Source organism: Bacillus sp. IT-79MI2 (genome assembly GCF_949768135.1).
GTDB lineage: Bacteria > Bacillota > Bacilli > Bacillales > Bacillaceae_G > Bacillus_A > Bacillus_A pseudomycoides.
Window position 1 is genome coordinate 1 of record NZ_CATKPV010000063.1, and the last position, 53,937, is coordinate 53,937.

77 protein-coding genes and 4 pseudogenes (1 of these 81 only partly in view) are annotated in these 53,937 nt (G+C 37.0%); 71 read left to right on the top strand and 10 right to left on the bottom strand.

Going from position 1 to position 53,937, the window contains the following annotated elements; translation table 11 throughout:
• Together ACM6HU_RS16230 and ACM6HU_RS16235 are read right to left on the bottom strand one after the other, a co-directional pair.
• Positions 1-743: ParA family protein (locus ACM6HU_RS16230; protein ID WP_414848258.1), on the bottom strand; the 743-nt coding region annotated here is incomplete at its 3' end.
• A gap of 1,662 nt (positions 744-2,405) precedes the next feature.
• Positions 2,406-2,528 (bottom strand): YjcZ family sporulation protein, encoded by a 123-nt coding sequence (locus ACM6HU_RS16235; RefSeq protein WP_081811100.1) that lies wholly within the window; start codon positions 2,526-2,528, stop codon positions 2,406-2,408.
• Positions 2,529-2,830: 302 nt separating this feature from the next.
• Here ACM6HU_RS16235 and ACM6HU_RS16240 point away from each other — a divergent pair, with 302 nt between their 5' ends.
• The 4 genes from ACM6HU_RS16240 to ACM6HU_RS16255 all read left to right on the top strand — a co-directional run bounded on the left by ACM6HU_RS16240 (position 2,831) and on the right by ACM6HU_RS16255 (position 6,850).
• Positions 2,831-3,949 carry a tyrosine-type recombinase/integrase gene (locus ACM6HU_RS16240; protein ID WP_098116875.1) on the top strand — a complete coding sequence of 373 codons (1,119 nt, stop codon included), beginning with the start codon at positions 2,831-2,833 and terminating at the stop codon, positions 3,947-3,949.
• 83 nt (positions 3,950-4,032) lie between these two features.
• Positions 4,033-5,952, top strand: coding sequence for a tyrosine-type recombinase/integrase (locus ACM6HU_RS16245; RefSeq protein WP_414848259.1), 1,920 nt, complete (start codon positions 4,033-4,035; stop codon positions 5,950-5,952).
• Positions 5,949-6,329, top strand: coding sequence for a DUF6262 family protein (locus tag ACM6HU_RS16250; RefSeq protein WP_098116873.1), 381 nt, complete (start codon positions 5,949-5,951; stop codon positions 6,327-6,329). Before ACM6HU_RS16245 ends, ACM6HU_RS16250 begins: the two co-directional genes overlap by 4 nt.
• A 23-nt stretch (positions 6,330-6,352) precedes the next feature.
• Entirely contained in the window at positions 6,353-6,850 is a 498-nt protein-coding gene (locus ACM6HU_RS16255) for a GrpB family protein (RefSeq protein ID WP_098116872.1), read from the top strand.
• Positions 6,851-7,073: 223 nt separating this feature from the next.
• Here the strand turns inward: ACM6HU_RS16255 and ACM6HU_RS16260 are convergent, their stop codons facing one another.
• The gene (locus ACM6HU_RS16260; protein ID WP_414848260.1) at positions 7,074-7,457 is read right to left on the bottom strand and encodes a RidA family protein; all 384 of its coding nucleotides are present in this window, start codon (positions 7,455-7,457) and stop codon (positions 7,074-7,076) included.
• 105 nt (positions 7,458-7,562) lie between these two features.
• Between ACM6HU_RS16260 and ACM6HU_RS16265 the strand changes: the two genes are divergently transcribed.
• The gene (locus ACM6HU_RS16265; protein ID WP_414848261.1) at positions 7,563-7,901 is read left to right on the top strand and encodes a winged helix-turn-helix transcriptional regulator; all 339 of its coding nucleotides are present in this window, start codon (positions 7,563-7,565) and stop codon (positions 7,899-7,901) included.
• A gap of 435 nt (positions 7,902-8,336) precedes the next feature.
• On the opposite strand, the gene ACM6HU_RS16270 is transcribed toward ACM6HU_RS16265, so the two are convergent.
• From ACM6HU_RS16270 to ACM6HU_RS16280, 3 genes and pseudogenes are all read right to left on the bottom strand, one after another.
• Positions 8,337-8,579, bottom strand: a complete 243-nt coding sequence (locus ACM6HU_RS16270) for a CGEA protein (RefSeq protein WP_414848262.1) — start codon at positions 8,577-8,579, stop codon at positions 8,337-8,339.
• Positions 8,580-8,861: 282 nt separating this feature from the next.
• Entirely contained in the window at positions 8,862-9,566 is a 705-nt protein-coding gene (locus tag ACM6HU_RS16275; RefSeq protein ID WP_414848263.1) for a DUF4352 domain-containing protein, read from the bottom strand.
• Positions 9,567-9,802: 236 nt separating this feature from the next.
• Positions 9,803-9,916, bottom strand: a pseudogene (locus tag ACM6HU_RS16280) (XRE family transcriptional regulator); the annotation flags it as partial.
• A 327-nt stretch (positions 9,917-10,243) separates the two neighbouring features.
• Here ACM6HU_RS16280 and ACM6HU_RS16285 point away from each other — a divergent pair.
• Complete coding sequence (locus tag ACM6HU_RS16285; RefSeq protein WP_257151293.1) at positions 10,244-10,375, top strand: hypothetical protein; 132 nt, start codon at positions 10,244-10,246, stop codon at positions 10,373-10,375.
• A 9-nt stretch (positions 10,376-10,384) separates the two neighbouring features.
• Here ACM6HU_RS16285 and ACM6HU_RS16290 read toward each other — a convergent pair whose 3' ends face one another.
• Positions 10,385-10,741: a helix-turn-helix domain-containing protein gene (locus ACM6HU_RS16290; protein ID WP_414848264.1), complete on the bottom strand. Its 357-nt coding sequence runs from the start codon at positions 10,739-10,741 to the stop codon at positions 10,385-10,387.
• A 193-nt stretch (positions 10,742-10,934) separates the two neighbouring features.
• On the opposite strand from ACM6HU_RS16290, the gene ACM6HU_RS16295 reads away from it, so the two are divergent.
• The 62 genes and pseudogenes from ACM6HU_RS16295 to ACM6HU_RS16600 form a co-directional block, all read left to right on the top strand.
• Complete coding sequence (locus ACM6HU_RS16295) at positions 10,935-11,129, top strand: helix-turn-helix domain-containing protein (RefSeq protein WP_098125396.1); 195 nt, start codon at positions 10,935-10,937, stop codon at positions 11,127-11,129.
• 84 nt (positions 11,130-11,213) lie between these two features.
• The gene (locus tag ACM6HU_RS16300; protein ID WP_414848265.1) at positions 11,214-11,981 is read left to right on the top strand and encodes a phage antirepressor; all 768 of its coding nucleotides are present in this window, start codon (positions 11,214-11,216) and stop codon (positions 11,979-11,981) included.
• 116 nt (positions 11,982-12,097) lie between these two features.
• Positions 12,098-12,232, top strand: coding sequence for a hypothetical protein (locus tag ACM6HU_RS16305; protein ID WP_414848266.1), 135 nt, complete (start codon positions 12,098-12,100; stop codon positions 12,230-12,232).
• A gap of 451 nt (positions 12,233-12,683) precedes the next feature.
• Positions 12,684-12,884, top strand: coding sequence for a hypothetical protein (locus ACM6HU_RS16310; protein ID WP_414848267.1), 201 nt, complete (start codon positions 12,684-12,686; stop codon positions 12,882-12,884).
• Between the two features lies 1 nt (position 12,885).
• Positions 12,886-13,062 (top strand): hypothetical protein, encoded by a 177-nt coding sequence (locus ACM6HU_RS16315; protein ID WP_414848268.1) that lies wholly within the window; start codon positions 12,886-12,888, stop codon positions 13,060-13,062.
• Entirely contained in the window at positions 13,059-13,265 is a 207-nt protein-coding gene (locus tag ACM6HU_RS16320) for a hypothetical protein (protein ID WP_414848269.1), read from the top strand. Before ACM6HU_RS16315 ends, ACM6HU_RS16320 begins: the two co-directional genes overlap by 4 nt.
• Positions 13,258-13,941 (top strand): ERF family protein, encoded by a 684-nt coding sequence (locus ACM6HU_RS16325; RefSeq protein WP_414848270.1) that lies wholly within the window; start codon positions 13,258-13,260, stop codon positions 13,939-13,941. Before ACM6HU_RS16320 ends, ACM6HU_RS16325 begins: the two co-directional genes overlap by 8 nt.
• 12 nt (positions 13,942-13,953) lie before the next feature.
• Positions 13,954-14,133 (top strand): hypothetical protein, encoded by a 180-nt coding sequence (locus ACM6HU_RS16330; protein WP_414848271.1) that lies wholly within the window; start codon positions 13,954-13,956, stop codon positions 14,131-14,133.
• On the top strand, positions 14,133-14,354 hold the full coding sequence (locus ACM6HU_RS16335; RefSeq protein WP_098206419.1) for a hypothetical protein: 222 nt from the start codon (positions 14,133-14,135) through the stop codon (positions 14,352-14,354). Before ACM6HU_RS16330 ends, ACM6HU_RS16335 begins: the two co-directional genes overlap by 1 nt.
• Positions 14,355-15,230: a phage replisome organizer N-terminal domain-containing protein gene (locus ACM6HU_RS16340; protein WP_414848272.1), complete on the top strand. Its 876-nt coding sequence runs from the start codon at positions 14,355-14,357 to the stop codon at positions 15,228-15,230.
• Positions 15,214-15,972 (top strand): ATP-binding protein, encoded by a 759-nt coding sequence (locus ACM6HU_RS16345; protein WP_414848320.1) that lies wholly within the window; start codon positions 15,214-15,216, stop codon positions 15,970-15,972. Before ACM6HU_RS16340 ends, ACM6HU_RS16345 begins: the two co-directional genes overlap by 17 nt.
• 13 nt (positions 15,973-15,985) lie before the next feature.
• Complete coding sequence (locus ACM6HU_RS16350) at positions 15,986-16,177, top strand: hypothetical protein (RefSeq protein WP_414848273.1); 192 nt, start codon at positions 15,986-15,988, stop codon at positions 16,175-16,177.
• Entirely contained in the window at positions 16,174-16,440 is a 267-nt protein-coding gene (locus ACM6HU_RS16355; protein ID WP_414848274.1) for a hypothetical protein, read from the top strand. The genes ACM6HU_RS16350 and ACM6HU_RS16355 overlap by 4 nt, the downstream gene beginning before the upstream one ends.
• Positions 16,441-16,564: 124 nt before the next feature.
• A complete protein-coding gene (locus tag ACM6HU_RS16360; protein ID WP_414848275.1) occupies positions 16,565-17,023 on the top strand; it encodes a hypothetical protein in 459 nt (152 codons plus the stop codon).
• Between the two features lie 5 nt (positions 17,024-17,028).
• On the top strand, positions 17,029-17,439 hold the full coding sequence (locus tag ACM6HU_RS16365) for a hypothetical protein (protein WP_414848276.1): 411 nt from the start codon (positions 17,029-17,031) through the stop codon (positions 17,437-17,439).
• A gap of 13 nt (positions 17,440-17,452) precedes the next feature.
• Positions 17,453-17,752 (top strand): hypothetical protein, encoded by a 300-nt coding sequence (locus ACM6HU_RS16370; protein ID WP_414848277.1) that lies wholly within the window; start codon positions 17,453-17,455, stop codon positions 17,750-17,752.
• Between the two features lie 11 nt (positions 17,753-17,763).
• Positions 17,764-17,961, top strand: a complete 198-nt coding sequence (locus ACM6HU_RS16375) for a hypothetical protein (RefSeq protein ID WP_414848278.1) — start codon at positions 17,764-17,766, stop codon at positions 17,959-17,961.
• A gap of 4 nt (positions 17,962-17,965) precedes the next feature.
• A pseudogene (locus ACM6HU_RS16380) lies at positions 17,966-18,094 on the top strand (Fur-regulated basic protein FbpA); the annotation flags it as partial.
• A gap of 1 nt (position 18,095) precedes the next feature.
• The gene (locus tag ACM6HU_RS16385) at positions 18,096-18,536 is read left to right on the top strand and encodes a YopX family protein (RefSeq protein ID WP_414848279.1); all 441 of its coding nucleotides are present in this window, start codon (positions 18,096-18,098) and stop codon (positions 18,534-18,536) included.
• Positions 18,496-19,053: a hypothetical protein gene (locus ACM6HU_RS16390; RefSeq protein WP_414848280.1), complete on the top strand. Its 558-nt coding sequence runs from the start codon at positions 18,496-18,498 to the stop codon at positions 19,051-19,053. The genes ACM6HU_RS16385 and ACM6HU_RS16390 overlap by 41 nt, the downstream gene beginning before the upstream one ends.
• Complete coding sequence (locus ACM6HU_RS16395) at positions 19,046-19,276, top strand: hypothetical protein (RefSeq protein WP_414848281.1); 231 nt, start codon at positions 19,046-19,048, stop codon at positions 19,274-19,276. The genes ACM6HU_RS16390 and ACM6HU_RS16395 overlap by 8 nt, the downstream gene beginning before the upstream one ends.
• On the top strand, positions 19,266-19,439 hold the full coding sequence (locus tag ACM6HU_RS16400; protein WP_414848282.1) for a hypothetical protein: 174 nt from the start codon (positions 19,266-19,268) through the stop codon (positions 19,437-19,439). Before ACM6HU_RS16395 ends, ACM6HU_RS16400 begins: the two co-directional genes overlap by 11 nt.
• Entirely contained in the window at positions 19,429-19,677 is a 249-nt protein-coding gene (locus tag ACM6HU_RS16405) for a glutaredoxin family protein (RefSeq protein ID WP_414848283.1), read from the top strand. The genes ACM6HU_RS16400 and ACM6HU_RS16405 overlap by 11 nt, the downstream gene beginning before the upstream one ends.
• 230 nt (positions 19,678-19,907) lie before the next feature.
• Positions 19,908-20,267, top strand: a pseudogene (locus ACM6HU_RS16410) (nucleoside triphosphate pyrophosphohydrolase family protein); the annotation flags it as partial.
• A gap of 42 nt (positions 20,268-20,309) precedes the next feature.
• On the top strand, positions 20,310-20,708 hold the full coding sequence (locus ACM6HU_RS16415; protein WP_199668986.1) for a hypothetical protein: 399 nt from the start codon (positions 20,310-20,312) through the stop codon (positions 20,706-20,708).
• A gap of 167 nt (positions 20,709-20,875) precedes the next feature.
• A complete protein-coding gene (locus ACM6HU_RS16420; RefSeq protein WP_414848284.1) occupies positions 20,876-21,070 on the top strand; it encodes a hypothetical protein in 195 nt (64 codons plus the stop codon).
• Positions 21,071-21,380: 310 nt separating this feature from the next.
• The gene (locus ACM6HU_RS16425) at positions 21,381-21,509 is read left to right on the top strand and encodes a hypothetical protein (protein WP_414848285.1); all 129 of its coding nucleotides are present in this window, start codon (positions 21,381-21,383) and stop codon (positions 21,507-21,509) included.
• 147 nt (positions 21,510-21,656) lie between these two features.
• Positions 21,657-22,025 carry a hypothetical protein gene (locus tag ACM6HU_RS16430; RefSeq protein ID WP_414848286.1) on the top strand — a complete coding sequence of 123 codons (369 nt, stop codon included), beginning with the start codon at positions 21,657-21,659 and terminating at the stop codon, positions 22,023-22,025.
• A 357-nt stretch (positions 22,026-22,382) separates the two neighbouring features.
• Positions 22,383-23,015 carry a Holliday junction resolvase RecU gene (gene recU / locus ACM6HU_RS16435; protein WP_414848287.1) on the top strand — a complete coding sequence of 211 codons (633 nt, stop codon included), beginning with the start codon at positions 22,383-22,385 and terminating at the stop codon, positions 23,013-23,015.
• A gap of 14 nt (positions 23,016-23,029) precedes the next feature.
• Positions 23,030-23,263, top strand: a complete 234-nt coding sequence (locus ACM6HU_RS16440; protein ID WP_414848288.1) for a hypothetical protein — start codon at positions 23,030-23,032, stop codon at positions 23,261-23,263.
• Between the two features lie 138 nt (positions 23,264-23,401).
• Complete coding sequence (locus ACM6HU_RS16445; RefSeq protein WP_414848289.1) at positions 23,402-23,773, top strand: ArpU family phage packaging/lysis transcriptional regulator; 372 nt, start codon at positions 23,402-23,404, stop codon at positions 23,771-23,773.
• A gap of 865 nt (positions 23,774-24,638) precedes the next feature.
• A complete protein-coding gene (locus ACM6HU_RS16450) occupies positions 24,639-24,890 on the top strand; it encodes a hypothetical protein (RefSeq protein ID WP_414848290.1) in 252 nt (83 codons plus the stop codon).
• A 576-nt stretch (positions 24,891-25,466) separates the two neighbouring features.
• Positions 25,467-25,679 carry a hypothetical protein gene (locus ACM6HU_RS16455; protein ID WP_414848291.1) on the top strand — a complete coding sequence of 71 codons (213 nt, stop codon included), beginning with the start codon at positions 25,467-25,469 and terminating at the stop codon, positions 25,677-25,679.
• A gap of 74 nt (positions 25,680-25,753) precedes the next feature.
• Positions 25,754-25,927, top strand: a complete 174-nt coding sequence (locus ACM6HU_RS16460) for a hypothetical protein (RefSeq protein ID WP_414848292.1) — start codon at positions 25,754-25,756, stop codon at positions 25,925-25,927.
• 5 nt (positions 25,928-25,932) lie between these two features.
• Positions 25,933-26,076 (top strand): hypothetical protein, encoded by a 144-nt coding sequence (locus tag ACM6HU_RS16465; RefSeq protein WP_414848293.1) that lies wholly within the window; start codon positions 25,933-25,935, stop codon positions 26,074-26,076.
• Between the two features lie 256 nt (positions 26,077-26,332).
• Positions 26,333-26,734 carry a hypothetical protein gene (locus ACM6HU_RS16470; protein WP_414848294.1) on the top strand — a complete coding sequence of 134 codons (402 nt, stop codon included), beginning with the start codon at positions 26,333-26,335 and terminating at the stop codon, positions 26,732-26,734.
• 83 nt (positions 26,735-26,817) lie between these two features.
• Positions 26,818-27,033 carry a hypothetical protein gene (locus ACM6HU_RS16475; protein WP_414848295.1) on the top strand — a complete coding sequence of 72 codons (216 nt, stop codon included), beginning with the start codon at positions 26,818-26,820 and terminating at the stop codon, positions 27,031-27,033.
• Between the two features lie 38 nt (positions 27,034-27,071).
• Complete coding sequence (locus ACM6HU_RS16480; RefSeq protein ID WP_414848296.1) at positions 27,072-27,974, top strand: terminase small subunit; 903 nt, start codon at positions 27,072-27,074, stop codon at positions 27,972-27,974.
• Entirely contained in the window at positions 27,955-29,232 is a 1,278-nt protein-coding gene (locus tag ACM6HU_RS16485; protein ID WP_414848297.1) for a PBSX family phage terminase large subunit, read from the top strand. Before ACM6HU_RS16480 ends, ACM6HU_RS16485 begins: the two co-directional genes overlap by 20 nt.
• Before the next feature lie 106 nt (positions 29,233-29,338).
• A complete protein-coding gene (locus ACM6HU_RS16490) occupies positions 29,339-29,992 on the top strand; it encodes an HNH endonuclease (protein ID WP_414848298.1) in 654 nt (217 codons plus the stop codon).
• A gap of 37 nt (positions 29,993-30,029) precedes the next feature.
• Positions 30,030-31,544, top strand: coding sequence for a phage portal protein (locus ACM6HU_RS16495; RefSeq protein ID WP_414848299.1), 1,515 nt, complete (start codon positions 30,030-30,032; stop codon positions 31,542-31,544).
• Positions 31,545-31,546: 2 nt separating this feature from the next.
• Positions 31,547-32,668, top strand: coding sequence for a phage minor capsid protein (locus ACM6HU_RS16500; RefSeq protein WP_414848300.1), 1,122 nt, complete (start codon positions 31,547-31,549; stop codon positions 32,666-32,668).
• A gap of 12 nt (positions 32,669-32,680) precedes the next feature.
• Positions 32,681-32,941 (top strand): DUF2829 domain-containing protein, encoded by a 261-nt coding sequence (locus ACM6HU_RS16505; protein WP_414848301.1) that lies wholly within the window; start codon positions 32,681-32,683, stop codon positions 32,939-32,941.
• Positions 32,941-33,207: a Gp49 family protein gene (locus ACM6HU_RS16510; protein WP_414848302.1), complete on the top strand. Its 267-nt coding sequence runs from the start codon at positions 32,941-32,943 to the stop codon at positions 33,205-33,207. The genes ACM6HU_RS16505 and ACM6HU_RS16510 overlap by 1 nt, the downstream gene beginning before the upstream one ends.
• Position 33,208: 1 nt before the next feature.
• Positions 33,209-33,835, top strand: a complete 627-nt coding sequence (locus tag ACM6HU_RS16515) for a hypothetical protein (protein ID WP_414848303.1) — start codon at positions 33,209-33,211, stop codon at positions 33,833-33,835.
• A gap of 34 nt (positions 33,836-33,869) precedes the next feature.
• A complete protein-coding gene (locus ACM6HU_RS16520; protein WP_414848304.1) occupies positions 33,870-34,763 on the top strand; it encodes a capsid protein in 894 nt (297 codons plus the stop codon).
• Positions 34,764-34,814: 51 nt separating this feature from the next.
• Positions 34,815-35,054 carry a hypothetical protein gene (locus ACM6HU_RS16525; RefSeq protein WP_414848305.1) on the top strand — a complete coding sequence of 80 codons (240 nt, stop codon included), beginning with the start codon at positions 34,815-34,817 and terminating at the stop codon, positions 35,052-35,054.
• An 8-nt stretch (positions 35,055-35,062) separates the two neighbouring features.
• Entirely contained in the window at positions 35,063-35,464 is a 402-nt protein-coding gene (locus tag ACM6HU_RS16530; protein ID WP_414848306.1) for a hypothetical protein, read from the top strand.
• Positions 35,457-35,792 (top strand): putative minor capsid protein, encoded by a 336-nt coding sequence (locus ACM6HU_RS16535; protein ID WP_414848307.1) that lies wholly within the window; start codon positions 35,457-35,459, stop codon positions 35,790-35,792. Before ACM6HU_RS16530 ends, ACM6HU_RS16535 begins: the two co-directional genes overlap by 8 nt.
• Positions 35,789-36,139 carry a minor capsid protein gene (locus ACM6HU_RS16540; protein ID WP_414848308.1) on the top strand — a complete coding sequence of 117 codons (351 nt, stop codon included), beginning with the start codon at positions 35,789-35,791 and terminating at the stop codon, positions 36,137-36,139. The genes ACM6HU_RS16535 and ACM6HU_RS16540 overlap by 4 nt, the downstream gene beginning before the upstream one ends.
• 60 nt (positions 36,140-36,199) lie before the next feature.
• Positions 36,200-37,462 carry a hypothetical protein gene (locus tag ACM6HU_RS16545; protein ID WP_414848309.1) on the top strand — a complete coding sequence of 421 codons (1,263 nt, stop codon included), beginning with the start codon at positions 36,200-36,202 and terminating at the stop codon, positions 37,460-37,462.
• A 39-nt stretch (positions 37,463-37,501) separates the two neighbouring features.
• The gene (locus ACM6HU_RS16550) at positions 37,502-37,921 is read left to right on the top strand and encodes a minor capsid protein (protein WP_414848321.1); all 420 of its coding nucleotides are present in this window, start codon (positions 37,502-37,504) and stop codon (positions 37,919-37,921) included.
• Positions 37,922-37,940: 19 nt separating this feature from the next.
• The gene (locus ACM6HU_RS16555; RefSeq protein WP_098784896.1) at positions 37,941-38,378 is read left to right on the top strand and encodes a phage tail tube protein; all 438 of its coding nucleotides are present in this window, start codon (positions 37,941-37,943) and stop codon (positions 38,376-38,378) included.
• 185 nt (positions 38,379-38,563) lie between these two features.
• Positions 38,564-38,965 carry a hypothetical protein gene (locus tag ACM6HU_RS16560; protein ID WP_414848310.1) on the top strand — a complete coding sequence of 134 codons (402 nt, stop codon included), beginning with the start codon at positions 38,564-38,566 and terminating at the stop codon, positions 38,963-38,965.
• An 11-nt stretch (positions 38,966-38,976) separates the two neighbouring features.
• Positions 38,977-39,696 carry a Gp15 family bacteriophage protein gene (locus tag ACM6HU_RS16565; protein ID WP_414848311.1) on the top strand — a complete coding sequence of 240 codons (720 nt, stop codon included), beginning with the start codon at positions 38,977-38,979 and terminating at the stop codon, positions 39,694-39,696.
• A 61-nt stretch (positions 39,697-39,757) separates the two neighbouring features.
• Positions 39,758-43,354, top strand: coding sequence for a phage tail protein (locus ACM6HU_RS16570; protein WP_414848312.1), 3,597 nt, complete (start codon positions 39,758-39,760; stop codon positions 43,352-43,354).
• A 63-nt stretch (positions 43,355-43,417) separates the two neighbouring features.
• Positions 43,418-44,890, top strand: coding sequence for a distal tail protein Dit (locus ACM6HU_RS16575; protein ID WP_414848313.1), 1,473 nt, complete (start codon positions 43,418-43,420; stop codon positions 44,888-44,890).
• Positions 44,890-48,438: a phage tail spike protein gene (locus ACM6HU_RS16580; protein WP_414848314.1), complete on the top strand. Its 3,549-nt coding sequence runs from the start codon at positions 44,890-44,892 to the stop codon at positions 48,436-48,438. Before ACM6HU_RS16575 ends, ACM6HU_RS16580 begins: the two co-directional genes overlap by 1 nt.
• A gap of 52 nt (positions 48,439-48,490) precedes the next feature.
• On the top strand, positions 48,491-48,724 hold the full coding sequence (locus tag ACM6HU_RS16585) for a hemolysin XhlA family protein (RefSeq protein ID WP_098814077.1): 234 nt from the start codon (positions 48,491-48,493) through the stop codon (positions 48,722-48,724).
• A gap of 3 nt (positions 48,725-48,727) precedes the next feature.
• On the top strand, positions 48,728-48,934 hold the full coding sequence (locus ACM6HU_RS16590; RefSeq protein WP_003205225.1) for a hypothetical protein: 207 nt from the start codon (positions 48,728-48,730) through the stop codon (positions 48,932-48,934).
• Complete coding sequence (locus ACM6HU_RS16595) at positions 48,934-49,995, top strand: N-acetylmuramoyl-L-alanine amidase (protein WP_414848315.1); 1,062 nt, start codon at positions 48,934-48,936, stop codon at positions 49,993-49,995. Before ACM6HU_RS16590 ends, ACM6HU_RS16595 begins: the two co-directional genes overlap by 1 nt.
• Positions 49,996-50,357: 362 nt before the next feature.
• A pseudogene (locus tag ACM6HU_RS16600) lies at positions 50,358-50,444 on the top strand (N-acetylmuramoyl-L-alanine amidase); the annotation flags it as partial.
• 37 nt (positions 50,445-50,481) lie between these two features.
• Here the strand turns inward: ACM6HU_RS16600 and ACM6HU_RS16605 are convergent.
• Together ACM6HU_RS16605 and ACM6HU_RS16610 are read right to left on the bottom strand one after the other, a co-directional pair.
• Entirely contained in the window at positions 50,482-50,661 is a 180-nt protein-coding gene (locus ACM6HU_RS16605; RefSeq protein ID WP_242227160.1) for a hypothetical protein, read from the bottom strand.
• A 184-nt stretch (positions 50,662-50,845) separates the two neighbouring features.
• A complete protein-coding gene (locus ACM6HU_RS16610; protein ID WP_242227159.1) occupies positions 50,846-51,076 on the bottom strand; it encodes a helix-turn-helix domain-containing protein in 231 nt (76 codons plus the stop codon).
• Positions 51,077-51,389: 313 nt separating this feature from the next.
• Between ACM6HU_RS16610 and ACM6HU_RS16615 the strand changes: the two genes are divergently transcribed.
• From ACM6HU_RS16615 to ACM6HU_RS16625, 3 genes are read left to right on the top strand one after another with little or no spacing between them, the layout of a single operon-like run.
• Positions 51,390-52,688, top strand: a complete 1,299-nt coding sequence (locus ACM6HU_RS16615; protein ID WP_414848316.1) for an FtsK/SpoIIIE domain-containing protein — start codon at positions 51,390-51,392, stop codon at positions 52,686-52,688.
• Positions 52,627-53,202 (top strand): replication-relaxation family protein, encoded by a 576-nt coding sequence (locus ACM6HU_RS16620; RefSeq protein ID WP_414848322.1) that lies wholly within the window; start codon positions 52,627-52,629, stop codon positions 53,200-53,202. Before ACM6HU_RS16615 ends, ACM6HU_RS16620 begins: the two co-directional genes overlap by 62 nt.
• A gap of 19 nt (positions 53,203-53,221) precedes the next feature.
• Entirely contained in the window at positions 53,222-53,710 is a 489-nt protein-coding gene (locus tag ACM6HU_RS16625; protein ID WP_414848317.1) for a hypothetical protein, read from the top strand.
• Positions 53,711-53,811: 101 nt separating this feature from the next.
• Here ACM6HU_RS16625 and ACM6HU_RS16630 read toward each other — a convergent pair whose 3' ends face one another.
• Positions 53,812-53,937 carry the final stretch of a DUF3967 domain-containing protein gene (locus ACM6HU_RS16630; RefSeq protein WP_414848318.1) on the bottom strand. It continues 495 nt past the right edge of the window, so only the last 126 of its 621 coding nucleotides appear in the window; its start codon lies beyond the right edge, outside the window; it ends in the stop codon at positions 53,812-53,814.

Here is a 53,937-nt window from a genome sequence, read left to right on the forward strand (position 1 = left end):
TTTTTATCATGCACATCTTTCAAATTATAAGTGATTCCCGTTCTGTCAAATCTCTTTAAACGAGCCATCTGTTTAATGATATTGCTGAACACATTAGCTTTACCAAAAATCTCTTCGGCTTCTTGAAGGATATCCTTGTCAATTTCATTACCGTTTTGCATCAGTACAGGTAATGCTCCAATAATTTCTAATGGCAAATTGTAGTCATCCGCTAACGAAAATACATGTTCAATGTATTTTTGAGCACCTTTTAGTGATCTTTCTTGTGTTTGTAAAATGACCATAACATAGTCACTAGCGACTAATGCGCTGTCTGCAAATTTATTTAATTGTGGTGGTACATCAATAAAAATGTAATCATAATTTTCTTTGATTGTACTTAACTGTTTTGCGAAATAAGTATCTTGTGAGAAGTCATCCTCAAAATTTCTGAATAGGAACTTCTCATATGTTTGTAAATCCTCGTAAGATGGAAGCAAGTCTAAGTTAGGCAGTACATTAATCAACGCACTTTGTAAGTTCGCATCTATAAGAGCCATAGCTAATGTTCTTTTGAATTCCGGTTCGATTGAATGGACTTTTTTCATTGTATTGAATAGTAAATCAGTCGCATTTGCTTGTGGATCTAAATCTACTAATAAAGTTTTCTTTCCTTGTTTCGCGAATGTATAAGCTAACATTACAGCATTGGTAGTCTTGCCGACCCCACCTTTGAAGTTCCCAGTTGTGATAACCTTGCACATTTTCCGTCACCTCGTAAAAAAAAGTTTTTTTATACTTTTATAAATTTATAATTTGATTTTATACCACAACAAACCGACGGTAAAGTATAATTTTATACTTTTATACTTTTATAAAAAGTTTACTATTAATCTATAAATAGATGATGTTTTTAAAAACCGATTTTGAAAAGGTTATATTATCAGGCTTTATTAGCGTGTTTTTTATAAAAATATAAATTTATACTTTTATAAAAGTATAAATTTATAAAAAATATATCATTCTGTTTTTGAAAAACTAGATTTTTATAAAAGTATAAAATTATAAAAGTATAAAAATGAAATTTCATTTTTAAGTAGAGGGAAATATTACGGGTTATAGAGGCATTTACAAAGAAAAAAACTTGTTGTAACGTAATAACCAACAAGCATCATTCTACAAAACAAAACATAATTTGATAATTCAAATGAACATAAATAGATAGAACAATTGAATATGAATGGAAAACAAAAAAGCCACTCCCATTCGCTATCGGCTACCAACCTTTAGCGGGAATGACTGATTCTAGCTAGTGTACCACCACTTGGCTAGATATAACCTGTTTAACCAGACGGGATTTCCGTTTAAGTAGTGTACCATCACTATCCTTAAACAATTATGCCTTTTCACGAGGCTTCTTTGATATACCCATTTTATCTATGATTTGACTAAAATTCAACTAGTAAATGTTTTTTATAGTCAAAAAGATATATAGGGCATCTCTAAACCTAGAAGTCTTGTGAATGTACAGGTCATTTAGGAGTGGAGATGCCTTTTTTGTTTTCTATTCGCGTGGAATTGCCTGAAACCACGTTAATAAAAACTGATAAGCCGTAATTCCGTGCTGCCATACATTTAGCGGGAACGTGTTACGGCGTGGCTTGCTGTTGGTCGTGCAGGGGGTACAGAGTATACGCCTACAAAAACAGCACCCCTCATTGGATTCCTATTCATTCGGTGGGGGTAGGTGAGAACTTACCTAGGCGTTTAGTCTAAAAGGTTCGGACGGTTATCGTTAGCGTTACGGCGCTAGGGAGTGTATTCAGCTTGTCACATAGGGACGATATTGTGAGGACAAGCCTACGAAAAAGGGTGCATATGGCGAAAGTCATTAAGTGAATAGGGTCTATACATACGGAACACTGACAAAGCAAGGCATGGTATTAACCGAAGACGCTTATCCTTTCTATTCTGATTGATTACTTTTTGTATTCTTTCAGCATAGGGGATAAATCTGCCAACCAGCCGTTTTCCTAACTTCGCTGCGGCATGATAAAAACCCTCAAGATCTTCAGTCAAGACTAATTACGAATAAAAGATGAAAAATATAAGGTATTGTACTACTTTAAAACACACTGTCTTAGATAGAGGAATAAATAAGAGAATTAACATTGATTTAGCTAGAGGATAAGGGACGGTTGGTTGGAATCTTCCTTATTGTGGAATTTGGTTTTATCAATCAGATATAGTACGTGAAATTATATAATAAAACTGTATTTTATCAGGGCGGAAATAAGATTTTACTGTTTTGTTAGTGGAGGAGTGTTGCTGTAATATATGAGTACATTCGCTCTTGATCCCTGCACATCGTGTGGGGATTTTTTCATAAAGAAAAGACACTCATTGAGTGCCTTTTCTAATTGTTTTTAGCAAGCTCCGCCGAATCCGCCACCCCAACAGCTGCAACCAATGATAATTAGCAGGATGAACAGCACAATTAGTAAAGCAAATCCACCACCAAAGCCGCCACAACTACCTCCAAAACCCATAATAATTCCTCCTTAAGTAAGAGGGTATTAACTGGGATGCCAATGTGTTTTAACGGTTTACATTACCTTATGCTTTTTAATGATGAATGAGCAGGTCCCTTAAGAAATAAAAGAAAAGACACCATAAGGTGTTCCACTTTATTGGGTAATTTTAAAACAAGACTATAATTAGAGATATTCCTCAACGTATTTTAAGAAGGAGAATATCTCTTTTTTATTTCTTCATTGATTAGATATCCATATTGAAGAAACATAATAAACAAAGTATTGTAAGAATATATGTTTTGGGAGGGGGATAGTTTGTGAGAGTTGAGCAAGTGATTACATCTGATAATAAAATACGATACATGTTGGTAGATCAGTATGGAGAAATTGTTATGCCCGTGATGAAGTTCCTGAAGTACAAAGACAATACAGGCACAGCCCGTAATACGCTTCGCTCTTACTGTTATGCACTGAAACTATATTTTGAGTTCCTGGAACAAAAGGAAATGTCGTATACAGATGTGGGGATTGATGAGCTAGCAGAGTTTGTTCGATGGCTTCAGAACCCATTCCAGCATGTGAAAGTAACAGGTATTCATAACGCTTCGCAGAAGCGCAAGGCTAGATCAATCAACATTTACTTAGACAAAGTATATGCTTTTTATGACTACATCATGAGGCATGAAGATTATTCCATGAACTTGTCAGAACGCCTCAAAAGGCAAGTATCAGCTTCGAGGAGCAGTTTTAAGGGTTTCCTTCATCATACACTCAAGAATAAAACAAAAGACATAAAGATACTCAAACTTAAGGTTCCCAAAGAGAGATTAAAGGTACTTTCATTCGATCAAGTGCAAACTCTAATTGATGCTTGCAGTAACATCAGAGACAAATTCCTATTAGTTCTCTTGTATGAAACAGGAATGAGGATTGGAGAAGCCCTATCCCTTCATTTGTCTGATGTTGTCCCTGCGACTAAGAAAGTACATATACGAGATCGTGGAGAATTAGTCAATGGAGCAGAGATTAAGACCGTCTGCAGTCCCCGTACTCTTGATATTTCAAGGGAATTGGCTGATTTGTACCGTAGGTACATTTTGGAAATTCATACAGACGAAGTATATACAGACTTCATTTTTATCAAGTTAACAGGCGATCAAAAAGGACAACCCCTTGATTACCAGAGTGTACAGGCACTCTTCAAACGTCTAGAAGCCAAAACTGAAATCAAGGTGACTCCTCATATGCTCCGACATACTAACATAACGGAGTTATGGAAGACAGGAGAAATGAGACCTGAAACGCTTCAAAAGCGTGCTGGACACACTCACGTACAAACCACGATGCAAATGTATGTGCATCCTACTGAAGAAGATATACGAGAAGATTGGGAGAAAGCGATGAAGCTCAAGAAAGAACAGCAAGGGGAATCATAGATATGACAAGTAGTGTTGCCTATCAACCGAAAATTGCATCAGAAAAAAAAGCAGAGATGCTGAAGCGATTACAGGGATAGTGGATGAATGATATGTGGAACGTAAAGGATAGTTTCTTCGAAACATATGGGGGTGGAGATTCTTGGTCTGGGGAGAAAAAAAGAATAGATTTTACACCGTTTTCTCTTTCCATTCGGCAAGAGCTTAAATATTTTTGTGTTATCCAACTTATAAATGGTGTTTTAACCCTTAAAACCTTAGTATTTTATTCATCCACGTTCACCTATTTGAGTGCATTGTTAAACAAGTATTACCCTGAAATTTGTAGTTTTATAGAAATACCATATGAAAAAGGTTTAATGAAATACAAGATCTTTTTAACTAATGTTGGTGTGAAAATCAAAACTTCTGAAGGTTATAACTCTCTTTATATCAGAGCTTTTACTCGGGTTTATAAGTTCTTTTTTGATTTGTACGATACAAGAATAGAATTTGAGAAAGATGTCTGGGATGTAAGGAAAATTCCGAATGCTCGTTATTCCAAACACCATTCCGCATATCTTCTGCGATTTGATAGAGTTCATACTGTTTACAGAGAGACGGTGAAAAAATATTTTAGATATGCAATAACTTATTTGAGTCAATCAGAGCTAAACACTAAATTAACGGGAATAAGATACTTCACAGAATTCTTACAGAGGAATCATCCCGATTGGAACGACTTAACTACTTTACAGAGATCACATATTGAAGCGTATTTGATTTATTTCAATCAGAGTTTTGGACATTTTTCAGTTGGCAGAAAAGGTAAATACCTGTACTCAGTAAAAGCTTTCATAGAGTATCTTCAACGTTCGGAACACCATGAATCTCCTACTACACCTATTTCTGCTTTGTTTTTTAAAGAAGATTTCCCTAAACAACGAAGACAAAATGAAAATGGAATCAAATATATTCCCGACACTGTTATGAGTCAGTTAGAAATGATATTAAGTCAGAATTCTGATAGACTTAACCCTCCCATGAAGGAGAATGATAAGGAATATATCCCTATCGTAATTTTGCTCATGGCTACTGGTTGGCGGATAAGCGATATACTGAACCTTCGCTACCACAACTGCTTAATTACTAATAGCAATGGAGAATATTATCTGCAAGGAGACATTCCAAAAACCAATGTTAAGAACCATCGTATTCCCATTGATCAAGATGTAGCAACCATTATGCAAACGATGATTAAGCAAACGAAAGACAAGTCAACTGTAGAAAATAATCCAGAGAAATACTTGTTTGTTCGAACAAAAGGACAAAGAAATGGAAAACCGTTCATAGCAAAAGCTGTTCAAAATGCTCTAAATCGTTGGGCTAAACGATATCACATTGTAGATCAATACGGAAATATTTATCACTTTGAAAACCATGCTTTCCGCCACACCAAAGGTGTGGAGTTGATTAACCTAGGTATGAATTTGACTCATATCATGAAATGGTTTGCTCATTCTTCACCTGAAATGACACTCACTTATGCTAAAATAGCCGACGATACGTTAAGAAAAGAATGGGAGAAAGCACAAGAGAAAAAAGGTCCCCTTCTTCGTGTCAATTTGGATAACAGCCAAGTCAATGAAATGGATATGGACGAAGACTTAATCCATTGGGAGTTCATACGTAGTAATGTTGAAGCTGTACGAGTACCTCTTGGATTTTGTCTGGCTTCAAAAAAAGAAGGTTGTCCTTATGTGGTAACTCCCTGCTTGACTTGCCCAAATTTCTGTACCACTTCTGACAATCTGCCTGACTTCGAGAAAGAAATTCAACGTGTTGAAGAGCATATACAGATGACACAAAACTACCCAATCTACAATGAGAAAACCAAGGAACAGTTAGATAATCTCATCAAGATTCGAGATCAACTTGCCAAAGGCAAGTCTCATCGGGGAGACAGTGCAAAGAAAGTTCTCTTCGATGCCCAACTTACTAAAGAAAAAGGTGCTTCACAATGAACCATAAACGATCTACAGAAGCCATCGTAGCTATGGCAAAGAAAAAGAGTGAAGAAACAGTTCAAAAGGTTGAACAAGCCATCAAGCAATTAATTAAGAAGAATGAGCGTATTAACTTCAACACAGTATCCATTGAATCAGGAGTATCCAAATCTTATTTGTACAACCACCCTGAGTTTCGAGAACGAATTGATATGCTTCGTAAGAAACAGCAACATGTCGAATCTCCAAAAGCCGTAAAACGCCAAATGAGCGATGAGAGTAAGGATGTTAAGATTCAAATATTAAGGGATCGAATCAAAGAATTGGAACGCGAAAATAAGAGATTGAAAGATGAAAATAGGCGGCTGCAAGGAAAGCTGTATGATCAAATCTAATGGTGATAAGGAGGAAAATATCAATGCGTCAAGTTGTAGTTGTAGAATATGACCCTAGTTGGGTTTGGGTGTTTGAAAAGTTACGAGACTTTGTACTTCCGGTACTAACAGACTTTGTAATCACGATAGAACACGTTGGGAGTACATCAGTTCCAGGATTAGCTGCTAAGCCGATTGTGGATATGGATGTAATCGTGTCTACACAGGATGATGTTCAATTAGCCATTCAAAGGCTAGCGACACTTGGCTACGTTCATGAAGGCGATTTAGGAGCCACTGGGCGGGAAGCTTTTATTCCCCCTAATAACGTACCCTGGCATCACCTGTATGTGTGCATGGTAGAAAGCGCCGAATATAAACATCATATCTTGTTTCGAGATTATTTGAGAAGTCATCCAGAGGCGGTCAAAATGTACGGTGATTTGAAGTTAGAGCTTGCAAAACGATTTCATAACGACCGTACGGCATATACCAATGCTAAAAGCGACTTCGTGAATGAGATATTAAAACGTGCTAGATGAAGAAGCGCCGAAGGCGCTTCTTCAAAAAAGTTCTTGTTTTTCTTTCTTTATATATACACAAAGTAAGAGCCTTATTTTTTCTATTCTTTTTTCATTTTAGTCTTGATTTAAAAACGCCCATCCCCCGAAAGGGGAAATAAGGGCAAAAACACCCAGCTTACTTCAATAATCACCTAAAGAATTGAGCTTGACATGATTACTTTGATTTTAAAATGTAGTTTACTTAGTCGGTGTGTGCGACGGCGCTGATTTCGATCAGTTGCTCTGGGGATGCCAAGTAAGTCACGCCGATGAGGCTGCCGGCCGGCCGATGTTGTCCCACGTATTCCTTGAACAGCCGGAGGACTGGTTCGAAATGCTCTTGCGCATTTGTTAAATAGATCTCCATATAAGCGAGGTTGGACTTCGTGACACCAAATCCCTCCAGTACGCGATCGAGATTTTCAAGCGTTTGTCGGGTCTGTGCTTCGATATCGCCCTCGCCAATGAACGCACCCTCCATATCGTGGGAAAATTGCCCCGAAATGTAGATAGTGTCGTTGACGCTGTAACCTTGGGTAATACCGTGATCCCAAAGACCGTGATCGTAGGTTTTAACATTAGTCATTTTTTTCTCTCCTTTACTTCAAAGTAATGTCAGTATAAAATGAACGCAAACAAAAAAATAGTACGCACTTTTTTGATAGGTACTACCAGAAAGGATAGTGTAAATATGAGTATGGCTGACTATAAAGAAAAAGGTAATATTCAAGAGACACCTTTTGGTTATACAATATCAGTGATTGGTGGTAAATGGAAAATGCTTATTATTTACCTTCTGGCAGAAAACCAACCAGTTCGATTTAATGATTTGAAAAGAAAAATAGGAGCTATTACTTTTAAAACATTGAGTTCACAACTTAAAGAATTGGAAGAAGATGGGATTGTCAGACGCAAAGAGTATCCTCAAATTCCCCCTAAAGTTGAGTACAGTCTTACACATAAAGCAGAAACTCTATTACCTGTTTTGGAACAGTTATGTGAGTGGGGAGTAAAAAACAGCAATAATTAAGCTCCTTCTGTATAGTTGATGAAATTAATAGCATCATCCGTTCCAAAAACGTGGAAGTTTTTTTACGAGAGCAATTAGGGGTCACTATATCATTTCGAGAAAATTGTACGCTAGGGAATTTATAAGGGTTATGGATATTTAATAAACGCTTATAAATGTTTTGTAACATATTTATAAACGCAATAAACCTTTATTTTATAAAGATACAAGTCATGTCCTTAAAGGTATACCTTTACAAACTACATTCGCTTATCCTATTAGTTGATGTAATATTCTATTTGACATTATAGAAAACATCGACTTTCCAATGCCAAATAGTCCATATTTAGCCGAAAAATAGTCTTAGCGTGCACCAAACATCTTAATTTGTGTCAAAATTGTGTCTAAACGTACATTTTCTTTTTTTGATATGGTGACCACTTTTTGCGTAGTTTATCAATTTAGAGTGGTACTAACACTTTCTATGTCTTCGCAACTTATATAGATAAAGTCAGAAGATGGTGGTGTTATTGGATTCTCTTCTTTTAATATAACCAGGCAATTAGTAGAAGAGGATGGATAGTACGCAACTAGAGAAGCCGGACCGATAATCTGCCCAGATCTGGTTGTAATTGTAACTATAGTTCCCGGTGGCCAAATACCAAATAAGAAACAAGCAATGCCATTACAAGCTGCCATTTTCAGTTCACCTAGCCTTCATTTTAATATCATTGTTGATGTTATTAATATATGAATTAACGTTATAAGTGTTTAGGCGAGTCAAAATCAGATTGTGTGTTTTAAGTAAGGTCAAAAAAATAAATAAAAAAAGAGAAAAGACACCCTAAGGTGTCTTCCTCCGACTTGAACCACTCTACTTTTAATAATATAAATTGAATTCCCATCCAATTACCATTTTACCATATTTATCTATATTGGTTATTGAGAAAATAAAAAAAGCACCCTTTTGAGTGCCTTTTTTTATTCTACTTTTAACTTAATCTCTTTACCCATCATACCTCCACGAGCTTTCAGAACTAATCCTTGAGCGTCTTTTGGTACATCATAGATAACTTTTCCTGTTTGCGTTAAACCAGGGTTAAGTTGTTTTAAGAAAAAGTCTAATTTTCCACCATTAGCTATATCATAAGTTGTTTGTGCTTGAGTAGAGTATTTAAATTCACGATCTTGGTTGTCTACTAATTTAAAGCTGTTAGCGTCAACAGTAATCGCATCCTTTTGATTATTCGTAATAGAAATTTCAACTACTTTGAAAACACCTTGTGCTTTTTCGTTTGTAATTTCATTTCCAACTGATTCTAAAGTTTCGACAGCTCCCACAGCAATTTTAACTTTAGAAGATTCACCTTCTTTAGAAAGTTCTTTTTTAGGCTCCTCTTTCTTAGGTTCTTCTTTCTTTTTAGGTTGTTCTTTTTTTGTTTCCTCTTTTTTCATTTCTTCTTTCTTAGGTTCTTCCTTCACTTCTGTGGAAGCTTGTTGAGTTGTCTCTTTAGCTTTAGGTTTCTCTTCTTTATCTTTTGTTGGCATTAAGATCATCGCTAAAACAAGGCATACAATAGAACTAATAATTAGCTTAGCCTTTGGTTTTCTTTTGAAAATAGCAATGATAAACAGTACAAACAGAACAATTGAAGCTAGAAAAATCAATCCTGCTAGTGTTTCCATATTCAATCCGCCTTTTCTGATAATTTTTGAACAAAATGTAAGATTTCCGAAATCATCATAACAGATTTAGTTACACCTTTTTGTCGCATTTCGTCGAACAAAAATAAAAAAAGAGAGCCTAAGCCCTCAATGACAAAAATGGTATATTCGGTAATATTGTGTAAAATTTTACCACTGGATATTGGAAATGTTTTCTTTTATGATGAAACCAACAGAAATACAACAGCGCGTTTTCATCATAGAATATTCTTGTTGGTCTGTAGCATTTTCACGTACAAGGAAACTTGCTTAGAAAAACGACCTTGTTGACGTCCATCGATCTCCTTATAAGTTCTTTGGCTGTCAGTAAACTTATTATTAATCATTAATAATGAAAAGAAGAGAGCGAAAGCTCTCTTTTTATTTTATCTATAAATTCCAAATCCAAATATCATCATTGGCTTGAGTTTTAGCGCTATCAATTTAAAAGGATATATTAATGGAAAAATATTTAAATAATACAGCGCGAACAATAGGAACTTATGTTCGCCTTTCGTGGTATAATATGGACATAAAAAAGAATTCGCGTTCGTTTTCGTGCTTTCTGGGGAAAGTTCTGTATTTTTCAAAATAAGATTTTATAGAATTATTGTGATTTAATTCGCAAACTACCATGAGAATACTGGAGGATATTGGGGATGACAAGAGAAGAAATTTTAAAGGGATTTTTACTACAGGCTGCTGAGGTATCTAATAATGATGAACAGACAATTGATTCTTATATTGAGCTATTGTTTAATATAGAACAAAAAAATAGCCACGCCTCGTAATGGGTTTGGCTATTTTATCGATTGATTATTTAGTTTTTCGAACTCTGCCATTAAGTTCTCTGCTTGTTTCATAATCATTTCACGTTGAGATTCAGGAAGATTAGCTAAGCGTTCTTTCATTTCTTTGAATTTCACATCTAATATTTCATTCAGATCCTCTTCGTTGCTTCTACCTAACAGAAAATCCGTCGTTACATTTAATACCTCTGCGATTTTAGTAGTAACTTCCCTTGAAGGCTGCTTCTTTCCAGATTCGACTTTCGAAATGAAGGATTCACTAACATCTACTTTCTCTCCTAATTCTTTCTGAGACCATTTTTTTTCTTTCCTTAATTCTTTTATCCTAATGGATAGTATAGGTAACATGATTTTATTCTCCTTTAATAACTGTTTTATATGAAATTTCAATGATTTTGTTTTACATTGACTATAGTATATATTCTACATAAAACTTGACCGCTAGTCCATTTCTTGTTTTTGAAAAATAAATTTCAAAACAAATACTTGACCTCAGGTCATGTCAGGTGTACAATGAAAATGTGATCGAGAGGTGAAGCCGATGAAAATAAAAGGGAGTTACATAAAAGAACTTCGCATGAATAAAAAACTTACACAAAAACAACTCGCTGAACTCTCAGAAATCAGTGAGAGTATGGTTTCAAAGATAGAATTAGGTGTTAAATCAACTAAGATTGAAACATTAAAAAAAATAGCTAATGCTTTATCAACAACAATGGATGACTTAGTGGGATGAGGTCATTTTTTAAAGGGCATTAACTTGACCTCAGGTCACATAAATGAACGTTGACTTGACCTAGGAATAAAAGGAGGAAAGAAAATGAATCAATTACAAATTTTCAACAATGAAGAGTTCGGACAAGTTCGAACGGTGGTACAAGGCGAAGATGTTTGGTTTTTAGCGAAAGATGTGGCAGAGGTGCTGGAATACAGAGACACCCACAACATGGTTAGGTTTTTAGATGAAGATGAAAAGGACACTCACCAAGTGAGTACCCTTGGTGGAAGTCAGACAATGAAGGTTATTAATGAATCAGGATTGTACTCAGCGATTTTAAAAAGTAAAAAACCACAAGCGAAAGCATTCAAAAAGTGGGTAACAAGTGAAGTACTTCCTTCTATTAGAAAACACGGAGCATACATGACAGATCAAGCACTCGAAAAAGCGGTAACTGATCCAGACTTCATGATTGGCCTTCTTACTAACTTAAAAGAAGAAAAACAAAAACGAGTTGAAGCTGAACGAAAAGTATTGCAGCAACAACCACTTGTAACATTCGCTCAAGCAGTTGAAGTATCTACAAACACAATCTTAGTGAAAGACCTAGCGACAATATTGAAACAAAAAGGTATTAATATCGGTCAGAATCGTTTATTCGATTGGTTACGAAAGAACGGTTACCTTTGTAGCAAAACTGGAATGGTGAACAAGCCAACACAAAAATCGATGGATATGAAACTGTTCGAAGTTAAAACACACGTACATACATCAGGAGATGGTGAGTTTGTCACAAAATACACACCAAAGATCACGGGGAAAGGTCAGCTTTACTTCATTAATAAGTTTCTTGGAAAGGAAGCGGTGTAAATGATGGAAGAAAGCACGTTCTCATTATGCATGGTGCTGGTGGCAGTCATAGCATTCAAAGGATTCATTTATCTGATGGAACGCATAGACAAAAGGTTAATGAAGGATGAACAGTGATGGATAAACAACAGCGAGATGAATACGAACGAGAGAAAATCTTGTGGATCATAAAGGATTTGAGAGCTAGAGGAGTACATAACAGCGCAGATAAGGTTGAGGAAACATACAAGTATATAACTCTAGCTAAATAGGGACGAGCCTTGAGTGTGAAGGCTCAAGGCTCATAAGGGTAAAGTCGAATTATCAACCTTACAAATCAACAATACCACAATTTTACAAAAATGGGCAAGCTTTGCTTGTCGAAATGTCCAGAAACTACATAAAAACCTAAAGTGATTGGTGCCCCCCACCTAAACAACGGTTTCTGGATGTTTCGATGCTCAAAGCATCAGAAAGGAGTGAGGACAATGTATCCGCTAGTTAAAAACTAGCATCAAAAAAGCCCGTACAGAAGCACAGGCCAGTTGTAACACATATCGGTAACTAAATTTTAACAGATTTAGAGAATGGTTACTATCTTAAAACAAAATAAAAAACCGCCTTACCCCTAAGACGGTTTGGAGAAACAAATGGTTAAAAACTTGTACCCATATTATAACACATTTGTTTCTTCCAAGTAAATGAAATGAGGAGGAATGGAAAATGATTGAAAACCCAATGGTTATTGGTAATCATCACGATTCATCAACAAGAAACTTCATGGATTATTGTGCCGGATGCTCTGGAGAAATCTACTACGGTGAAGGATACCTTGATTTTGATGGTGATCCAATCCATACAGAGTCTGAGTGCATTAAACAGTTTGTTGAAGAAAATTCCATGAAGAAAGTTGCAGGTGAGTGAGATGGGCCTACAAAACAAAATTGAAATGGAAATTCAAATTCTCATGAGTTTAATAGAACGCTACAAGCAAAGCGATGGGCCTGGAGCTTCATCTATGGTTGTAGCTTACGAATACGGTTTGCAAGCTCTTATGGGAGTATATGAAGCAAGTCAGCAAGAAGAGGTGGTTTCGTTTTGAAACGAGCGATAAAGGAATTACAAAAGTCACTTGGAGTCGAAAAACGTAAATTAAGTGATTACGAGTTTAAGTTGAAAAATCTAAAAGAACATGAGATTTCACTTCGTGAAGGTATAGCAGATGTGAAATTAACAATTGTTGATATAGAAGAAACACTTTCAACATTAGAAATCATGACAGAAGGGGCGGACATAAATGAATAGAAGTGAAACAATCGCTGAACTAGCAAAGTCACTAGTGAAGTTCAATTTAGAAGTTAACAAAATAGAAAAGGACGCAGACAATCCTTTCTTTAAAAACAATTACGCAACATTAGACACGATTATAGATGAAATTAGACCAATCCTTTCTAAGCACGGATTAAGCATCATGCAAATACCAAGTGGTGACGGTCAGAACGTAACATTAAAAACGCTTCTTCTACACGAGAGTGGAGAGTGGTTAGAAAGCGATGAACTGACAATGAAGCCAGTGAAAAACGATCCACAAGCAGTAGGAAGTTGCATCACATATGCTCGTCGTTACTCATTAGCTGCATTCCTTAGCCTTAACACTGGTGAAGATGATGATGGTAACGGTGCTACTTATGGAAAAGGTAACAAACCTAATCAGAAAAACAACAGTGGACAAGCTCCAAACAAACAGCATAACACCGGGAGCGGTGGCAGTAATGGCAAAGCGTCAGAGAAACAAATGAAGATGATACACGCAAAAATAGCGCATGTAGCGGTTATTTCTAAAGCAGAGAAATTAACAATTGAGGATACATTAAAAAGCAAAATTGGAGCAGATAGTTTAACGGATATTAGCCCACAGATTGCTTCTAAAGCAATAGAAACATTAATCGGTTGGGAAGATCAGTACAAAAAAGCAAACTAAGGAGATGAAACCATGTTAGAACAACAAAAAATATCAAAAATCGTCCTTCCTTCATGGTGTTGGAAGGGCGTACAAAACAAAAGTGAAGTAATACGGAATGCGGAAAAGTACATTACCCCGAAACGCTATCCGGGTTACACGATATTGGATATTAAAGAAGACTTTGCGATATGCGAACGGGAGGAAATGTGATGTTCCAGGTAACAGTAAAACGCGGATCAATGAAAGCTATTTTGCAAGCAGTACGTGACTTAGAAGCAAGAGGTTATGACTATGTTACTCCAATCAGACCAGTTTATAAAACACGAAAAGACTTTTTATATAACGAAAACAAGAATATTAAAGGTGGATATAAGTTCGGTGGAATGGAAGAATACGTATCCTATGAATGTCGCATGGAGAAGGTGAACTAAATGGCAGATGTTAAATGGATAAAACTCTCTACAAGCATGTTTGAAGATGAAAAGATTCGATTGATTGAAAGCTTACCAGATGCAGACACACTACTAATCATTTGGATTAAATTGTTGTCTCAAGCGGGCAGAACAAATGCCAATGGTTACATCTTTTTAAGCGAAAACATTCCTTTCACAGAAGAAATGCTTTCAACACTTTTTAATAGACCGATAGCAACTGTAAGACTTGCACTACAGACATTCAAACAGTTTGGAATGATTGATGTCACCGATGATCAGTACATATGCATCTCGAATTGGGAAAAACATCAGAACATCGATGGGTTAGAACGTGTAAAACAATTGAATGCAGAACGAAACAAAAAGTACCGTGAACGCAAGAAACAACAGCAATTAGCACTAGAAAACAAGGGTGAAGAAAGTGACGCTTGCGTGACGTCACGTGATGATACAGATATAGAAGAAGATAAAGAATTAGATATAGATAAAGATAAAGATAAAAAGAAGAAAGAAAAACCTTCCCGTCACAAGTTTGAAACTTGCGACACCAACGGGGCTAAGTATTTGTTTGAAAAAATTAAAGGTAACAATCCTAAACAAAAAGAGCCTAATTTCGATACTTGGGCTAATGACTTTAGATTAATGCGTGAAAAGGATAACCGTGAACCACAAGAGATTAAAGATGTTATTGATTGGTGCCAAGCAGATCCATTTTGGCAAGGAAACATTTTATCTCCTAAAAAGCTACGTGAAAAGTTTGATCAGTTAACAATTCAAATGAAATCTAAAAAAGGAGCGAAGAACAATGCAGAGAGCGATAGCAGCAGTACCAGACGCTATAGCCAAAAGGGTCAATATGACTATGGCTTCTAATACTTGTGAAACTCACAGAATGACAATGATGAACTTTAAGGGACAAGTTGTATGTCCTAGATGCGTTCTTGAAGGTGAAAGTAAGAAGATCCAGGAACATGAACAAGCAAAATGGGAAGCGGATCAAGCGAACGAGCAGAAATTCTTATTCCATCAACAAAGCATGATCGCAGATACCAACATTAAAAAGGCTAACTTTGAAAACTATCAACCTACTAGCGAGGAAGGAGCGAAGAACCTTGAAATCGCAAAGGTTATCGCAACAGATTATCTCAATGAGAAGGTGTTCAATACGATTATGGCCGGAAATTGCGGAGCAGGGAAAACACACCTCGCTTATGCAATCGCAGATCAACTTGCAGGTGCAGGGATATCAGTTGTCTTCGTTACAGTCGGTGAATTGCTACGGAAGATTAAAAGTACGTTCAATAAAGATTCCTCCTTAACCGAGGATTCAATCATACGAACATTAGTAAGATCGGATGTATTGATAGTCGATGATTTAGGTGCGGAGTTAGGAGCATTGGATGCAAACACAAAAGCGACAAACTTCATTAATAGGGTGTTATTCGATGTTTTCGATGGCCGCCAAGGTAAATCTACTATCTTTACTACAAACCTTACAGGAGAGCGTTTAGAGGGCGCATACGACGAGCGGATTGTATCACGTATCTTCAATAATTTCAGAGCGATCGTTTTCAAAGATACAAAGGATTACAGAAGAAAAGCATTACCATTCTAAAGGGGGAATTAAGATGTGTGCATGTGAAGGAACGGGAGTAATCAGAAACGATATGGGGAACGGCTGTTATCAATTTGCGCCATGCATTTGCGCGGCAGGGAATTGTAGTCCTGAGGAAGTGGATAGAAGACGCCAAGAAGTAATGGTAAGGCTGGAAATGGCTTATCAAATGCAGATGGCAGCGAAAGTCGGAATAGGGGCATGAAACAGCTAACACTTGAGGATGTAGTGGGAAGTTTCGATTATTCAGCGAAGAGCACGTCAGAGCAATTCTTGAAGCGTGACATAAGCGTCATGACGTATTCAGTAGAATTTTATGACAAGGACGAAAAATGGAAGCTCCGTTGGTTTGAAGCGAAGTCAGAGAGCGAAGCAATAGTAATGGCTAAGGCGAAGTACGGACGGATTCAGATTATAGATACTTATATTTCAGATAGATCGTTAGCTGAAATAGAAGCTCTAGATTAATAGGAAGAGGCGGAAATGGAAGTATAAGTGCATGTTGCAATGGGAAGTTAAAGACTGCTTATGGTTATGTGTGGAAGAAAGTTGATTGATAATCATGGCATTGGATTAAGAAAGGGGAATGGATATGGAATATTATCCTCCAGTACCAACGTGGGATGATTATGAAATTGCTAAAAAGAACGGGATTCCTAGAAGGAATGTAAATCAGAGAGTTCAATTCTTGGGTTGGACAATAGAAAGAGCTATTACGGAACCAATATTCAAAAGCGCAAGAACGAAATATAAGGGATATGTAGAACGTGCAGAGAAAAACGGGATCCCTTATAAAACGTTTATCGCAAGAGTAAATCAATTGAAGTGGTCTTTAGAAGAAGCTGCAGAAACTCACGTATTAAGTATAGAAGAAATAAACAACCGAAGACTGAAGAAAAAACAAAAAATCACAAATGAACAATTCGCGATTGCACAATCGAATGGCATTCTAAAATCAACACTAAGAACAAGGGTGTTTACTTATAAATGGGATATAAAACGCGCCATAACAACACCTCCTAACATCAAACATCGAGCGAAGGAATGGTAATTACTATGAAATACAAAGAAGTTCCAACTAATGATGATTACGATTTAGCGCTGAAAAACGGCATTAGTAAAAAGAATGTTAATCAAAGAATTGAGCATGGCTGGAGTATAGAAAAGGCAATCACTAAACCGATAGGCGGAAGAGGGCCAGGAAGACATAGAGGGATGGCTCAAGTAGCGGTTCAAAATGGGATTAGTCAACCACTATTTTCTTATAGAAGATCTAAAGGGTATTCATTATACGAAGCGGCTACAATACCAGTTAAAGAGCATAGAAATCATGGATATTATGCAAATCTTGCTGAAGAAAACGGAGTGCCTTACAACACATATATTAAGAGGTTATCACTTGGGTGGGATGAGGAAAAAGCAGCAACAAAACCACTAAGAAAATATAGGAAGAAACAAATCAGTTAAGGAGGGATCGTGATTGGAATACTTAACAGATGAAGATTTCGAGATTGCTAGAAGTAATGGAATATCTAGAAAAAGAGCATCTCAGCGGTTTTATCAGTCGTTTTGGGATAGAGAACGTGCCATAACGGAAAAAGTTGGGGAAAACCATCGTAAAAAAGGTAGAGGAAGGAAATATGGGAAGTGGACAAGCATTGCTGAGAGCAACGGCATTGTAAAAGAAACATTTTATTACAGATTAAAAAGAGGATGGTCTTATCAAATGGCGGCAACAAAGCCACCAGGTAAGCAAGGGAACAGGAAACAAATCAGCTAGGAGGACAAGCCATGACAGCAAAAGAACGGGCCAGATTTCGTGGTTTCTGGACACATAAACAGACAGGTGAACATATCGCTATAACGCGTGTGACGATATCTGGTGAGGTGTATGGAAATAGGGTTAATTCGTTAGGGCATGAAGTGGGGCCACGGGAAATTATGTTGATTAGAGATCTGAAGAAAGAATATGTGAAGGGCATGATTTAGGTAAATGGACAGGAAACAAATCTACATCGACGTCTTATTACATAAAGGGATTTACAAAGAAGAAAAAACAGGACGTCAGCTTTATGAAATGAGTGAGCAGGAGTTATTCGCATTGATAAAAGGAGATGGAGAGAATGAGAGCACAAAAATACCAAGCGTATATAACGGATTGGGAAGGAGTTACTAAATCATTCGAGTTAAACGGATTGTTTTTCGAATCGCTCATTAAGGATAAGAGCAAGGTTGTTTTTAAGAATAGTGTCGGCGATATAGAAACGTTGCTTGTAGAACATAAAAACATACGCCAATACACTGGTTTAAATGATCAAAACGGAACTGGAATTTTCGAAAAAGACATAGTTCATACAGTCGGCGTTATTCCAGGAGTGGAAATTGATGATATAGGAATAGTGAAATTCATCAATGGATCTTATGTGGTGGAAAGCCTGGATGGTACTGATGGTTGGGAGTTGTTCGAAGAAGGTGCAGAGGTTGAGGTGCTTGGGAACGTATTTGAGGATGGTGAGTTATTGAATGGTTGTCAAGAAACAAAATCCAATCAAATTTATAAATAAGTGTAGATGCATTGTAGATTACAGAGAATTAGAAAAAGCGATACTGTGGCATTCGCAAAAATGTGTAACTAGTCTAAAAACAATCTCTTTACACGGAAGATATCCGGCTGTATCAATTCATGGAGAAAAAATTCATGTTCACAGATTACTAATGATGTATTGGGAAGGGAGAACTTTAGTCCGTAAAGAGCAAGTTCATCATAAAGACGAGAATAAGCTCAACTCATCAAAAGATAATTTAGAAATAATGTTAGCTGGTGAACATCAACGTATTCATAGTAAGGGTAAAAAAATATCTGAAGCGCATAAACGGAAAATAGTAGAAGCAAATAAAAAGAGAAAAGGAACAAAAATCAAGAAAAGTGTTGAAATACCAATAACAGAATTAAAGAAGTACTTAGATAAAAGGTACAGCATTAATGCCATTGCAAAATTATTTGATTGTGATTGGTCGACTGTTAGAAATCGGATTCGAGATAATCCAGAGCTATTAAAAGGAGATGGGGAGAATGAATAAAACATTTGAGTACGAACTTGGAAAAGTAGCGGTAACGATGTCTAAAAATATCAAAGTCAATCACGATGATATGAAAACAATGTGTTTAGTAGATATTACAGAGTGTAGAAATGTTCATGATATTTCTGTAATGGATCAGAAAGAACTAGGGGAATACATTAAGTTCTTGCAAGAAGTGCGAACTGAAATGATTGAGATTGATAAGAAAGAGGGTGCAAAGTGATGAAACCAATCGAAAATGGAACTTACGAAGTAACTCAATTATTAGCAGAATCAAAAGGAGAGAAGAAGTAATGATGAGCTGTAACTACACGTATTGGGAAGAAGCGATTAAAGAGTTTTACAGAAAACAAGAAGCGGAAAGAGGTAATAAGAATGGCAACTAAGATCATTATGTACACGGGTTTAAATTGCGGTAAATGTAAGCGAGCAAAGGAGATGTTAAAGAGTTGTCCAGTTGAGGTTGATATCGAAGAATTAAATGTTGATGAGATTCCGATGCATAGAAAAGTATTGACTAAAGTTTATGAATCTAATACTTTACCAACTTTCATTATAGGTGGAAATGTATATAGAGGTTTTGATGAGAACATTGGCAAGATCATGGAAGAATTAGGATTGTAGGAGGGATTGCATGAAGAAAGAAACCGAAATACAGGTGAAAGGTGAGCTCCATACAGTACAAAGTGAGATTTATAAGTTGTAGTACCATCTGACCGGATTGAATAGCGAGAAGCGGAAGACGAAACAGCAGTTACAAGAATTGCAGGATAGAAAGAAGAAATTGATCAGTTACTTATAAAAAAAGGAGATGTTAAGAAATGGAAAACAACATTACATTGCCAACTAATAAATTAAATGAATATCAAGAAGCAACATTACGCACTTGGAATAGAAAGAATGATTTTGATCGTCGTGTTTCTAATGCAGCATTAGGGATTACAGGTGAAGCCGGCGAGGTTGCTGATATTGTAAATAAAGCTATTTATCACGGTCACGGATTCAATCCATCTCATTGCCCTGGAGAAGAAGATGGGAATACTCACAAACTTGCTTTAGAGTTGGGAGATATTATGTACTATGTAGCTGTTATGGCTAGTGAAATAGGATATACCTTGCAAGATATTGCTGAGATGAACATTGCAAAATTAGCTAAGAGGTATCCAAATGGATTTAGCGCGGAAGACAGTAAAAAACGTGTTGATGTGAAGTAAGGTCAAAAATAAATTCATTACGATATAAAGGGGAAATGAGAGATGAAGAAAGATAGATATCAACGCATAGAAATTGTGAATTCACTTCTTAGTTACTTAGCAGATCACGAAAAGGATTTCTTCCGTTATGAAGATGAAAATAGAACAGCTCAATTTAAACATGATGGTAGAAACCTTTGGTTTGTAGATCACTATTCAAATGTTCCTATGCGTATGACGAGAAGCTCATATAAGAACAAGAAGCAAGAAAGGCACTTCTCAAGCGGTGGAACGATGTGGGCACTAATTAGAGATTTTACTGACTTCATCTATGGAAATGACAATCCGAACGGTAGAAATGGATATGGTGGCTTGTACTGTCCTCATTGGGGATGGACAGAGGAAGAAATGAAAAAGATGCGTGATTATGCAAGGGAAATCGGATACTTAAAAGCTTTATAAAATAGTTATTTAAATGCAAAAACCCTAACGTGGGAGTTAGGGTTTTGGATAAATATTATACATCATGACTAATTAATCAGATGAATCGACATTAGAAATAATACCATATATTTTCTAATAGATTAATATACAAATGTTAAGAAAATGTGAAAAAGGGGAGTTGAAAAGTGAATCGAAAGGAATATGCTGTTTACAAAGGTGAATCGCTTGTATGTCTCGGGACCATACAGGAATGCGCTCAACATATGGGCGTACTTCCTAAAACAGTTCACTTTTACTTGACACCAGCGTATCAAAGGAGATTGGCAAAGAGGAAGAAGGCAAGAAATTACTTAACTGTTACGGAACTTGAGGAGGATTAGCATAAAAATTTCATTTTATACAAAACAAAACCCTAGTTCCCTAGGGTAATGGGTATAACAGCTCAATATATTTTACTCTTTTATATTGTAACGTAATATTACGTTAAAAACATCAGGTAAATGTAACCAATTGCACAACGAAGCAGCTAGCTCAATTAGCTAACTACTTGTTGTACAAAAGAACTAGCGCTTACAAGCGATTCTTTGTAACTTTCAGTTACAGCTATAGTATTAAACGGAATTTGAAATATTATGCAGGAGTGAAAGGGAACTTAATAAAAACTTCATTTTGTAGAAAAGGGTAATGGATATGTGCAAATGTTTTTATTGTGATGAAGAAATTGAAGAAGATGAAACAATGTGTTTCTCTTGTAGCTATGAACATATGGATGATATCGAAAGAGAAGCATGTAATCCAGATTATGATACTCAAGAATAAATAAAAGCAGCTAGCAAAAGCTAACTGCTCAGCCCTCGGGGAAAGGGGAAAAGAGATTAGGGAACTACAGATTTGGATTATAGCTGTTTATCAGCCTACTTACAGTATGGACGAGATTTTGAAATTTATTCAGGGAGGTAGAGGGAAATGATTAAATATGAACTTAAAATTATTGATAATAAATTGGTTATTGATTTAAACAAAATGACAGATGATTACATGGAATCCTTAGCCTATGATGGTATGCCAAGTAAATATGATACTGGCGAACTAGCTTGTACAGAATCAATTGGAAGTGTAGAGCTTTCAGAACATCAAGTGAATAAAATCATGGCAGAGTACGAAAACGGTGGAGAGTGTGACTGGTGTGGTGAAATCAGTAAGGAATTAAGGGGACCACACTTGTTAGATTTCGTTCCTGGGAAAAAGATGTGCCGTAATTGTTGGGAAATGGATCGTAAGAATTATTTAGGTGCTATTGGTGAGGATATAGGGCCATTCGATAAACAAGAATAAGAGCAGCTAGCAAAAGCTAACTGCTCACTATAAGAAATGGAGATAAGATATCCATTATGTAAATTAAATTAAACTATTTTTTATTAACAATATCATTCCTACAAGAAACAAGAATTCAAGCGAAATCAAGAATCCATTTTTCCGTGGCCTTGTAAACTCTTTTATTAAAGTGAAAATGGAACAAATTGCTAAAAAGATAAAAACAATGAGATATATTATATCTGGCATTTTAACCACTCCTAATTAATGTTTGATGAATATATTATATAACGATATTTAGATGTTGTAATAGATATTAATGTAAATTAAGGGGAAATTAAACAAAATAATCCTTTTAGTAGAAAGTGAGGAATAACAATGGCATTAGGAAACCGAGGAATGGCATTTGAGAAGCTTATAAATCTATCTAATGAAATGTACCAAAGGGAGGGAGTGGCGCTTATAAACAAGCGTCCGACTCCTGTGAAGGTGTTAAAAAGTAAGAATGGAAAAGTAGTAAATGGATTCTATGAATCTAAAAGTACAGTGGATTATGACGGTGTATATAAGGGACGAGCTATCGCATTTGAGGTGAAATCTACAGAGAGCCTTACACGATTTGATTTAAAGAACATTGCACAGCACCAGTTAGATTACCTAGAGAAAGCGGAGAAGATGGGAGCTGTGTGTTTCTTCCTTATAGAGTTTAGTAAGGATAAGACAGTGTTTCTTGTACCAGCAACAGTGATTCAATCTTATGTAAGGATGTCTCATCAACCGAATGGGAAGAAGTCTATACCAAGAGCAGACTTTGATATTTACGGATACTTAGTAGAACAAACAGAACGGGCACCAGTTGATTACTTACAATACATCGATGAGACAGGATTAATTACAGGAATGTTAGATGGGATGATTCAGATGGATCAGGACCATAAAATGGTAACGAATAACATCGAAGCAGTGAAAGAGAAGATGGGCAATAGGAAGAGAAAAATATTAAAGGCCTAATGGAGGGATAAGAGATGGGAAAGGGATTTAATTTTGTAAATGAAGTAGTACAAGAAATGTATTTAGGTAAGAAAATTTCATTTGAATTGGATGGAGAAATCTTCTATGGAAAGGTGAATTTATTCACTAAAGATGGAGTAGAGATTAAATGGGAAGGCCCTTGTCCAAGTGATGGGAAATTGGGTGGAATAGCAGTTTATGTAAATGTAGGAGTTACATTATCACTTTTAACGATATTAGAAGCTTAATGGATAGCGGAACAATGACTAACAGTGTGGTGGGGGCTGTATTGTAGTCATCGTTCCCTTATTCAATAGATGGATATTAAAATTTCACATACCTGATGTGATGTTAAAAATACAAAATTGAAATAGGGGGATTCCTTCATGGAGAGACAATTAACATTATTACCAGCTATCGACGATAAGAAAGTACAAAAGGAAGTAGTAAGTATTTTAAAAGAATACAGAGCACTTAAAATGCGGTTCAGTAATGAAGTGGAGCAAGAAGGAATCAGTTTGTTTCCTGAATTACGTGATTCAAGAGTAACAAGCAGAATGAAAGTGAAACAAATTGAAAAGGCATTACATAACATCTTAGATGAAGATGAAAGAAACATCATTACTATGAAGTTCCTAGATAATAAACCAGTTAAAGATTCATTCGTACAAAACGAATTAATGATGAAGAACTCATACTTTTATGAGAAGAAGAAGAGCGCAATTAAACTGATTGCTACTACATTAGGAATTATTTAAAAATGGCAGAGAAAAGGCAGAGAAATAGCATATTTTTTGGGGAGTTTTTGCAAATGAAAATAACGGTAAATTATAGATACAACCTCATTATGAGAGGGTTAGCACTCCTTAACGTGTACCGGCGAGAGGGCGGGCAGGGGCGGTAGGAATCCGTGGTAAGACGAAAAGACCAATTAAATGATCAAAACATATCCCAGTGTGGCGGGTGTGGGATAACTCGCATTCGTCATACTGTTTCTATTGTATTTATCATTCAGCTCAAGAGTCGTCGCTTGGGTTGATAATAAATATAATACTAGATGCCGTGTCTATGATTTCTCCACATTTGAAAATGGAAATGGGTGATGGTTCATATGATTGAATGAATCGCACATTTCAAAACCAGTAATAAGTAATAAGAACAAGAATGCATCGTTATTTTGAGCGTATTACACTTTCTAGTGATTACTGCGAATTTTCACTAGGCAGAGAGCTTCCGCTCTTTGTTTGAGCAAACATGAGACAGTCACCCCCTCTGTCCCCTCCACATGTTTGTTCACGCAAGGCACGGATAATGTCTTGATACAAATCATTCTCATGGGTTGAAAATGATGTCTACGGACGTAAAACGAGGAGAGCTTTCGCTCTTTTCTCGGTCACTGACACAAAGCGTGTAGCTTAGATGATGATTGCGGTGATCGAGAAAAGAATGAGAGCATTCTTAGCCTTACTGCGTTTATGTTAAGTTATCTTTAGTTATATGTTATATATTGTTTTTCTCTCCCATCTCCTTATATAGCTGTCACTTCGGTGGCAGTTTTTTATTTTAATAAAAGGATATTTATGGTTTTTATAGAATAAATAAGTCGGGAGAGGTGGAGAGATTATGCTATATGTAGAAACGTTGGAAGAATTGGCGGTAGGAGGAATATATACCGAGAGACAAATTGCCAGTTTGTTGCACACTGATAGAACAAAATTAATGATTTTATGCGATGATGCATCAAAATTTGGTGAATCTGAGACTGAGAGGTTTCAAGTAATAGGTAAATACGAAACATACAGTCATAAAAACGAAGATTATTCTTATCATATACCATTAAGAAAGACGATGGTTTACGTTATAGAAAGGATTTAATAGCATCATAACGGGTGCTTTTTTCTTTGTTATATAGAAATTACATAATGAACGTAATTGAAGAATGATTTAGGTATAACGCTAATTGATAAATCATACAATGATACAGAACGGACCTCAACATGTTACCCCATGTATTTCACGAGAGAGCACTTAACGTGGGGGAGTGCTCTCTTTCGTTTGCACATAAGGAAGTTCTCGACATACAATATCAGGTCAACATAAATACACCATTACTCGCATAAAGAGCTCTATCCCTATTTATAGAGCTCTTTTATTTGCACCTTTTGAGATGGACAAGCATATATTATAGTGTAGGACAACCTCTCTCAGGTCCTATTCAATACTCATTGAAAACTCCTACACGTTTGGGCATCTACTGATGTGGATGCTCTCTTTTTATGCACGATTTGAATAGGACAAGCATATACTACTTGTACCTTATTAACCTTATTAACTTTAGTAACCTTAACTTTCGTTAATGGGGATTCTCATAATCCTTTAAAGGGCGCTCGCGGAAACGGGTGCTCTTTTTAGTAGATAAAACGGATATTGAAATAGGAAGGACGATGAATGATGGACGAAATACAACGGTTTATTGCTAAAAATACACATCAGCTTGGATATATTATGGATGAAGCTAGCAGGAAGTGGATAGAGCAAGACCCTAAAGGTGCTTTGACAGTAGGGCCATGTAAAGGGGCTATAGATACTTATGGTAGTTATTATGAATTGTTGGAAATGTTAGTATGCCTTGAAGAAGGGAAGAATATTAAGCATAATGATTAAAACAATAGAAATTATTCCAGGCGCTGTCGTGATCGGTACAGCGTCTTATTTTATTTTGCGAAGGAAGTGATGGGATGTTTTGGTTAGGAGGACTTACAGGATATCTTGTAGGTACGCTTTTTACTTTATTGGTGATTTACTTCGGATATCGGATTGGTGAGATGAATAAGGTGGAAGAAGGATGGCTTGAGGAGTCTGCTGAGAAGGAAATAGAGCAGTTGAGAGCGATAAGTGATGATAAGTGGTGAAGGGAATGAGTAGAGAAGAAAAGATCCGATTCATTATTGAAGGCGGAAAAGAGTTTCGTGAAGATTACACTCTTAAAGAATTAGATAAGATGTCCGATGAAGAACTGAAGAAAGAAGTTGCATGGGTGGAGTATCTGTTAGATAAGTAATCCTAACAAAACAAACAAACTCAACGAACAAAAATAGAGATAGTTAACAAAATACAATGTAGTTTTATAACACCATTAAAATCAATGTTTTGAATGTATACTTTTATTAGCGTTTTTTCTTAAAATGCTCAAAGTGCTATAAAGTCAGTAAAATAAACGTTTTGAATGTAAACTAATGGGTAAAAGTTTACATTCGTGAGTGATGTGAAAAAAAGATTCTTTTTGTGGTATTCTGGAAGAAAAAGGGGATGAGAGTGTGATTACTAAAGATATAACTAAAAATCTAAAAGAGTTGAAAATTAATGGTGAGGAAATTGATTTTTTCGAAGCTGAAGTAAGGTTAATAGAGAATACAAGAAAAGAACGAATAAATGCTACAGAATCTATAGATATCACAGAATGGACATGGAAAGTGTTAGTGACTTCGTATGAGGAAAACGGATTCGAAATGGGAACTCCAGTTGATGTAGTTGCGGTAACAGAAGAAGATAAGTCAATTGAAGGCACAATCATTCTCGAGAATATGGAAACTGAATCGAGTAGCGATTTGTATAAAGAGGAATTGAATTTTATAGGTGTAAGTAAATTAGAAGGTTATGATAGTGAAGTGAAACCATCTGATGAAAATGTAATGCCATCATGGCAATCGTGGTTTTAACAAATTAAAGAATATCATTAAAGTAGCGAATCCGCTGCTTTTTTTATTTTATAAAGCAATTAGCATGAGGAGGAGTTAGATAAATGAAACTAACTAAGCAAGAACAAACCGTTATTATCGGTCAGTTAATAAATAACGTTATCGGTATGGATTTAGTAAAACAATGTATTGATCCGCAGAAACTAGAAAAGGCTGTAGCTATGCATAATGAAATAAGTGATGATATGACGCCAAAGCAAACGAGAGAATCGTTTATTAGTGTGTTAGATAAAACAATTGATGAATTCCTAAAAGCTTAACCAAAAAAATGTTAAGGGATTACCGCGAGGTGGTGAATATGGCTAGGCAACGTAGCCCAGATCGTGACAAAGCATTTGAAATATATAAAGTAAGTAAAGGTGAGAAACCATTAATTGATATTGCAGCTGAGTTAAATCTCAAGCCTTCGCAAATCAGAAAGTGGAAATCACAAGATAAATGGGATGAGCAAATGAATGGTAACGTTACTATTGCGAAAAGGAGCGTTACCAATGTGAAAAATCCCAAAACAAAAGAAAAACTAAAAGAGATTTTAGAAGACGAAGAGCTTACCGAAAAGGAACGGCTCTTTTGTTTGTATTACGTGAAATACTTCAATGGTACACAAGCTGCAATCAAGGCTGGATATACCAAAGAGAGCGCTCATGTTCAGAGTAGTCGATTATTACGACGTGAACGAGTTTCTTCTTATATTAAGGAGCTTAAAGGTGAGTTAGTTGAAAATGTATTTGTAGAAGCGATGGATGTATTGAAAGAGTACATTAAGATTGCTTTTGCTGATATTACTAATTACCTTAATTTCGGTCAAAGAGAAGTGGTAGTTGAAGATGAAGATGGTAACGAAGTAACAAGGATAGTGAACTTTGTTGATTTGCAGGAAGCTGATATGGTCGATGGTTCGATTATTACAGAAGTAAAACAAGGAAGAGATGGCGTTTCCATCAAACTTGCCGACAAGATGAAAGCATTGGATAAATTGGCCCAGTACTTCGATTTAGTTCCAGATACATTTAAACATCAAATTGAAGAAGAAAGACATCGAATGCAGCAAGAAATGTACAAGGTACAAATCGAGAAACTTAAAGCTGATACTGACTTTGCTAAAGAACGCGCTGCTAAACTCAAAGGTCAAAAGAAAGATACTTCATTACTTGATGCATTAATAGAAGGGCGTAAACAATATGAGCAAAACAGCGATTAAGTTTTCCCCTAAACAATTGGAAGTTATCTATCGGCCATACAATTACACCTTCGATGTACTCGAAGGGACACCCAGATCGGGTAAGACAACAGCAGGGCATTTCCGCTATGCTGACTATTTGACGTGGACAAGAGATACGAATCATTTAATTACTGCATACAACCAGGAACAGGCATATCGCTTATTTATCGATGGTGATGGCACTGGATTACAGCATATATTTGGTGATTTAGCTGAGATTAAGCATGATGAACATGGCTCGCATCTTGCGATACACACTCCAAAGGATATTAAGAAGGTGTATTACAAGGGAGCAGGAAATAGTAACAGCGTTGGTGCCGTAACAGGTATGTCGCTTGGTAGTGTTGTATTTTGTGAGATTAACTTACTCAACATGGGCATGATTCAAGAGTGCTTTAGACGTACTTTCGCTGCTCAAGACCGTTACCATTTAGCAGACTTAAACCCACCTGCTCCGCATCATCCAGTTATTTCAGAAGTATTCGATGTACAGAATACTCGTTGGACTCACTGGACAATACAGGATAATCCAATTATCACTGAAGAACGCAAGCGAGAGATACACGATATTCTTTCAAAGAATCCTTATTTACTGGAGCGAGATTGGTTTGGCAAAAGGGTAATGCCACAGGGTGTTATTTATTCAATGTTTGATATGAAGAAGAACGTTGAACATGCAGTACTTGGAGAACGTTTTGAAATGTTCTTTACGGCAGATGGTGGCCAAAGCGACAGTACTACATGCAGCTGTAATATCATAACTCGTTTTAAAGATAAGTTTAGATTAATGCGAGTTGCTAACTACCATCATAGTGGTAAAGAAACCGGACAAGTTAAAGCGATGTCTGTTTACGCCAAAGAAATTAAGGTGTTTATTGAATGGTGCGTTAAACGATTCGAGATGCGCTATACAGAAGTATTTGTCGATCCTGCATGCAAATCATTAAGGGAAGAACTTCACCTATTAGGAATCAATACAACAGGGGCAGATAATAACGCTCATGATGTGAAAGGTTCAAGCAAAGGTATTGAAGTTGGTATCGAAAGGTTTCAAAACTCTATCGCTAACGAACAATTCTTTCTTGTTGAATGTGATGAATATGATCATTACCACTTTTTAAAAGAGATTGGTATGTACGTTCGTCTTGATAATGGTAGTCCAATCGATGATTTCAACCATTGTTTAGATGAAGCGCGTTATGCAAACAATTACTTCTATAAAAATTACGTGATATAATGTAGAAACAGGATAGGTATTGGAGTAGCTACCATACCGAAAAGGGATTATCCGAAATTCCTTCCTGTATATTCATATTCGGAAATCAATGTCGGAGTTGATTAAATTGGATAAAAAGGTATGTTCAAAATGCGGTATTGAGAAGCCTAATACTCTAGAATTCTTCAGGAAAGCTAGAAAAAGTTTACGTGCTGATTGTCGTGAATGTGGAAGGCTTAGCCATAGAGAATGGCTAGATAACAACAAAGAGCAACAAAAGGAATACGGTAAAAAGTACAACGAAGAAAACAAAGAAAAAAGAAAAGACTGGTTTGATAATTGGAATGCTAACAACAAAGAATACCGTAGAGAATACAAAAAAGAATATCGCATAAAAAACAAAGAATCTATTCAACAATATAGAAAAGATAATAAAGAACGGATAAGAGTAGAAACGCAGAGCAGGAGAGCTAAGAAGAGGCTTTTGCCCGCTGGATTCACTCGTAAAGATTGGGAAGACTGTAAAGAGTATTTCAGCAATAGATGTTGTTATTGCGGCGAACAATCAACTGATTTAACTCAAGAACATTTCATCCCAATGAATAAAAGTGGAGGGTATACCAAAGAGAATATGATCCCTAGTTGTGGAAGTTGTAACAGTAGTAAAAAGGATGAGAATTTCTTTGAATGGTACCCCAAAATGCCTTTCTACTCAAAAGAAAGAGAAAATAAAATACTGACGTATTTAAATACACGCAAAGAAAGAGAAGTTATCATTTAACTTCTCTTTTTCTTATGCCTGAAAAGGTGGTGACAGCATGTTTAAAGCGATCATCCGAAAAGCTAAGGAGGTGCTAACTAAATTGGGCCTTATCAAAGGAATTAAAAAAGTTACTGATAGTAGAAAGATAGCAATCGACGAAGAATCGTACAAACAAATAGATATGTGGAAAGCTCTATACAGTGGACATTTTGCTGAATGGCACGATCTTAAATATCAAACGATTGAAGGGCAGAAACAACGTCGTATGGCTTCGTTAAACATGGGGAAAGTAGTAACTCAAGAAATGGCTTCTCTTATTTTTAACGAAAAATGCTCTATTAATATATCGGACGAAAAACTATTCGATGATATTAAGAATGTTTTAGATGAAAACAACTTTATAAGGGAGTTTCAAAGATACCTTGAGTACATGCTTGCATTGGGCGGTATGGTTATCAAAGTGTACTGGGATAATGGAATTAAACTTTCGTACGTCACAGCAGACTGTTTCGTCCCTGTATCGTGGGACAACAACAAAGTTACTGAAGGTGTATTTATTAATGAATCCACTAAAGGTGGCAAGTATTATACGCTGCTCGAATGGCATTTAATCGAAGATACACAAGAAGGTAAGAAGCATGTTATTAAAAATGAACTGTATGAAAGCAAAAATAAAGGCGAACTAGGAAGAAAAGTTTCTTTAGATACTCTATATGAGAACTTAGAAGCTGCAGTATATATCAAAAACTTATCAAGACCGATATTCGTATACTTTAAACCGAATACAGCGAATAACTTTGATTTGTATTCACCTTTGGGGATCTCAATATATGCGAACTCATTAGATGTATTAAAATCTCTTGATATCGCATTCGATAGCTTCCAAAGGGAATTCGTTTTAGGTAAGAAACGCATTATTGTACCTGCTTCTGCTATCAAATATGTAACGGATCCGATTTCTGGACAACAACAACGCTACTTTGATGCATCAGACGAAGTATATGAAGCTATGAAGTTTGAAGAAAATCAGGATATAAAAGACATTTCCGTTGAATTACGCGTTGAAGAACATAAAGCGGCAATAAATGCGCTGTTAAATTACTATTCAATGCAGACGGGCTTCTCTACTGGTGCATTTAGCTTTGATGAACAAGGCGTGAAAACAGCTACAGAAGTAGTTAGTGAGAATTCCAAAACATTCAAAACTAAGCAGTCTCACGAAACAATTATTGAAGATGGTATCCGTGATTTAGTCGATATCATTATCGAAATCGCTTCTTTGTACGATGAGTTTGAGAGTACAGATGACTATGAAGTTACTGTTACCTTTGACGATTCTATTGCAGAGGATCAGACTGCTGAAATCAATAAGCAGATCTTACTTGTTACGAACAATCTAACGAGTAAGAAAAAAGCGATCATGAAAATTCATGGTGTTTCTGAAGAAGAAGCAATTCAAATGTTAGAAGAAATAACGGAAGAAAATAGAATGGCCCTTCCTGAAAACGTTGATTTCTTCGGATTGGAAGGGAATCAGCAGAAACAAAATAATGATCCAGGAGCTGAGTAATCATGGCATTACCTCCTGAGAAATTACAGCAACTCTCTATATTCGTAGTTGATATTTACAACGCGATTGAAGAAGAGTTGCTTTTAAACATGGCCAGAATCCTTAAAAACGATATGGAATTGCTACTAACTGCTGAGAATGCAGAACAATATCAACATTGGCGCAGGGTTCAATTAAATAAATTAGGAGTTCTAAACAAACAGCAATTAAATACTATTGCAAAGCATAGTGGTAAAACTGCTGAAGAAGTAAAAACAATGCTACAAAATGCAGGTTCAGCCGCGATAAATCAGCATGAAAGTATTTATACAAAGGCTGTTAAATTAGGATTATTGAAAGTTGCGCCTCCAATAAATACAAGCGCTGCTTTAATTAGCATTTTAAATGCATATGAAAGACAAGCTTTAGACGTCTTTAATTTAGTGAATACAACGATGTTAAACCAGGCGAAACAAGTATATCTTGATGTGTTAAATCAAACGGTCGGTAAGTTGCTAGGCGGTGTCATAACGCAGCAGCAAGCGCTTAGACAGGTTGTATCGAAGTGGGCGCAAAAAGGAATCCCTGCTTTTATTGATAAAGCAGGTAAACGTTGGTCTACAGATGCTTACGTGAATCTTGTTTGTAGATCAACAAGCAATAATGTAGCGAATGAGATGCAAGATGAACGCATGAAAGAATACAATGTTGACTTAGTTGAAACAAGCAGTCACTTAGGGAGCAGACCTAAATGCGCTCCATATCAAGCTAAGATCTATTCAATGAGTGGAAAAAGTAAAAAATACCCTGCATGGTCTACTACATCGTACGGAGATCCTGCAGGGCTTTTGGGTTGCAATTGTAGGCACTTGAAATATCCTTACATCGAAGGTATGTCTAAACGGACATATGAACCGTACGACTACACAGAAAATGACAGGGCATATCAAGAAAGTCAACAACAACGCGCACTTGAAAGACAGATCAAAAAAGCGAAAAGAGAAGTGAAGATGTTAGAAGCGTTAGGTGATGCAGAAGGCGTGAAGGAAGCAAAGAACAAGGTTTCACAACGTCAAGCTGCTATGAGGGAATTCATCAATCAGACGAAGCGTAAGCGTCAATATAACCGAGAAAAAATTGTATAGGAGGAATGAATTATGAATTTCGGTCAAGCGATTGAAGCCGTGAAAACAGGAGAGAAGATTTCTCGTAAAGGTTGGAATGGTAAAGGTATGTTCGTTTATTATGTACCTGCTGCATCATATCCACCAGCTACAGATATTATGAAAGAAGCATTTGGCGGAGGGAATGTCCCATACCGTGCGTACCTTGCATTGAAAACCGCACAAAACGATGTTGCCACATGGTCACCTAGTACTTCAGATGCATTAGCAGAAGATTGGGAGGTTGTTGAATAATGAAAAACACGGTGACACAAGAAGATATTAATAGCATTTTAGGAAAAACTCATTGGACAGTAGAAGAGTTTCACGGCAAATGTACTGTAGTAGTTGCTAAATTACCAAACGGATTTATCCTAACTGAATCGAGTGCATGTGTAGATCCTGCTAATTATGATGTGAAAATCGGTATTGAATGCTGTAAAGAGCGCATTGTAAATAAAGTTTGGGAATTGGAAGGATATCGTTTGCAATGTGAACTTACAAAGAAAGGAGCGCTTTAATATGTTAAAACCGTTTAGATTACGAGTAAAAGGAATGCAGTTCTTTTCAGAAGGAGGGGACAACCCACCAGCTGCACCGGAAGGAGGTGATCCAAGTGTAACACCACCAGAAACTACACCGCCAACGAATCAAGAACCACCTGCGCAACAGCCTACTACTTTTACACAAGAGCAGCTGGACGAAGCTAAACAACAGCAAGAAGCAGCATTCTTGAAAAAGTTAGGTGTAGAGAACTTAGATCAGCTGAAACAAACCGTAAAAGGTTGGAATGAGTACCAAGAGTCACAGAAAACAGAGCAAGAAAAGACAAACGAAAAGCTAACAACCTTTGAGACTCAATTGAAAGAAAAAGATGAGTCTCTTTTTAATGCTCAGGCACAAATAGCTGCGCTTAAATTAGATATCAAAGAAGAAAAGAACTTAAGTGCAGTTATTACTCTAGCAAAAACAAAGGTTAGTGATGATATAGACATTACAAAAGCTATCGGAATGGTAGTTGAAGAGTTTCCTCACTTTAAAGGTGTAGTGGAAGAACCACAAGGAACTCCAAAGCCTACATTTACAACTGGTCTACATCAGAAGAAAACATTAACTGAAGCAGAACAATGGGCTGCAGCATTTAAATAGATTCAATTAAAACAAAATTAGGAGTGATTTATTAATGGCTACATTAAATTATGCTTCACAATATCAACAAGCACTTATTCAAAAGTTTTCAAAGGGTTTATCATTCGGTGCATTATACTCTACACCAAACAACGAAATCGTAAAATGGACAGGCGCGAAAACAATCATGATTCCACGTATTAAAGTAGGTGGATATACAGACGTTAACCGCGATGTTGTCGGAGGTTACACGCGCCGTGTTGATAACTCATTCGAACCAAAAACTCTAGGTCATGACCGTGAATTCAGTACACTGGTTGATCCGGTAGACGTTGATGAAACAAACATGGCTTTAACAATTGCGAATATCACTCGAGTATTCAATGAAGAAGAAGCGATTCCAGAACACGACAAATACATGGCTTCAAAATTATATGCTGAATACACTGGAGTAGGTAAAACTGCAGATGTTACAGTATTAACTGCAGCAAACATCTTAGGTGTATTTGATCAAATGATGTTAGAACAGGATGAAGCAGAAGTACCACAAGATGGCCGTTTACTTTACGTAACTCCTGCTGTTAAAAAGTTATTAAAAGAAGCAGAAGGAATCCAACGTACATTAGAAGTTGCAGGTGGCGGAAAAGACATCAATCGTAACGTGTACTCACTAGATGACGTAACAATCGTAAATGTTCCTTCTTCTCGAATGAAAACAGCATACAACTTTACAAATGGAGCTGTACCAGATGCAGCTGCAAAACAAATCAACATGATCTTAATTCATCCACTTTCAGTAGTAGCGCCACAACAATATGAATTTGTCGATTTAGAATCGCCGAGCGCATCAACTAGAGGTAAATATTTTTACTACGAGCGCAAGTACTGGGATGTATTTATCTTAGGTGCTAAAGTGGATGGTGTTAAATTCAATATCACTTCTGCATAAGAGAGGCTTTTATAGCTTCTCTTTTTTTATTATGAAAGGAATGGTGGTTACATGAGTAACACAGTAAAAGTAAAGCGATTGAATAAAGTATTGAACATCGAACGTGACTTCTTAGCAAGTTATCTGAATGATGGCTTCGACCAGATTAACGAAGATGGCAAGATAATCAAGCGTGCTACTGGAGGACGTAACATCTCTGTAGCAGAGCACAATAAAGCACTCGACAAAATCGACGAGCTAGAGGCAGAACTTTCTGATTTAAAAGCGCCGAAAAAATCTGCTGCTAAGTAGGTGATCACATGTCGTATATAGATGCTGATTACTATAACAACGAATACAAAGGTACCCCGGTATCTGATGCAGCGTTATTAGAGAGACTTATCGGTCGTGCTAGTGACCAAATTGATCACATTATAAATTATAAGTTGGAAGGCGTTGACTTCGACAAGTTGGCGCCTTTTATTAAAAAGCAGGTAAAGAAAGCAACTGCTGCACAAGTCGAATTATTAGCAATCAATGGAGAGACTTCCGCAACTGTAAGTGAAGGTGGCGGAGGATTCTCTGTAGGTTCTTATTCTGAGGATGGTGTGAGCGCAGGAGATAATAATACATCTAATTTCTATACTCAGTATGCAATTTCAGTTACGAAGTTTCTTAGACCAACTGGGTTGTTATATGCAGGTGTGTGTGTACATGGCTAAACCTATGAGACGTTCATTATTAATCCATACAGTTGAGTATTTGAAGTATAAGGGTGAGGATGATACTTGGGGTGGTAGTGATAACTACGAACCTGCTGTAACGATTGAAAGGGTTCGAATTGAACCTAAAAAGACATTTGTATCTAATGGTAATGGTGATAGCACTGTAATGCAAACACTCTTATTTCATGATGCGGTACATTCAACGCCTGTCACTTTCAAAGAGAAATCCAAAGTTATATTTAACGGAAAAGAAATGACCGTTAGCAAAGTTAGTGACTTTTATGATAGAAGCACTCTTCATCATGTGGAGGTGGTGCTTGTATGATCCTATTAAACATTAGAATCGATACACCTGCAATTGAGGGTAAAGTCATTGAAGCTACTGAAAAAGCACAATTCGCATTAGATCAGCAGGTGTTGAAAGATAGTAACTTTTATATACCGAAAGATACTGGCGAGTTAGAACGTTCGTCTATTCGTTTTAGTAGGCCTGGGGAAGGTCATATAGAATGGAACACTCCCTATGCACGGAGGAATTTTTACGGGGTGAATTTCAATTTCTCTCATGACAATAATCCTAACGCGACATCGCTTTGGTTTGAGCACGCAAAGGCTAGGAACGTAGCTGATTGGGCTAGATTGGTTGAAGAAACTATAAAAAATCATTTATAAAAGTTTAAATCCATAGTAAAATATAATTGAGGGTTATAATATATTTTAGGAGGTTTTACTATGGGGAGACCTTTCGTAGACATAAGCGGGCAAACATTCGGGAGATTAAAAGTTTTAAAGTATACAAGAAGAAAGAATAGTTACACTATGTTCATGTGTGAGTGCGAGTGTGGTAATACAAAAGAAGTTTCTTCTCATCATCTAAAGAGAGGGAACACAATTAGTTGTGGATGCTATCAAAAAGAAAAGAATCACGAGAAGAAACACGGTGAAACTGGAATGAAATCGTATAAATTATGGTCTCAAATTAAACAATGGTGCTATAATTCCAAAAATCAGTCGTTTAACAAATACGGTGGAAAAGGGATTAAAATATGTGACGATTGGCATGATTATACTGTATTTAAAGAATGGTTATTCAAATCAGGATATGAAGATAGTATGACTGTAGAAAGGATCGATACTAATCGTGATTATAGTCCTGAAAATTGTAAATTAGTTCCTCTGCACAACCACTTAAAAAACAGAAAAAGTAATATTTTTTTGGAATACAAGGGAAAGAAAAAGAATTTGTCAGAATGGGCAGATGAGGTAGGGGTTAATTACAGAACAATTCTCGGTAGATACAGGCGTGGAATTCGACCTCCAGAACTTTTTATTCCTTCAAGACCAAAAAATAATAGTAATTTAATAGGTGAAAAGTTTGGAAGATTAACTGTAGTTGAACGAGTCGAAAGTGACAAACATAATAATGTCAGATTAAAGTGTGTTTGTGAATGCGGTAATTCTAAAATTATTAATCGAAATGCTTTAGCTACAGGAAGAACTACATCATGTGGTTGTTATAACAAAGAAGCTTCTTCTAATAGGTCGAAAACACACGGTGCGTCTAAAACGCCTGAATACGTAGCAATTATTAATATTATAGGTCGTTGTGAAAACCCTGATCATCCTGAGTATAAAAATTATGGTGGCAGAGGTATTACTGTTTGTGAAAGATGGAGATTATCACCAGGATTATTTGTTGAAGATATGGGTGAAAGACCTTCACCAAATCATTCAATCGACCGAATAGATGTAAACGGTAATTATGAGCCATCGAATTGCAGATGGGCTACATTATCAGAGCAGGGTCATAATAAACGCGTTAGTGAAAGAAGTTCTACTGGTATTACAGGTGTAAGTTATGATAAAAAGCTAAAGAAATATAGAGCGTGTATAAGAGTTAACGGTAAGGACTACCGTTCGAAGCGCTTTGATAATATAGAAGACGCGATTCAAGCGAGAAAAGAATTAGAAGAAGAACATTTAAAGTCATCTTAACGGATGGCTTTTTTAATGGCCTTTAAAGGAGGTGAACTGGTGAAATGGCTCATTGATTCAGTTATCAAACACCTAAATACTAATTTTCCATCATCTATCATGTTTGCTCCTGTAAAAGTAGATTTGCTCGATATCGGGACAAACAATACACCAAAAAAGAGCATTGCTATAAGGATGACACCTTCGGCATTAGGTGATCAATATTTTGATGGTGAACTACTAAACAAGCAATTTCAGATTCTTGTTAAAAGTGATAACCAATTAGAGGTTAATAACACAGCAGAAGCAATTGCAAGAGAACTAAATAACGTTCACAGGCGTGTTTTCAACGCTATTGATGGCTCCTATACACTAAGGCGATTAAATGTGTATGTGGAGCCTAATTTCGTTGAGAAGACAGCAGTAAACGAGTTTATATATACCGCGCTTTTTAGCGCTGAACTATACGAAGGCGAATAAACGATAAGGAGAATGCATAATGGCATATCTATTGAATCATCTTTATAAATTTGAGATCAATACAGGAACGAAGGCTACTCCTAAGTGGTCTGTTATCGCTAAAGGGATTACTTCCGTAGATCCAGACAATAACGAGGAAGTAGAAGAAGATTACTATTACGACGGAGGCGGAGCTTCTGAGCGTTCCGTAGTAGGTTTTATGATGAGCTATGGCTTTGAAGGTCATCGATCTTATGGTGATGAAGCACAAGATTTCATATTCAAGAAGATTAATCAAATTGGTGACGCTCGTAAGACTGAATTCCGTGTGACTGAGCCTGGTGGAGATAAGTGGGAAGGTCCTGCAACTATCTCAGAGATTAAAGCTCCTGGCGGCGACGCGAATAGCAAGGGTGAGGTTGAGTTCAACATTGCATTTGACGGAGCTCCAGAGTTAACAGAGAAAGCTTCCGCTTAATCCTCTGCGTTCCCCTTCCATTCATGCTATCAATTACATTGAGAGGGAGCTTTTATAGGTTCCCTCCTCAACGATAGCTTTTTTAGAGTGATAAAAATAGTACAAAATATGTTTTTAACTTATTCGAATAAATTAAAAACTGTCTCGACGGAGGCAAATACAAAAAAACCAAGGAGATAACTATAATGACAACTTTACAATTTACTTTCGAGAAAACTTACAAAGAGATTGACGTAGCAGGAAAGCTTTACAAGGTGAAATTCGATGATGACTCAATGCTTACTTATCAAGAAGGGTTCGTATCTTATGAGAAGAAAGCAAAAGAGCTTCAAGATGCTGCATTAGATATCCGAGAAGCTACTGTTGAAGAGTTACGTGCTATGAATCTTAAACAGCGTGAACTTATGAAAGAAGCTATTGAGTTATTCTTAGGAGAAGATACATTTGATGAGCTATATGAGAAAGCAGGACGATATCTAATGAATCTTGTTAGCTTAATCGACTACTTAACTAAGATTGTAGAAGAAGAACTACAAAGCAAAGCTGGAAGCTCATTAGACGAATACTTAATCAACTCTAAGAAGTAAGGTGAGCTAATATGAAACCTAGATTTACTCTTACAGAGAGAAACGTAGATAGATTCCATTGGCATGGGGTTGACATTGAGCTCAATCTCTCCTATGACAACATACTAGTTATGTTTCAGTTGTTTGATGATAAGAAGGTTTCTGACAATGTTAAGCTTCCAGTAGCACTCAATATGCTTGTAGTAGAACGCAGCTTACTAGCTCAGCTTAACGGAGATCAGCAGAACAAACTGCTCATTGATATCTTCAAAGTTAAGCTTAATATTGACTTAGAGAATACAGAGAGAGTCAATGAGATGACCAATAAAGATAACTCCACAGATGTAGCTGAAGAGGACGAGACATTCCAAGAGGTTCCTATAGTTGATTTTACTATAGACGCTGAACGGATTTTCTCGTCCTTTTTGTTTGACTACAAAATTAATCTAATCGAGCAGCAAGGAAAGCTACTCTGGAACGAGTTTCTAGCTCTATTTAACAACTTATCAGAAGAGACACCTATGAAGACTGCTATTAAGTACCGCACTTGTGAAGTCCCTAAGAAGACTAAAGACAATGCGGATCAGGTGAAGGATATTAAGAAGAAAAAAGCCTTTTATGAGCTTCCTCAAGCGAAGGCTATGAGGGAGGCTAGAGAGTTGAAAGCTTACGAGGACCGCATGAGACGTTACAAGGAAGCACGCAAGCAACTAGCTCAAGAGAACAAGGTTATTAAACCTACAGAGGATTAAGACCTCGTAGCAGTGCTCCTGGAGACTCTTTAAATTAGACAACTAAGGAGCGTGAATATACATGGCTGACGGAAGTGTAAAGATAGATGCCCGAATAGACAATTCTAATATACGTAGCGATGTTGAGAGAATCAATAGAGAGCTAGGTAGAATGGGTTCGAATATGAGCTCTGTAGGTCGAACTATTCGACAAGCTTTTAATTCTGAGATTAATAATCTAGGGAGTAATGTAGGTTCGAATGTAAACAATGTAAACGAATTGCTCAGCTCTATAGGAATCAATATGGTATCTATAGGGCAGCAGGCACGTTCAAACTTTGATAGTGGCTTTAACCCTCTTGACGGAGATGTAAGAGGAGAAGTTTCAGAGGTTAACGGGGAGCTTATACGAATTGGAGCCAATATACAACAAATAGCCGCTCAGATCAGAAATGAATATCAATCCGAGATAGATAGGCTTAGCAATATTACCTCAAATGAAGTCACTCAAATAAATAACGAAATTAGCCGTATAGGAAACGGAATGAACAGTACTACTAGTGAAATGACACGTACCTTCGGATCTGAGTTTACTCGTATGAATAGTGACATAACAAGAGGATACACTCAAGTTTCTGCTGCTCACCAGGGAATGATGAACGAAATGAAAGCTTATCAGACTCAAATGAAAGCAGGTATGTCTGGAGCTAGGGAGGCTCAAATAGAGGCTCAATACGGATATTTTGAATTAATGCAGTCTGCAGGCTCTTATACAGGTTCTGTAGATGACATGATAGCTAGAATCAATGAGTTAGGAGCAGCTCAGAAGGCGGCAAACGATCAAGCTATTAACTCTAATAGAATGGCTCTAGTGAGTATCTACCAAACTATAGGGACTCTTAATAACGCAAGCTCCACAGCTTCCCGTTTCCAGAATAACCTTACTACAATGAATAACCCTTTGTATAACACTAGTAGGCTTGCGTTGACTGCAGTAGATTCATTGGACAGACTAGCACGTTCTGGAAGCCCTCAGCAACTCGCTCTGGAGTTCTTAGGAGCGAACGCTTCTGTTAAGCAATACAATGACTTTATTCGAGACCTGGGAACTCAGATGATGGCTCTACCTGTAATCTTTGGAGTCGCTGCTGCTGCTGCAACTAAATTCTACGGAGCTCTTCACGGGAGAGCTATGGAAGAAAATACAAAGTACGCTGAAGCCTTCAATAACATGTTAGAAAAGTTAGCTAAAGCATTTGAGCCAATGGTCCAAGCGTTCGCTTCTGTTATGACTCCTATGTATAACTTTATTGCTAAACTGGCTGAGATGGTGATCCAATTCAATGAAGCTTATCCTGTATTAGCTAAGTTTATACAAGGAATGATGATGCTTGTTCCTGCCTTGATGGTAATTCTAACACCTTTAGCCCTAGGGATTGGATACTTTAAAGGGTTAAGAGCTATCTTGTTTGCTATTAAACCTGTCATTATGCCAATCATTACAGGGTTCTCTATGATGTCTGCTCCTGCATGGATATTAGCCGCAGCAATAGCCGGACTAGTAGTAGGGTTTACTCACTTGTGGAAAACTAGTGAAACATTTAGAAATGGAGTTTTAGGAGTAATTGCAGTCATTAAGCAATGGACCGCCTCTTTGATGGACCTTGGAGGAAAAGCCTTAGTAGCTACACTTGCAGGCTTGAAACAGTTTGGAGCATTAGCTATGGAGCTAGGGAAATATCTTGGCTATGTACTTCTTACAGGTGACAGCTTCAAAGATGTAATATCCAATTTGCCTGCTCCTATACAAGGAATAGCAACTGCTCTAGCTCCTGCTATGGTGGCTCTTAATAGCTTTGGACAAACTATAGCAAACTTAGGGAAGTATATATGGAGTGTCATTGCAGTAGGAGACGTTATGAATGACTGGATAACTCACTTGCCTGTAGGCTTCCAGAATGCGGCTCTACTTATGGGGAATGCAGTAATGGCTATCCGTACTACTGTTACCTCTATGGTAGAAGCAATAAGGCTCGCTCTAGGTGGAGATACTTCACAACTAGGACAAATCTTTATGAATATTATCCCATCTCTAATAGCTATGCTTGTGGGAGGTCTCCCAGGACTTCTAATTACTGCAGCTCGTTTCCTACCTACGATAGTACAAGGGATAAACTCAATGTTTCCTATGTTGCTAACTACAATTACTACAGTAATAGATGCTATGGTTAATTCGATAGTATTATATCTCCCTAAGTTCATTGAACAAGGTGTAGCAATCCTTACAAAGGTTATTGAAGGACTTCTACAAGTTCTCCCTATTGTAGTAACTACTTTAATTAATGTAGCCGTTACGATGATTAATACTCTTGTGAATACTATAGGTACATTACTTCCTATTATCTTGAATGCAGGGATTAAAATCTTAATGGCAATACTTGACGGAATCGTGAATAACCTTCCTAAACTTATAGATGCTGCATTAAAGATAATGGATACTTTATTAAATGCTCTTATTACATTACTTCCTAAAATCTTAGATGCAGGTATTAAAATCTTAATGGCTCTTATTAATGGGATTGTAAAGATTCTGCCTAATCTAGTAGACACGGCTATCATGCTTGTAAATAAAATTATTGAGATGATTATTACTAACCTTCCTAAAATTATAGATGCAGGTATTAAAATCTTAATGGCTATCGTTGACGGAATCATAAAAATGCTTCCTAAGATTGTAGATGCTGCCGTTAAGATAATTACTCAACTTGTAAATATAATCATGCAGAATCTCCCTAAGATAATTGAGTCAGGTATTAAAATCTTAATGGCAATTATCAAAGGTATTATTCAAATTATGCCTCAGTTAGCTGTAGCAGCTCTAAAGATTATCTATGAAATAGCAAAGGCTATTATTACTAACCTTCCTCAGATCCTTGCTGCAGGTGTGCAGATACTTTGGTCTCTTATTAAAGGTATCTATTCCGTGTTAAGTAGCTTGTGGAGCGCTATTACAGACAATGTTATCGGAGGAATTAAGAAATGTTTCTCTAATGCAGGCTCTATGCTACTAAGCGCAGGTAAAGACATAGTACGAGGATTAGCAGACGGAATTAGTGGAATGGCTTCCGATGCGATAAATGCAGCTAAAAAGATGGCTGGTAAGGTAAAAGATGCAGTCACAGGTTTCTTTGATATACATTCTCCTTCCCGTGTAATGAAGAAAGTCGGTGGATTCGTTACTGAAGGTTTAGCCGTGGGAATTACAGATATGACAAGCGATGCAGTAAAAGCTGCTGAGATGATGAGCTCTGCAGTACTGGACGGTTTTGAAGCTTTATCTAATGATATCGAACTAGGAAACATTGTAGGGAATGATAACTTCCAAGGAATGGACTTAGGAGTAACTCCAGACTTCAAGCTTCCTAAGATGGATGATGTTATTAAAGGTTCTGTATCAATGGCTCCTACTGCATATGAGCGTATGAGTGGCTCTGTTAAGGCAGAGAAGGAAACTCGTAAGGCAGAAGCTCAAAATGGCTCTGACGAGAAGCAACCTACTTACATCATTATGGATAAAAAGGTTGTCGGTGAAGTTATCTCTGAGGACGTTGACAGTGCTAATAAGCGTAGAAGTAGCAGACTTGCACAGTTTAACCCTCAAGTTATGCCAGCTTTCTAGTATAAACTTACGAGCCTTCCCTCTGGGAGGGCTCAAATAAAAATAACTAAGGAGGATACTCACGTGACTAGCTTTAAATTCAACGGAATCAAAAAAGATTACCTGTTCATTTTGATGGGGTTTAACCGCTCTGCGTGGGCTCCTATTGAACGAGACATATTGACAGTGCCCGGACATCCTGGAGGGTATCACCTGCAGACTAACACAAAAGTACGAACTATCGAGGTCCCTGTCATCGTTAAAGCAAGAGACCAGGCGGATCTACAGAAGAAGAAGGAAGACTTAGCATGCTGGCTTATTCAAGATGAGCCAAAGGAGCTTATCTTTGACGATGAGGCAGACAGAACATATATGGCTATGCTAGACGGGGAGACAGACTTAGATGAACTTATCTTCAGAGGAAAAGGAACTATCCGCTTTGTATGTCCTATGCCTTATAAGCTAGGTGAAACTAAGACAGAAGACTTTGCTATTAAAGGTACAGATTTGAAAGTAAATATAGCCAATAAAGGGACTGTAGAGTCTAGCCCTATAGTAGAGGTGAATGTTCTAAATAAGAGCCCCTTTATAGATGTCTGGAATGGCAATGAATACTTTAGACTTGGATATCCCACAGGACCCATGACAAAGCTAGTAGCTCAAGAGGATAGAGTCATTTGGGACAAGATGGACAATTTAAGTAAATGGAATCCTCACAATGGGCCGCTTGGCTCACTCTTTGAAGGAGCTGGAGCTATGGAGATAGCAGGGAGTGGACACGGTTTCCGTCCTAGCACTTATGGACCTGTTAAAGAAAATACATGGTATGGTCCAATTCTTAAACAGTCTCTTCCTCCTGGAGGAGCTACAGACTTTAAAGTTGATATGAGACTTTCTTTTGACTCTCTTAGCTATGACAGAATGGGAACTATTATGCTCTTCTTATTAGATGCTAATGACAATATCGTTGCTCAATTAGGAATGAAGGACGAATACGACACTTCTTCAATCACAAAAGCTTATACAGTCATAAATGATGGACCTGAAGAGAAAACGCTTATAGATGATACTGGAAGGACACCTGGCTCATTCACAGACTTTAGAGGACATGTGATGTTAACGCGAGAGGGAAATACTTGGACAGCTTATTCTGCTTTATATAAGAAAGGAACTTATCAAGATTATGAAACTATCATTGAAACCTGGAATGATGTCAACAAGTCCAATCCCGCCACTACTTCTATAGTCACTAAAGTAGCAATAGGAATCTTCAAATATGGGGATTACAGTCCATTAGATGCTATTTTTATAGAAGACTTAAAAGTGTATAAGAAGTTTAGTGTACCAGTAGATGCAACTCCCTATATTGTGGACCAGGGAGACACTGTAGTTGTAGATACTGAGAGAGCTCTTGTGACAGTTAACGGGAAAGATGCTATCAATATTAAAGAGTTATTTAGTGAATTTCCAGTTGTCAATAGAGGAGAAAATGAAATAATCGTACGCCCTAAGAATATAGGGACTGCCAAAGTAACATACAGGGAGAGATACAGATAATGGGAAAACGAAAAGGAGATCTTCACATAGTTGATTACATTACAAGACAAGTGATAGCTACTATACGTCCTCATGGTTATATTGAGGACAAGCGTCACTGGGAAATAAAGAACTCCATTGATATATTAGATGTTAAATTACTTGAGAGCTCAAAATATATCCCTTATCTTCAGCAGCAAAATATCATCTTGAAAGAAACGCGTCCAGGTATAATGACACCTTATGTGATTACCTCTGTAGAGAAGGATTCTGCTGCTAAGACAGTTACAATCCTTGCTAGTGGTGAATGGACCTTACTAGATGCTGACGGTTATATTGAACCTAAAAAGTTCGACTCTCTCAAAGCAGAAGAGTATATGAGAATAGCCCTTAAAGGGACTGACTGGGAAGTCGGTAAAGTAGAAGCAACAGGGACACGTACGCAATACATTAAAGAGTTTGTATCCCCTTTGAGACTTCTTAATTTAACTGCTACAGAGTTTAATCATTATGAGCTTCAATATAGGGTTACTATCCAGGGAGCTAGTATCAATAAAAGATACGTAGACTTAGTAGAAAAGCGTGGTAGATACACTGGGAAGGAAATCAATATAGGTAAGGACTTGCAAGGGATTACTCGTACAGAAAACTCTGACGGTGTAATTACTGCTCTAGTGGGTTACGTTACTGTCCAGGGAGCAAACGGTCAAGATGAGGTAATTACTGTAGCAGATATTAATAATGGTATTCCCTACGTGGTTGACGATGAAGCATTTCAACGTTGGAACATTAATGGTAAGCATCGCTTTGGGTTTTATACTCCAGAGACTGATAATCAAAATATGACTCCAGAGCGTTTAATGACTCTAACAAAGGCAGCTCTGAAGAAGCGAGTAGATACTAACTTAGTTTATGGAGTTGACGCTGTTTCGTTGGCTAGAGTAGCAGGGATGTCACATGAGGCAATAAATGAAGGTGATACTGTATACATTAAAGACAAGACGCTTAACCCTCCTTTATATTTAGAAGCTCGTGCGATTGCTGCAGACGAGTCTTTCAAGGATCCCCGTCAAGATAAAATCTATTTCGGTAACTATAGAGAGATAGAAGATGTAAATGATTCTCTCATGAAGGCTTATCAACGTATTTTATCTTCTCTGCAAGACAAAGTACCTGCAGAAGTATTTAAGCAGCTAGACGAAAAAGTAAATGGTCAGACTGATGCAATTGCAGAGGCAGGAGCTAAAGCGGACCAGGCTCATGAAGATGCTAAAACTGCAAAGGATTTAGCTACAGAGATAGAAAGTAACATGAATCAGATGCAAACGGCTATTATTGAGAGTCCTACTGCTCCTACAGATAAACTAGAAGCGGGGAAAACTCTATGGCTTGACTCCAGTGATTCTTCTGCTAAGATATTGAAACTCTGGAATGGTACTGACTGGGAGCCACTTGTTCCCGACACTGTAGGAATTACTACAGAGATTACGAATATTAAAGGTGAACTAAGTACAAAAGTTACCGAAACTCAAATGCAGGAGTACATTGGTGAACTAGGAGCGGATAACCTCTTATTGAATACTCAGTTTGTTAAAAAGAAAGTAAATGACTTCGGAGACGTTACCGAAGAGACTCCTTCACTTGAAAGATGGAACCCTGACGCTGATGCTGTTGACAGAAAGATTACCGTAGATGAATCTAAGAGATACAAACAAAGTAGGTCAGTTAAGATTGAATCTACACATACAACAACTAATGTCTGGCATGGTATCTATCAAGATGTACCTGCTTATCAGAAACAAGGAAAGTTCCAATTCTCTGCTATGTTATACACTGAGGATAAATATGCTATCTCACTAGGTGCTGCATTTAAGGTAGAGTTCTTCAATGGGACGACTTCAGTAGGGGGATACAAGCAAGTTGAGTTCCAAGATAAGCTAGTAGATGGACAATGGACTAGATTCACTATAGATCATGACGCTCCAGATGCTCCAATCACTCATGCACGTATAGAAGTGTGGATTAGGAGAGCTGGTACTGTATGGGTAGCTGAGCCACAGTGTAACGCAGGTGAGAAACTTCCTGTCTATATGGAAAACCCAAAAGACATTGTAAACTATGACGCTATGGTTAAAGAGGTTGCTGACCGTGTGACTAAGTCAGAATTCAATACAGTTAACTCTAGTTATGATACAAAATTCACTCAGACTAATCAGGAAATAAACTTACGAGCTAAATCTACTGATGTTTACACTAAAGATGAAGGTGATGGACGATATGGTAGTAAAGCTGTAGTGGATAGACATGATTCTGAGTTGAAAGTAAATGCTCAGGAGATTTCTCTCCGTGTTAAAGACAATGAAATTTCTGCAAAGTTGAACCTCACAGCTCAGACTGCTTTGATTCAAGCTCAGAAGATAAATCTTGACGGCTACGTTGAAGCTAAGCATATCAAGACAGGTAGCTTAAAAGGCGTAGTAATCATGACAGAGGACCCGTCTAGCTCTAATAACCATATGAGACTAGAGAAGCAGAACCTTACTCTATATGGGACTGGAAGGTCACGTGGGTACCTAGGATTCGTACCTACCACAGATGGCTCCTTTACAGAGGCTCTTGTACTCGGTAATGATTACTCTGGAGCAGGTGGAGACGTCAATGATGCTTTAGTGTTTGACCATACTACTCCAAGTTTGACAAACTATACTTCTTCAGTAGCAAGCATAGGAGTAGCTTCTGGGAGAGACTCAACCGGTAAAATAACAAAGCACTCATATTTATCTTTTGAAAGATATTATCACAAAACAACTCTCCAATCAAAAGGTGGAATAGACTTAAACGCTAGTGCGGATATCTATATCAATGCTAGTCATTTAGGAAGTGTACGCGCGAGAGCTAAAGGATATAACTTCTTAAATGTTGCGTCAGACACTTTCATATTTAGTAAAGAACGTACTCAGATATCGAATGACTTCATAATAAAATTGGATGATACTGCTAATCTGGAAGCAGTTGCTACAACGTACAACAACATGCATATTAAAGTCCATAAAGGAACAAGAAACAAAGAAGGTTTCTACTTCCTTGAGAGATATGATCCTGCAGATGGGATTTACACTATGTATGCAAACGTAAACTGTAAAAGCTTGTGGGCTGCATTTGATGTCTCTGGTGTAACTTGGACTCAACGTTCAACCAGAGAGATAAAAGCAGACATCCAAGCAATCCAAAGTGATGAAGTTGACGCTTTAATGCTATTGAAACCTAGTCAATATTTCTTGAATAAGGATGTAGAAGAGTACGGGATTGAATACTTGAGAGAACATTCTAGTGATTTCCTACAATATGGTTTCGTTGCAGAGGAAACTCCAGAGCAATTCCAAGGCAGAGACAAGAGATCTGTAGTGCCTTACTCCTTGATTACTGTAAACATTGCAGCTACTCAGCAGATTATGTTAAGACAGAACGAACAACAAAAGGAAATAAACTCTTTGAAAGAACAAAACATAGCTCAAGAGGAAAGAATATCCAAACTCGAGGCACTTGTACAACAATTATTAGCTAATTAAGTGAGAGAGCAGCAATAGGCTGGTCTTTTTTATTTTGGAAGGAGTGAAAACGATGCAAGAAATTATTGAGTTAAAGCAAGAGATCCAACAAATTAAATCAGATCAAAAAGATATAAAGAATGACATTCGAAACTTAGAGTCTCGTACTTTAGGGAATGAAAAAGACATCGTTAATATAAATAAGCAACTTGATAAAATCAGTGCTAATACCACATGGATTCTCCGCATCATAATTGGTGCGATTGTAACTGCACTAATTGGATTGTTATTGAAAGGAGGTGTATAAGACTTGCCACTTACAAAAGAAAATATTTTAAAACGTTTGCGCAACTGGAAAACATGGGTTGCGCTTTTTTCATGCTTTGGATTAATTTTATCAGTCTTTGGAATGACCGGATTCGAAGGCAACTTGGATAAGGTGGAAAAGGCTGTTTATTTATTTGGAATCGCTCTAGGTATTTGGACTGATCACGAAGAAAAAGGAGAAGATGCTTAATGAAAAAATCAATTAAACTAGCTTCCTCTGTATTTATGACTCTATTGCTCCTGTTAAGTTTCACTACAGGGGCTTTTGCTGATAGAACACTTATTATTCCTGATTTGCCGAAACAACCATACCGTTATGGTGTTGGAGCTTACGAGGGTGTTGTAGCGCATAGCACAGCGACTCCAGAAGCTCCAGCTATTAATATTCAAAAATATGAAACTCGTACATGGAGAAATGCCTTCGTACACTATGCAGTCGATTGGAACGAGACGATTCAAATTGCGGATACACGTTATATTGCGTATGGTGGTGGCCCAGGTGCAAATAAACGTTTTGTACACGTCGAACTGTGTGAAACATCTGATTATGATAAATTCAAAGTTTCATATGATAAATATGTGAAGCTTCTGGCTAAAATTTTACGTGACCGCGGATTATCTGTAGAAAAAGGATTGTGGACTCACTATGATGTTACGAAGTATCTTGGCGGCACAGATCATGAAGACCCACTTGATTACCTACACAGCCACGGTGTATCTGAAGCTCAATTCAGAGCAGATGTACAGCGAGCATACAATAATTCTAGCGTGGATGTTTCTGTTCCTGGGAAGCCATCTAAACCAGAAGAAGTACCAACTGCAAATGTTGAAGGAGTTGCATACATTCAAGGTAATAACGTTAATTTACGTAAAGGCCCAGATGCAAGCTACTCTGTTATTCGTCAACTAAACAAACCAGAATCATACCAAGTGTGGGGCGAAAAAGATGGATGGCTAAATCTTGGTGGAAATCAGTGGGTATATAATAATCCTTCTTATATCAAGTTTGAGAAGAAAGAGCCAGTTAATCCGATTGTAGGAAAGCGTGTCGTTTCTAAAGTGGACAACCTACGTTTCTATGACTCTGCTTCCTGGGCAGATAAAGATGTTGCTGGTTCACTAGATGCAGGATTAGGTTTTACAATCGATGCGAAAGTAACTGTAAATGGTTCACCACAATACAAAGTACACAACAGTAAAGGGAAAACATACTATATAACAGCAAATGAAGCCTATGTGTATGTGAATTAATGTTAAAAACCGTCTCCTTTGTGGGGACGGTTCTTTTGCAAAGAAATATTCGATAACTAAGCAATATATGAAAGAAATTCAACTAAAGATGGGTACTTATGATCAGGGAATTTTTGATTGTAAAAGTAGGTAAAAATGAAAAGAAGAAGCAATGTTAGGCCTAAAAACAATAGAACATCAAGGGATGTAAATATTCTTCCTAAGGCAGATGAAAACGATGAACTGGTCGTATTCATTAAAAATACCCTCCAATAAATTTTTATATATTGAAAGATAACCATAACATATAATGTTGGGGATTTGTCAGAAAAGTATAATAAATACAAATGAATAAATTATAAGTTCAACAATTTTAAATGGCAAATGAATCGTCACAATACAAAGTACACAACAGCAAGGGCAAAACATACTATGTAACTACAAATGGAGCCTATGTACATGTGAAGTGAAAACAAAAGCCGTCCTTTTGGGCGGCTTTTTTATGTATTATACTCTTTTCCAATGATATCTTGTTATCGCATTACTTAATTCTGTTTTTGGAATATCTTTGTATCTGATATTCACCCCATCAACAGTAAGATAACTTTCTCCTGTAATTTCATGAACTCCTGATTCCACCTCATATCCCTTTTCTCTTAATTTTTGTTCGAACGTTTTCTCTAACATTGTAATCATCCTTTCTTTCTTGTTATATATAATATAGCACTTCGTCACAGAATTTCCGGAATAGTAAAATTATTTTAGACGTGCAACAAAAGCATATCCCTTACATATAGCTAACCAACAAGTCCACTGCAAAAAAAGTAGGGCTATTTTTTATGTCTATTTTGGTAATAGCGGTACTATCGTTTTACATAGTCCAAAAGTCTGTGACTTGTTTTCGAGGCTCATGCTTTCTAACAACCTTCATTATCTTCTGCATTGTAGTTGGCGACGGCACATAATCCTTGTCATTACACAACTGTCCTAATGTATTTCTGTTTACTTTACTAGCCTTTGAAAAATCTTGTATTGAATAATCGTAGTTAGACATAAATTTAGCCAACTTTGTTCTATGTCTTCCAATACCTCTACCCCACACTTGAATCTCCTCCGTAATCTTTTTTACCATCCTGTCCAAAATGCAAAAAACTATACGCAATTGCAAAAAAGATTAGGCATATTGTGCAAGCAGTATGAAATACGATTTACCATACCAAACAAATTACGATTCACTGTTCCAATTTGATAGCCTTTTAAAACTTCGTTTCATCTATTCTAAATAGAATTCGCTCACGGAATGATACTTCAGACATTGTGAGATTACTATTTCCAATGATTCATAGCTATTTTTATCTCTTCTAATCTTTAGGGACTATTCTTCCAGAATACATGATGAGAGGTGGTGCAAACCTTTGATATTCGAGTTAGTTAGTTCCGCAGCAGTTGGTAGTGTAATTCTTTTATCAAAAATGCATCAAAAAGGAGCAACAAACGATGCATCTAAGATACAACGTATTTGTGCTAATTGTGGTTTGAGAGTGAAAGAAGGCAGAGATACCAGGACAATACAGCTGCTTCGCAAGACAAGGAATGACTGGGGTGTGGAATATGCATACCGGATTCCCTTGGGTCTTAGTTTCTCCGATTTTGAACAAAAGATACAGCACTTAGAAGATGGATTGAACCACAAGAGCAAAGTCTACGATTTCAAGCTATCAGACTTCAAATCTCTCCGTTTGAGAAAAGATATCTTAAAGCAAATGCAAAACATCATAAACAAGAAAAAATGCATTAGAAAAGAAATAGAGCTGTCCTACGATGGGTTGTTGAAGATACGAGTTTACGAGAAGGGAATACCAAGCTTTGTGAAGTTCGAAGAAGAAATGATGAAACAATGTAAAGGGTGGGAAGTACCAATCGGATATACACGAGATGGATTAGTAAAACACGACTTTGATCAGATTTCGCACATGATATCGGCCGGTATGACGGACATGGGGAAATCTAATGTATTAAAACTTATTATTACATCTCTTGTTCGTAATCAACCAGATAATACAAAGCTATTCCTTATTGATTTGAAGGGTGGTCTATCTTTTAACCGGTATCGATTCCTAAACCAAGTCGAATCAATTGCGAAAAATCCAGATGAAGCCCTACAGACTCTAAGGGAATTGCAAACTAAATTGAATGATAGAAATAAATACTTACTAGAAAACGGATACGAAGATATAAAAGAAGCTGGGGATCCGACAAGGTACTTTGTGATTGTAGATGAAGCTGCTGATTTATCAGCCTATCCAGAATGTCAGGACATTATTGTTGATATTGGAAGAAGAGGAAGAGCAGCAGGTTTTAGGTTACTTTATGCGACTCAATATCCAACGAATCAAGCTTTACCATCGCAACTACGCCAAAACATTGGTGCGCGTGTTTGCTTCAGATTACAAACGGAAGCTGCGAGCCGTGCCGTATTGGATGAAGGGGGAGCTGAGAATCTCCCAAACATAAAAGGGAGGGCTATATATCAAACGAACGAGAAGAAGGTACTGCAAACCATTTACATTGATAATAAACAAATAGATAACATCATAAAGCCACATGTCAACATTAGAGCTAGAAAGGAGAATGAGGATGCAAAAGTTAGCAATGAAGGAACAACGCTTAGAAAGCATACTCTCCAGCTTGAAGAGATTGGGATTTTTGACTAGAAAGCAAATACAGGTACTTCATGATTTAGGCGGAGACAGAAATGCATCGAGGGTTATGAAAGACCTTGAAGAATATGTATCTAGCTTTCGCTATGGTGAAAAAGTCTTTTATCTCAACAAAGAAGGGCGTGAACGTATCGGAAGTAAGAAGGTACTCAAGCGATCTAATCAATTCCGTCACTACATTATGAGAAATGACATCTATATTGCTTACGAATGCCCTAAAACGTGGAAACAAGAAGTGAAGATGAATGTAAAAGGCGTCGTTTTAATTATTGCTGATGCACTTTTCACTGATAATGGACGTTATCACATCGTGGAGATAGACCATGAGCAGAAAATGAGTGCAAACCGTGTGAAGATGCAGAAGTACAGAAAACTAATCGAGTGCAATGTGTTTGAGAAGCCCCCAAAGTTCATTTGGTATACATGTACTGAATACCGTAGAAAACAGATTCAAAAACTTTGCGAAGGATTAGACTGCAACATATTTACCGTTACAGATTTCCATTAAAATTAGGGAGATGGTCCACATGACAACTGAGACGATGAGCATAAAGGACTTTATGAGCGGAAATTATGGAGCGAAGAAAAAGTGGAGCTTGTTCAAAAAGAAGGCAAAGAAATACGCACCTGTGGCGGTGCGCGTTGGTCTTGTGATCGGTAGTGCTATTATATTCAGTAATATCATAGATATTCCTCATGGATTTGCTGCAGGTCCAGATGTGGACTCGAATGAAGTGTTTAAGGATGTTCAATCAAGCGATGGGAAAATTAAGAACTATATAGATGGTCAATTGTATAATCGTATTGTAAATGCATTTGAGCCAGTTATCTTTTTAATTAAAGCAGTGTCTTATCCTATAGCTTCTGTAGTGGCTTTATGTGGTGGTTTGTTCATTATGGTAGGTAGCCAGGAACGTGGATTCAGTTTAATTTCAAGGGCAGGGATCGGCTATATTGTAGTCCAAATGATACCACTGTTTATGAGACTGCTTGTTGAGATTGCAAAAGCTATATAGAGAAAAGCCCTGCATATGCGGGGCTTATAATAATCATCTCTTTTCAAAGAAGTCATTACGTGTGTGATGATAAGTAGAAAAAAATAGAAACAGTAGCAATTCTATTTAATCCAGAATTTCCACCATTTCTTCTTCTCCTGTGCAGCAGCTAACATCTTTTTTGTCTCTTGTTGTTCGCGAATCGTCTTCATGAGTAGTTCGTCATGGCTATTTAAACGTTCACCAAG

Bases quoted from the DNA above. Each gene is read 5' to 3' on its own strand.
- ACM6HU_RS16235 (WP_081811100.1), bottom strand. From the start codon at position 2,528: ATGGGTTTTGGAGGTAGTTGTGGCGGCTTTGGTGGTGGATTTGCTTTA.
- ACM6HU_RS16245 (WP_414848259.1), top strand. From the start codon at position 4,033: ATGAATGATATGTGGAACGTAAAGGATAGTTTCTTCGAAACATATGGG.
- ACM6HU_RS16250 (WP_098116873.1), top strand. From the start codon at position 5,949: ATGAACCATAAACGATCTACAGAAGCCATCGTAGCTATGGCAAAGAAA.
- ACM6HU_RS16255 (WP_098116872.1), top strand. From the start codon at position 6,353: ATGCGTCAAGTTGTAGTTGTAGAATATGACCCTAGTTGGGTTTGGGTG.
- ACM6HU_RS16260 (WP_414848260.1), bottom strand. From the start codon at position 7,457: ATGACTAATGTTAAAACCTACGATCACGGTCTTTGGGATCACGGTATT.
- ACM6HU_RS16265 (WP_414848261.1), top strand. From the start codon at position 7,563: ATGAGTATGGCTGACTATAAAGAAAAAGGTAATATTCAAGAGACACCT.
- ACM6HU_RS16270 (WP_414848262.1), bottom strand. From the start codon at position 8,579: ATGGCAGCTTGTAATGGCATTGCTTGTTTCTTATTTGGTATTTGGCCA.
- ACM6HU_RS16275 (WP_414848263.1), bottom strand. From the start codon at position 9,566: ATGGAAACACTAGCAGGATTGATTTTTCTAGCTTCAATTGTTCTGTTT.
- ACM6HU_RS16285 (WP_257151293.1), top strand. From the start codon at position 10,244: ATGACAAGAGAAGAAATTTTAAAGGGATTTTTACTACAGGCTGCTGAG.
- ACM6HU_RS16290 (WP_414848264.1), bottom strand. From the start codon at position 10,741: ATGTTACCTATACTATCCATTAGGATAAAAGAATTAAGGAAAGAAAAA.
- ACM6HU_RS16295 (WP_098125396.1), top strand. From the start codon at position 10,935: ATGAAAATAAAAGGGAGTTACATAAAAGAACTTCGCATGAATAAAAAA.
- ACM6HU_RS16300 (WP_414848265.1), top strand. From the start codon at position 11,214: ATGAATCAATTACAAATTTTCAACAATGAAGAGTTCGGACAAGTTCGA.
- ACM6HU_RS16305 (WP_414848266.1), top strand. From the start codon at position 12,098: ATGGATAAACAACAGCGAGATGAATACGAACGAGAGAAAATCTTGTGG.
- ACM6HU_RS16310 (WP_414848267.1), top strand. From the start codon at position 12,684: ATGATTGAAAACCCAATGGTTATTGGTAATCATCACGATTCATCAACA.
- ACM6HU_RS16315 (WP_414848268.1), top strand. From the start codon at position 12,886: ATGGGCCTACAAAACAAAATTGAAATGGAAATTCAAATTCTCATGAGT.
- ACM6HU_RS16325 (WP_414848270.1), top strand. From the start codon at position 13,258: ATGAATAGAAGTGAAACAATCGCTGAACTAGCAAAGTCACTAGTGAAG.
- ACM6HU_RS16330 (WP_414848271.1), top strand. From the start codon at position 13,954: ATGTTAGAACAACAAAAAATATCAAAAATCGTCCTTCCTTCATGGTGT.
- ACM6HU_RS16335 (WP_098206419.1), top strand. From the start codon at position 14,133: ATGTTCCAGGTAACAGTAAAACGCGGATCAATGAAAGCTATTTTGCAA.
- ACM6HU_RS16340 (WP_414848272.1), top strand. From the start codon at position 14,355: ATGGCAGATGTTAAATGGATAAAACTCTCTACAAGCATGTTTGAAGAT.
- ACM6HU_RS16345 (WP_414848320.1), top strand. From the start codon at position 15,214: ATGACTATGGCTTCTAATACTTGTGAAACTCACAGAATGACAATGATG.
- ACM6HU_RS16350 (WP_414848273.1), top strand. From the start codon at position 15,986: ATGTGTGCATGTGAAGGAACGGGAGTAATCAGAAACGATATGGGGAAC.
- ACM6HU_RS16355 (WP_414848274.1), top strand. From the start codon at position 16,174: ATGAAACAGCTAACACTTGAGGATGTAGTGGGAAGTTTCGATTATTCA.
- ACM6HU_RS16360 (WP_414848275.1), top strand. From the start codon at position 16,565: ATGGAATATTATCCTCCAGTACCAACGTGGGATGATTATGAAATTGCT.
- ACM6HU_RS16365 (WP_414848276.1), top strand. From the start codon at position 17,029: ATGAAATACAAAGAAGTTCCAACTAATGATGATTACGATTTAGCGCTG.
- ACM6HU_RS16375 (WP_414848278.1), top strand. From the start codon at position 17,764: ATGACAGCAAAAGAACGGGCCAGATTTCGTGGTTTCTGGACACATAAA.
- ACM6HU_RS16385 (WP_414848279.1), top strand. From the start codon at position 18,096: ATGAGAGCACAAAAATACCAAGCGTATATAACGGATTGGGAAGGAGTT.
- ACM6HU_RS16390 (WP_414848280.1), top strand. From the start codon at position 18,496: ATGGTTGTCAAGAAACAAAATCCAATCAAATTTATAAATAAGTGTAGA.
- ACM6HU_RS16395 (WP_414848281.1), top strand. From the start codon at position 19,046: ATGAATAAAACATTTGAGTACGAACTTGGAAAAGTAGCGGTAACGATG.
- ACM6HU_RS16405 (WP_414848283.1), top strand. From the start codon at position 19,429: ATGGCAACTAAGATCATTATGTACACGGGTTTAAATTGCGGTAAATGT.
- ACM6HU_RS16415 (WP_199668986.1), top strand. From the start codon at position 20,310: ATGAAGAAAGATAGATATCAACGCATAGAAATTGTGAATTCACTTCTT.
- ACM6HU_RS16425 (WP_414848285.1), top strand. From the start codon at position 21,381: ATGTGCAAATGTTTTTATTGTGATGAAGAAATTGAAGAAGATGAAACA.
- ACM6HU_RS16430 (WP_414848286.1), top strand. From the start codon at position 21,657: ATGATTAAATATGAACTTAAAATTATTGATAATAAATTGGTTATTGAT.
- recU (WP_414848287.1), top strand. From the start codon at position 22,383: ATGGCATTAGGAAACCGAGGAATGGCATTTGAGAAGCTTATAAATCTA.
- ACM6HU_RS16440 (WP_414848288.1), top strand. From the start codon at position 23,030: ATGGGAAAGGGATTTAATTTTGTAAATGAAGTAGTACAAGAAATGTAT.
- ACM6HU_RS16445 (WP_414848289.1), top strand. From the start codon at position 23,402: ATGGAGAGACAATTAACATTATTACCAGCTATCGACGATAAGAAAGTA.
- ACM6HU_RS16450 (WP_414848290.1), top strand. From the start codon at position 24,639: ATGCTATATGTAGAAACGTTGGAAGAATTGGCGGTAGGAGGAATATAT.
- ACM6HU_RS16455 (WP_414848291.1), top strand. From the start codon at position 25,467: ATGGACGAAATACAACGGTTTATTGCTAAAAATACACATCAGCTTGGA.
- ACM6HU_RS16460 (WP_414848292.1), top strand. From the start codon at position 25,754: ATGTTTTGGTTAGGAGGACTTACAGGATATCTTGTAGGTACGCTTTTT.
- ACM6HU_RS16465 (WP_414848293.1), top strand. From the start codon at position 25,933: ATGAGTAGAGAAGAAAAGATCCGATTCATTATTGAAGGCGGAAAAGAG.
- ACM6HU_RS16475 (WP_414848295.1), top strand. From the start codon at position 26,818: ATGAAACTAACTAAGCAAGAACAAACCGTTATTATCGGTCAGTTAATA.
- ACM6HU_RS16480 (WP_414848296.1), top strand. From the start codon at position 27,072: ATGGCTAGGCAACGTAGCCCAGATCGTGACAAAGCATTTGAAATATAT.
- ACM6HU_RS16485 (WP_414848297.1), top strand. From the start codon at position 27,955: ATGAGCAAAACAGCGATTAAGTTTTCCCCTAAACAATTGGAAGTTATC.
- ACM6HU_RS16495 (WP_414848299.1), top strand. From the start codon at position 30,030: ATGTTTAAAGCGATCATCCGAAAAGCTAAGGAGGTGCTAACTAAATTG.
- ACM6HU_RS16500 (WP_414848300.1), top strand. From the start codon at position 31,547: ATGGCATTACCTCCTGAGAAATTACAGCAACTCTCTATATTCGTAGTT.
- ACM6HU_RS16505 (WP_414848301.1), top strand. From the start codon at position 32,681: ATGAATTTCGGTCAAGCGATTGAAGCCGTGAAAACAGGAGAGAAGATT.
- ACM6HU_RS16510 (WP_414848302.1), top strand. From the start codon at position 32,941: ATGAAAAACACGGTGACACAAGAAGATATTAATAGCATTTTAGGAAAA.
- ACM6HU_RS16515 (WP_414848303.1), top strand. From the start codon at position 33,209: ATGTTAAAACCGTTTAGATTACGAGTAAAAGGAATGCAGTTCTTTTCA.
- ACM6HU_RS16520 (WP_414848304.1), top strand. From the start codon at position 33,870: ATGGCTACATTAAATTATGCTTCACAATATCAACAAGCACTTATTCAA.
- ACM6HU_RS16525 (WP_414848305.1), top strand. From the start codon at position 34,815: ATGAGTAACACAGTAAAAGTAAAGCGATTGAATAAAGTATTGAACATC.
- ACM6HU_RS16530 (WP_414848306.1), top strand. From the start codon at position 35,063: ATGTCGTATATAGATGCTGATTACTATAACAACGAATACAAAGGTACC.
- ACM6HU_RS16535 (WP_414848307.1), top strand. From the start codon at position 35,457: ATGGCTAAACCTATGAGACGTTCATTATTAATCCATACAGTTGAGTAT.
- ACM6HU_RS16540 (WP_414848308.1), top strand. From the start codon at position 35,789: ATGATCCTATTAAACATTAGAATCGATACACCTGCAATTGAGGGTAAA.
- ACM6HU_RS16545 (WP_414848309.1), top strand. From the start codon at position 36,200: ATGGGGAGACCTTTCGTAGACATAAGCGGGCAAACATTCGGGAGATTA.
- ACM6HU_RS16555 (WP_098784896.1), top strand. From the start codon at position 37,941: ATGGCATATCTATTGAATCATCTTTATAAATTTGAGATCAATACAGGA.
- ACM6HU_RS16560 (WP_414848310.1), top strand. From the start codon at position 38,564: ATGACAACTTTACAATTTACTTTCGAGAAAACTTACAAAGAGATTGAC.
- ACM6HU_RS16565 (WP_414848311.1), top strand. From the start codon at position 38,977: ATGAAACCTAGATTTACTCTTACAGAGAGAAACGTAGATAGATTCCAT.
- ACM6HU_RS16570 (WP_414848312.1), top strand. From the start codon at position 39,758: ATGGCTGACGGAAGTGTAAAGATAGATGCCCGAATAGACAATTCTAAT.
- ACM6HU_RS16580 (WP_414848314.1), top strand. From the start codon at position 44,890: ATGGGAAAACGAAAAGGAGATCTTCACATAGTTGATTACATTACAAGA.
- ACM6HU_RS16585 (WP_098814077.1), top strand. From the start codon at position 48,491: ATGCAAGAAATTATTGAGTTAAAGCAAGAGATCCAACAAATTAAATCA.
- ACM6HU_RS16595 (WP_414848315.1), top strand. From the start codon at position 48,934: ATGAAAAAATCAATTAAACTAGCTTCCTCTGTATTTATGACTCTATTG.
- ACM6HU_RS16605 (WP_242227160.1), bottom strand. From the start codon at position 50,661: ATGTTAGAGAAAACGTTCGAACAAAAATTAAGAGAAAAGGGATATGAG.
- ACM6HU_RS16620 (WP_414848322.1), top strand. From the start codon at position 52,627: ATGAAGGAACAACGCTTAGAAAGCATACTCTCCAGCTTGAAGAGATTG.
- ACM6HU_RS16625 (WP_414848317.1), top strand. From the start codon at position 53,222: ATGACAACTGAGACGATGAGCATAAAGGACTTTATGAGCGGAAATTAT.